Source organism: Blautia sp. HCN-1074, from assembly GCF_037890165.1.
Lineage (GTDB): Bacteria > Bacillota > Clostridia > Lachnospirales > Lachnospiraceae > Blautia_A.
Map to the genome: position 1 here is coordinate 57,672 of NZ_JBBKBP010000003.1, position 57,671 is coordinate 115,342.

The 57,671-nt window shown below is 41.9% G+C and carries 50 protein-coding genes (2 of these 50 cut by a window edge); 5 read left to right on the plus strand and 45 right to left on the minus strand.

The window, feature by feature from the left end; translation table 11 throughout:
- The 23 genes from WKT11_RS04150 to WKT11_RS04260 form a co-directional block, all read right to left on the minus strand.
- Positions 1–450 carry the start of a relaxase/mobilization nuclease domain-containing protein gene (locus tag WKT11_RS04150; RefSeq protein ID WP_340282756.1) on the minus strand. Its footprint begins 1,173 nt before the window's first position, so 450 of the gene's 1,623 nt are visible here — the first part of the coding sequence; its start codon is at positions 448–450; the stop codon falls past the left edge of the window.
- Entirely contained in the window at positions 422–820 is a 399-nt protein-coding gene (locus WKT11_RS04155; RefSeq protein ID WP_025486349.1) for a plasmid mobilization protein, read from the minus strand. Before WKT11_RS04155 ends, WKT11_RS04150 begins: the two co-directional genes overlap by 29 nt.
- A gap of 582 nt (positions 821–1,402) precedes the next feature.
- A complete protein-coding gene (locus tag WKT11_RS04160) occupies positions 1,403–1,603 on the minus strand; it encodes a helix-turn-helix domain-containing protein (protein ID WP_015536790.1) in 201 nt (66 codons plus the stop codon).
- Positions 1,596–2,033, minus strand: coding sequence for an RNA polymerase sigma factor (locus tag WKT11_RS04165; protein ID WP_015536791.1), 438 nt, complete (start codon positions 2,031–2,033; stop codon positions 1,596–1,598). The genes WKT11_RS04160 and WKT11_RS04165 overlap by 8 nt, the downstream gene beginning before the upstream one ends.
- A 54-nt stretch (positions 2,034–2,087) precedes the next feature.
- Complete coding sequence (locus WKT11_RS04170) at positions 2,088–3,761, minus strand: M56 family metallopeptidase (protein ID WP_020993729.1); 1,674 nt, start codon at positions 3,759–3,761, stop codon at positions 2,088–2,090.
- Positions 3,762–3,771: 10 nt separating this feature from the next.
- Positions 3,772–4,131: a BlaI/MecI/CopY family transcriptional regulator gene (locus WKT11_RS04175; protein WP_008704785.1), complete on the minus strand. Its 360-nt coding sequence runs from the start codon at positions 4,129–4,131 to the stop codon at positions 3,772–3,774.
- Between the two features lie 382 nt (positions 4,132–4,513).
- Positions 4,514–4,654: a Maff2 family mobile element protein gene (locus tag WKT11_RS04180; protein ID WP_118410884.1), complete on the minus strand. Its 141-nt coding sequence runs from the start codon at positions 4,652–4,654 to the stop codon at positions 4,514–4,516.
- Positions 4,655–4,789: 135 nt separating this feature from the next.
- A complete protein-coding gene (locus WKT11_RS04185; RefSeq protein WP_117802101.1) occupies positions 4,790–6,685 on the minus strand; it encodes a VirD4-like conjugal transfer protein, CD1115 family in 1,896 nt (631 codons plus the stop codon).
- Positions 6,682–7,209, minus strand: a complete 528-nt coding sequence (locus WKT11_RS04190; protein ID WP_118037319.1) for a PcfB family protein — start codon at positions 7,207–7,209, stop codon at positions 6,682–6,684. Before WKT11_RS04190 ends, WKT11_RS04185 begins: the two co-directional genes overlap by 4 nt.
- 39 nt (positions 7,210–7,248) lie before the next feature.
- Positions 7,249–7,401, minus strand: a complete 153-nt coding sequence (locus WKT11_RS04195) for a hypothetical protein (protein ID WP_004612794.1) — start codon at positions 7,399–7,401, stop codon at positions 7,249–7,251.
- A 102-nt stretch (positions 7,402–7,503) separates the two neighbouring features.
- A complete protein-coding gene (locus WKT11_RS04200; protein ID WP_340282775.1) occupies positions 7,504–13,485 on the minus strand; it encodes a SpaA isopeptide-forming pilin-related protein in 5,982 nt (1,993 codons plus the stop codon).
- A 409-nt stretch (positions 13,486–13,894) separates the two neighbouring features.
- On the minus strand, positions 13,895–14,317 hold the full coding sequence (locus WKT11_RS04205) for an RNA polymerase sigma factor (protein ID WP_005338497.1): 423 nt from the start codon (positions 14,315–14,317) through the stop codon (positions 13,895–13,897).
- A 3-nt stretch (positions 14,318–14,320) separates the two neighbouring features.
- Positions 14,321–14,956: a sigma-70 family RNA polymerase sigma factor gene (locus tag WKT11_RS04210; RefSeq protein ID WP_118049624.1), complete on the minus strand. Its 636-nt coding sequence runs from the start codon at positions 14,954–14,956 to the stop codon at positions 14,321–14,323.
- Between the two features lie 169 nt (positions 14,957–15,125).
- Entirely contained in the window at positions 15,126–15,275 is a 150-nt protein-coding gene (locus WKT11_RS04215; protein ID WP_004612798.1) for a hypothetical protein, read from the minus strand.
- A 126-nt stretch (positions 15,276–15,401) separates the two neighbouring features.
- Positions 15,402–15,758 carry a helix-turn-helix domain-containing protein gene (locus WKT11_RS04220; protein ID WP_096241082.1) on the minus strand — a complete coding sequence of 119 codons (357 nt, stop codon included), beginning with the start codon at positions 15,756–15,758 and terminating at the stop codon, positions 15,402–15,404.
- Between the two features lie 109 nt (positions 15,759–15,867).
- On the minus strand, positions 15,868–16,206 hold the full coding sequence (locus WKT11_RS04225; protein ID WP_096241083.1) for a DUF6050 family protein: 339 nt from the start codon (positions 16,204–16,206) through the stop codon (positions 15,868–15,870).
- A gap of 6 nt (positions 16,207–16,212) precedes the next feature.
- Entirely contained in the window at positions 16,213–17,388 is a 1,176-nt protein-coding gene (locus WKT11_RS04230; RefSeq protein WP_340282782.1) for a DUF6017 domain-containing protein, read from the minus strand.
- Positions 17,369–18,274, minus strand: a complete 906-nt coding sequence (locus WKT11_RS04235) for a ParB/RepB/Spo0J family partition protein (protein ID WP_295293036.1) — start codon at positions 18,272–18,274, stop codon at positions 17,369–17,371. The genes WKT11_RS04230 and WKT11_RS04235 overlap by 20 nt, the downstream gene beginning before the upstream one ends.
- Positions 18,267–19,043: a ParA family protein gene (locus WKT11_RS04240; RefSeq protein WP_004612804.1), complete on the minus strand. Its 777-nt coding sequence runs from the start codon at positions 19,041–19,043 to the stop codon at positions 18,267–18,269. Before WKT11_RS04240 ends, WKT11_RS04235 begins: the two co-directional genes overlap by 8 nt.
- A gap of 15 nt (positions 19,044–19,058) precedes the next feature.
- Positions 19,059–19,223: a hypothetical protein gene (locus WKT11_RS04245; protein ID WP_182448590.1), complete on the minus strand. Its 165-nt coding sequence runs from the start codon at positions 19,221–19,223 to the stop codon at positions 19,059–19,061.
- Positions 19,210–19,677 carry a DUF6075 family protein gene (locus tag WKT11_RS04250; RefSeq protein ID WP_340282791.1) on the minus strand — a complete coding sequence of 156 codons (468 nt, stop codon included), beginning with the start codon at positions 19,675–19,677 and terminating at the stop codon, positions 19,210–19,212. The genes WKT11_RS04245 and WKT11_RS04250 overlap by 14 nt, the downstream gene beginning before the upstream one ends.
- Positions 19,678–19,963: 286 nt before the next feature.
- The gene (rlmD, locus tag WKT11_RS04255; RefSeq protein ID WP_178761129.1) at positions 19,964–21,331 is read right to left on the minus strand and encodes a 23S rRNA (uracil(1939)-C(5))-methyltransferase RlmD; all 1,368 of its coding nucleotides are present in this window, start codon (positions 21,329–21,331) and stop codon (positions 19,964–19,966) included.
- Positions 21,332–21,508: 177 nt separating this feature from the next.
- Positions 21,509–21,730: a hypothetical protein gene (locus WKT11_RS04260; RefSeq protein WP_117674416.1), complete on the minus strand. Its 222-nt coding sequence runs from the start codon at positions 21,728–21,730 to the stop codon at positions 21,509–21,511.
- A 339-nt stretch (positions 21,731–22,069) separates the two neighbouring features.
- Between WKT11_RS04260 and WKT11_RS04265 the strand changes: the two genes are divergently transcribed.
- Complete coding sequence (locus tag WKT11_RS04265; RefSeq protein WP_117674415.1) at positions 22,070–22,753, plus strand: YjjG family noncanonical pyrimidine nucleotidase; 684 nt, start codon at positions 22,070–22,072, stop codon at positions 22,751–22,753.
- A 212-nt stretch (positions 22,754–22,965) separates the two neighbouring features.
- On the opposite strand, the gene codB is transcribed toward WKT11_RS04265, so the two are convergent.
- Positions 22,966–24,198 carry a cytosine permease gene (gene codB, locus WKT11_RS04270; RefSeq protein WP_117674414.1) on the minus strand — a complete coding sequence of 411 codons (1,233 nt, stop codon included), beginning with the start codon at positions 24,196–24,198 and terminating at the stop codon, positions 22,966–22,968.
- Positions 24,199–24,214: 16 nt separating this feature from the next.
- Positions 24,215–26,449 carry a DNA helicase PcrA gene (gene pcrA / locus WKT11_RS04275; protein ID WP_118410654.1) on the minus strand — a complete coding sequence of 745 codons (2,235 nt, stop codon included), beginning with the start codon at positions 26,447–26,449 and terminating at the stop codon, positions 24,215–24,217.
- A gap of 543 nt (positions 26,450–26,992) precedes the next feature.
- On the opposite strand from pcrA, the gene WKT11_RS04280 reads away from it, so the two are divergent.
- A complete protein-coding gene (locus WKT11_RS04280) occupies positions 26,993–27,610 on the plus strand; it encodes a DUF1836 domain-containing protein (protein ID WP_118410655.1) in 618 nt (205 codons plus the stop codon).
- A 94-nt stretch (positions 27,611–27,704) separates the two neighbouring features.
- Here WKT11_RS04280 and WKT11_RS04285 read toward each other — a convergent pair whose 3' ends face one another.
- The 6 genes from WKT11_RS04285 to WKT11_RS04310 form a co-directional block, all read right to left on the minus strand.
- Positions 27,705–28,124, minus strand: coding sequence for a hypothetical protein (locus WKT11_RS04285; RefSeq protein WP_340282962.1), 420 nt, complete (start codon positions 28,122–28,124; stop codon positions 27,705–27,707).
- Between the two features lie 3 nt (positions 28,125–28,127).
- Positions 28,128–30,329 carry an alpha-galactosidase gene (locus WKT11_RS04290; RefSeq protein ID WP_118410656.1) on the minus strand — a complete coding sequence of 734 codons (2,202 nt, stop codon included), beginning with the start codon at positions 30,327–30,329 and terminating at the stop codon, positions 28,128–28,130.
- 69 nt (positions 30,330–30,398) lie between these two features.
- Entirely contained in the window at positions 30,399–31,064 is a 666-nt protein-coding gene (locus WKT11_RS04295; protein WP_118516553.1) for a YesL family protein, read from the minus strand.
- Positions 31,065–31,272: 208 nt separating this feature from the next.
- Complete coding sequence (locus WKT11_RS04300) at positions 31,273–32,097, minus strand: carbohydrate ABC transporter permease (protein ID WP_055199750.1); 825 nt, start codon at positions 32,095–32,097, stop codon at positions 31,273–31,275.
- Between the two features lie 12 nt (positions 32,098–32,109).
- Complete coding sequence (locus tag WKT11_RS04305; RefSeq protein ID WP_055199751.1) at positions 32,110–33,003, minus strand: carbohydrate ABC transporter permease; 894 nt, start codon at positions 33,001–33,003, stop codon at positions 32,110–32,112.
- A 165-nt stretch (positions 33,004–33,168) separates the two neighbouring features.
- On the minus strand, positions 33,169–34,434 hold the full coding sequence (locus tag WKT11_RS04310; protein ID WP_445291928.1) for an ABC transporter substrate-binding protein: 1,266 nt from the start codon (positions 34,432–34,434) through the stop codon (positions 33,169–33,171).
- 242 nt (positions 34,435–34,676) lie between these two features.
- On the opposite strand from WKT11_RS04310, the gene WKT11_RS04315 reads away from it, so the two are divergent.
- Positions 34,677–35,567 carry an AraC family transcriptional regulator gene (locus WKT11_RS04315; protein WP_117674407.1) on the plus strand — a complete coding sequence of 297 codons (891 nt, stop codon included), beginning with the start codon at positions 34,677–34,679 and terminating at the stop codon, positions 35,565–35,567.
- A 39-nt stretch (positions 35,568–35,606) separates the two neighbouring features.
- On the opposite strand, the gene WKT11_RS04320 is transcribed toward WKT11_RS04315, so the two are convergent.
- From WKT11_RS04320 to WKT11_RS04385, 14 genes are all read right to left on the minus strand, one after another.
- Positions 35,607–37,829: an alpha-galactosidase gene (locus tag WKT11_RS04320; RefSeq protein WP_340282809.1), complete on the minus strand. Its 2,223-nt coding sequence runs from the start codon at positions 37,827–37,829 to the stop codon at positions 35,607–35,609.
- A 116-nt stretch (positions 37,830–37,945) separates the two neighbouring features.
- Positions 37,946–38,941 (minus strand): L-glyceraldehyde 3-phosphate reductase, encoded by a 996-nt coding sequence (gene mgrA, locus WKT11_RS04325; RefSeq protein WP_117674405.1) that lies wholly within the window; start codon positions 38,939–38,941, stop codon positions 37,946–37,948.
- Between the two features lie 245 nt (positions 38,942–39,186).
- On the minus strand, positions 39,187–42,372 hold the full coding sequence (locus WKT11_RS04330) for a glycoside hydrolase family 2 TIM barrel-domain containing protein (protein WP_340282813.1): 3,186 nt from the start codon (positions 42,370–42,372) through the stop codon (positions 39,187–39,189).
- The gene (locus WKT11_RS04335; protein ID WP_340282816.1) at positions 42,369–42,593 is read right to left on the minus strand and encodes a hypothetical protein; all 225 of its coding nucleotides are present in this window, start codon (positions 42,591–42,593) and stop codon (positions 42,369–42,371) included. Before WKT11_RS04335 ends, WKT11_RS04330 begins: the two co-directional genes overlap by 4 nt.
- Before the next feature lie 406 nt (positions 42,594–42,999).
- Positions 43,000–43,305 (minus strand): YerC/YecD family TrpR-related protein, encoded by a 306-nt coding sequence (locus tag WKT11_RS04340; protein WP_117674403.1) that lies wholly within the window; start codon positions 43,303–43,305, stop codon positions 43,000–43,002.
- A 140-nt stretch (positions 43,306–43,445) separates the two neighbouring features.
- Positions 43,446–45,527: an ATP-binding protein gene (locus WKT11_RS04345; RefSeq protein WP_118247010.1), complete on the minus strand. Its 2,082-nt coding sequence runs from the start codon at positions 45,525–45,527 to the stop codon at positions 43,446–43,448.
- A 231-nt stretch (positions 45,528–45,758) separates the two neighbouring features.
- Positions 45,759–46,481, minus strand: a complete 723-nt coding sequence (locus tag WKT11_RS04350) for a phosphatase (protein WP_118419821.1) — start codon at positions 46,479–46,481, stop codon at positions 45,759–45,761.
- A gap of 177 nt (positions 46,482–46,658) precedes the next feature.
- On the minus strand, positions 46,659–47,831 hold the full coding sequence (mmsB, locus tag WKT11_RS04355) for a multiple monosaccharide ABC transporter permease (RefSeq protein WP_340282820.1): 1,173 nt from the start codon (positions 47,829–47,831) through the stop codon (positions 46,659–46,661).
- 5 nt (positions 47,832–47,836) lie between these two features.
- On the minus strand, positions 47,837–49,375 hold the full coding sequence (mmsA, locus tag WKT11_RS04360; protein ID WP_117674399.1) for a multiple monosaccharide ABC transporter ATP-binding protein: 1,539 nt from the start codon (positions 49,373–49,375) through the stop codon (positions 47,837–47,839).
- A gap of 163 nt (positions 49,376–49,538) precedes the next feature.
- Positions 49,539–50,555 carry a multiple monosaccharide ABC transporter substrate-binding protein gene (gene chvE / locus WKT11_RS04365; RefSeq protein ID WP_442860610.1) on the minus strand — a complete coding sequence of 339 codons (1,017 nt, stop codon included), beginning with the start codon at positions 50,553–50,555 and terminating at the stop codon, positions 49,539–49,541.
- Positions 50,556–50,878: 323 nt separating this feature from the next.
- Positions 50,879–52,000, minus strand: coding sequence for a sugar ABC transporter substrate-binding protein (locus WKT11_RS04370; protein ID WP_118590474.1), 1,122 nt, complete (start codon positions 51,998–52,000; stop codon positions 50,879–50,881).
- The gene (locus WKT11_RS04375; RefSeq protein WP_117674484.1) at positions 52,000–53,595 is read right to left on the minus strand and encodes a helix-turn-helix domain-containing protein; all 1,596 of its coding nucleotides are present in this window, start codon (positions 53,593–53,595) and stop codon (positions 52,000–52,002) included. The genes WKT11_RS04370 and WKT11_RS04375 overlap by 1 nt, the downstream gene beginning before the upstream one ends.
- 63 nt (positions 53,596–53,658) lie before the next feature.
- A complete protein-coding gene (locus tag WKT11_RS04380) occupies positions 53,659–55,131 on the minus strand; it encodes a sensor histidine kinase (protein ID WP_117844120.1) in 1,473 nt (490 codons plus the stop codon).
- Entirely contained in the window at positions 55,128–56,147 is a 1,020-nt protein-coding gene (locus WKT11_RS04385; RefSeq protein ID WP_118247012.1) for a sugar ABC transporter substrate-binding protein, read from the minus strand. The genes WKT11_RS04380 and WKT11_RS04385 overlap by 4 nt, the downstream gene beginning before the upstream one ends.
- 171 nt (positions 56,148–56,318) lie before the next feature.
- Between WKT11_RS04385 and WKT11_RS04390 the strand changes: the two genes are divergently transcribed.
- Positions 56,319–57,119 carry a polysaccharide deacetylase family protein gene (locus tag WKT11_RS04390; protein ID WP_243098801.1) on the plus strand — a complete coding sequence of 267 codons (801 nt, stop codon included), beginning with the start codon at positions 56,319–56,321 and terminating at the stop codon, positions 57,117–57,119.
- A gap of 113 nt (positions 57,120–57,232) precedes the next feature.
- Positions 57,233–57,671, plus strand: the 5' portion of a protein-coding gene (locus WKT11_RS04395) for a YesL family protein (RefSeq protein ID WP_117674393.1). 353 nt of this gene lie beyond the right edge of the window; only the first 439 of its 792 coding nucleotides appear in the window; it begins with the start codon at positions 57,233–57,235; its stop codon lies beyond the right edge, outside the window.

Below are 57,671 nucleotides of genomic sequence, written 5' to 3' on the forward strand. Positions count from 1 at the left end.
AAGCGGGACTTCATAAATCCGCAGGGAGTTGAGGACGATATGCACATGGATATTGCCGCTGTGGTTATGCCCGTCCGGGTGGGTGCATACAAGGGCTTGGTGTCCGGGGAAATGCTCTTTACAGAACTTCTCGCCCAGCTCCTGCGCCCGGTCTACGGTCAAGCCGTTGTCTGTCCCGTCCCGTGGGTCAAAGCTGATGATATAGTGGTGGCTTTTCACATCTTCCCGTTTTTGGTTTTTCTCATAGCGAAGATTGGCTCGCATACAGGCAACGGCGAAATCTTCGTCCCCGCAGTTGATGGAAGAAATGCGGTAATCCTCCCTCGGTATCAGCCGCCCGTTTTCATCAAGAGTGGGCTTCATGGTAAACTCGTCATGCTCAAATGTGAGATAGGCTTCCGCTGCGCCATAGTCGGCATTTTTAGAGCTGATATGTTTGAATGTTGCCAACAGCGTCACCCACTTTCTGCAAAACTTCAAACTTTAGGGCAGCAAGGTCGGAAACCGCCGCCCGTACCTCCCCGGCAAGCTGCGGGTAGGGGCTGTGCCACTCGTTCAGCGTCCGGGCTATCTGGTTTAAGTTGCCGCCGATCCTGCCGTATTCGGCGGTCAGTTTCCCGACAGCGGCAAGCAGCTCGTCATTGACAGGAGAAACGGTTATGATGGGGCGTATGGCTGCCCCGGTTATGGCTTGCCGGATAAACTCGGCTTGGCTCATGTTGTAAGCAGAAAGCCGTTGGGCAAACTCGGCGTATTCTTCCTCGGTCATGCGTGTTTTGACTACCCGGCTGCGGTGCGGTGTGTTGTATCGTTTTCGCATGGTAAAACCTCCTTTCTGTGCGTGGTGTCCTCTCACTAATAGGAGAAAAACGGGGTGTGAAGCGGAACTGTTTTTGAAAAATCCGAAAAAATATTTTGAAGGATTTTTAAGCGGCGCAAGCCGCATAAGCAGGGTTTGGGGAAGGCACTCCCCAACAAGATTCCCGCAGGGGCAAAATGAGCGAAAAGCGAATTTTGGTACTGCGGTAGAATCTTGCTCTAAGAAACTGCCGGACTGCCGTTCACTTCCTACTGCCACTTTTTCAGAAAATCTATAACCAGCTTTTTCATAAAAGGCTGCGGGCTGGCGTTCTTCCTCTTACTCCCTACAACACCGCAAAAAGCAAAAATGACGGACTTTCCGGCAAGAACTTTTCCGGCGGCTCGGTCTTTCCCGACAATAAGGCGTTTCGGAAGCTGCGTTTTGCCCGCTGTCTAAAAAAATGGCAGCCTTTTTAGCTTCAATGTCTAATACGGAACTTTTGGAAATTTGCCAAAAATGGGCGCAAAAAAAGCAGCAAATCTTTTTCGGATTTACTGCTTCATGTGCTGCTGCGGGGCGGCGGGATATTCAGTTTTTATGTTATCGGTCAAGCCGGAACTTGAACAGGCTTTCAATCAGCTTTGTTCTGATGTAGTCCTCCATATCAGAATTATAATAGCCGTTCATTTTGGAGAAATAGCGGATATACCCGGCATATCGGTCAAGGACAGCTTGTATCGCTATGGGGTCGCCCTCATGTGCTTTTATTATCGTGTCATAGGGGAGAAGTAGGCTACTCATGGGACAGCACCTCCATTTCTTCATGCAGCATTTGCAAGGCACTGTGTATGTGATGCCACGCCGTACTCCGGCAGCGTCCGTACAGTTCCCCGATTTCCTGCTGTGTGTAACGCCCGAAAAAATAAAGGTAAATGATTTCCCTCTTTTTCTCTGGCAGAGAGGACAGGGCTTCGGCAAGATTTCCATTTGTGAGGATAACCCTCTGACCGCATATCGTAACAGGGTATTGCTTGTAAGGGTCTATGAAATATGTGTCTGACGTACAAAATGGATAAAACTTTTCTTCTGTGAGATATTCAAAGGATATTTCCCTTTGCCGCCGTTTATCCCTGTCACGCCATGCGTTGATTGCTGCATAGTGTATGACAACTCTGCAAAAGGCATTAAAGGTGTACTCGATATGCTCCTTATATGCTTCTGTGCAAGGCATAAATAGTTCCCCCTTTCTCCCACATAATACGGCGTATGGTTTATAAGACACTTGTTATTTCAAGGTTTCTACTGTGAATGAAGCAGAATTGCCCGAATTATTATCCCGTAAAAGTTTTTGTGCTTCCGCTTCGGAAATTTCCTTAATCTCCATAACTCCATTTTCACTATTTTCAGCAATGGAAAGATATATACTGCCACTGTTATTAAAATAGATGATGGGTTTTTTAGTATCAATGAATATACCAATTATCTGGTCGTTGTAGTACCAATACCCATCTTTTGGGTGATAAACTATGCCATAGGATTCATAATCTTGGAGCGTATTCATGTTTTCTGTCTTATCTCCAGATTCCATGCTGTAAGATTCATGATTTCTAATCATATCTCCATTTTCTGTAGAAGTGCCAGCGGGCATTGATTTAAGTCCTGAATTTTCATACTTTTCTGTATGCCTGTCATAAACTTCTTTTGTGCATTCCCGAATACCAATAAGTTTATCGTTTGTATCCCGTTCCGCTTCAATATCCACTGTTCCCGTAAAGAAATTGGTAAAACTTGCGCCGCCCACTGGGTCATTAAAAAATCGGACAACATTTCCCTTGTAAGTGTAGCACTTGCTATTCTTATCATAAATCAATCCATATTCTTCATATATCCCATAGTCAATATTACCGCCGGGCAGTTCTGCCGCCGTATCGTAATCTGAAGCATTCTCGGAAGCATGTATTGGTTTGTACTCCTGTTCTTCAAAAATTGGATTATTATTAGCTTGGGCGGAAGTTGCAAATGCTGTAGCTACCCCGACAACAATCAGACACGCCAGTACCAGCGAAAAAATAGTTGTTTTTTTTGTTTTCATAATAGCAGTTATCCTTTCTTCGATAGCATTTTTACTAAAGCTGTTACAAAATGGCAATAGCCCACTTTTCGTTGCTTCCATGTTGATAAGCATTAGCGAATAGGCAGATTTTGATTTTTCTCCAAATTGTCGTATGACGCTTTCATCACAAGCCAGTTCTATATCACGGTTAAAAAGAATATACATCACCCACACAAAGGGGTTGAACCAATGAATACAAAGGGCAAGTGTCGCAATCAGCTTTGTTACAGTATCATAGCGATAAATATGCACATATTCATGTGAGAGGACATATTGCAGTTGTTTTTCATTTTTCCAGTCCATTTTTTTCGGCACCAAAATAACAGGACGGAAAATGCCATAAGTTAATGGGGCGGAAATCCTATCAGATTGCTTTACCAAAATTGGACGTTTCAATGGGCGTTCCGCCAGCCACTTTTCTACATAATGGTTGTGGACGGGTAAAGCTGTCCGAAATTCAATCAGACAACGCAAATAGGATATTACAAAAAACAATGCGATAAGTATTATTCCTGCACACCATACAATAAACCACATGGAAACAGATGATAAAATATTCTCTGGCGGCTGTTCTGCTCCCTGTGTCGTAACAAACAGCCCTTGCATAGTGGGAATGTTGTAATCTGTTCCAGCTTCCGGCAATGTTGTAGAAGATATGCTATGAGTTACCAACGTATAAACACTAAACATTGACGGAATCGAAAACGGGATAAGCAGTCTTAATATCACCAATTCCCATAAAACAAGAAAAGTCTTTTTCGGCAGTTTATTGATTGCCACCGCACGGATAATCACTACCGCAGTAATGAAAGCAGCCCCCGAAAAGCTCATTTGCAGTAAATTCATTTACACCACCTCATTCCAAATCTTCCACAATCTGCTTGAGCTTCTGAATCTGTTCAGCGGAAAGCTTTTTTCTGCCTAACAGGGCTGCAAACAGTTTGTCAACTGAACCGTCATAAATCTTGTCAACCAATTCTTTTGTTTCCGCTTCCTGTACTTCTTCTTTGGGAATAAGGGCATGGCACATGAAATTAGGCTCGGAACGTTCAATCGCCCCTTTTTTGATACACCTTTTTATCAGTGTGTAGGTAGTATTCATGTTCCAGCCAATTTCTTTTTTCAGAACGTCGGATATGTGTTTTGCAGTGGTGTCGCCCTCGTTCCAAAGCACACACATTACTTTCAATTCTGAATCGAAAAGTTTAATATCCATTTGTTTCCTCCTTTCCACAAGACCGCAGTAGTTTCTGCTTGATTACACATTACACCTTTCTTAATCGGTTGTCAACACTACCGCAGTAGTGTTAAGAAAAAAATTCATAATTTATTTTCTTGAATAGATAATGAAATGAGAGGGCTTCCGCAACAGTCGGCACTGTGCGTAATGTGCATAACTTGCTATCTTATGGAGTTGTGGGAAAGTCCGTTTGCAGAATGTGGGAAAGCTGCTCTTTAGCTTTTCCATGTTCTGTGAACGGACTTTTCCATAACGGAATAGCAAGTTATACACATTTCCATGGTGCTTGTCGTTTGCTCTTTGGTTCGGAATAGTGTGGTGCTGGCGGTCTATCTCTTGTTTTCGGTTGTTTGCTTCTTTACTGTACATGAGCATTTGCACCTGGGTTGTCGTTTCCATATCCTTCTAACAGGTTAATAACACCCCATACTGCAAGTCCTGCTCCGATTGCCACCACTAGTGTCTGTAAAATATTGATTGCCTGATTAAAAAACGCCATATTCGTTGTCTCCTTTCAAATCTCTGTATTTCTTTGGTTTCTATCTTTAAGAAGTCTTTTCCGGCTCTGCCCTTACGGGCGGCCTTTCATGATCTCTCAAATCCATCACCTCCCAAAAGGGCAAAGAAAAAAGAGCTATGTGTCCGAATCTTTCACATGCTCTGCTTCCTTGTTTTCTGTATTTAATTCTTTTGCCAGACTCTCTTCCGAAAACTCATACAGGTCAAATTCCTGTGTCCTCGTCAGTTTCACTTCCATCCGATGCCGCATATACGCTTCCACATCAAACTCATTTTTCTTATCGTAGTCTGACAGCTCCTTATACCGTTTGTGTTTGGTAATATCGAACTTGTCACTGAAAAATGGTCTTACACCTCGAAGCTGCAAGATACATTTGCTGCCATCCATGACCGCAAGTTCGTCCCGGCTCATCAATTCCTTTCCTGTTTTTTGATAGTTCATCCCGTAAGAACGGCTCTGTCCACGGGTGTCCGAAGTGTTATATAAATCAATCGTTTCTTTTCCCAGCGTCTCGGAAATCTCCTTTAAGGTCGAACTTTCCTTACCGCCAAGGAATAACATCGTGTCGCAGTTACCTAAGATTGTCTCAGCTGCATCTTTGTAGATCGTCTTTAACTGGGACTGCGACTGGAGGATAATGGATGCAGAGATTTCCCTGCTACGGATGGTGGCGATCAGCTTGTCAAACTTTGGAATCTGACCGATATTTGCGAACTCGTCACAGAGGATTCTGACATGATATGGCAATCTTCCATGATGTACATCGTCCGCTCTGTCACATAACAGGTTGAATAACTGGCTGTACATCATCGCCACAACAAAGTTAAAGGTATCATCCGTATCAGAAATGATAATAAACAGTGCTGTCCTCTGGTCACCTACCATATCCAATTCCATCTCATCATAGCTCATGATCTCACGAAGCTCTGCAATGTCAAACGGTGCAAGCCTTGCACCACAGGAAATCAAAATACTCTTTGCTGTTTTTCCTGCCGCCAGTTTATATTTCTTATACTGACGCACCGCAAAATGCTCCGGTTCTTCCTTTTCCAGTTCCTCAAACAGCATATCTACTGCATTTTTAAATGTCTCATCATCTTCCCTTGTTTCCGAAGCGTTGATAAACTCAAGCAGGGTCGCAAAGTTCTGTTCTTCTTCCGGTGCTTCATACCAGATATAGCCGATCAGGGCACAGTACAGAAGCCTCTCTGCTTTCGTCCAGAAATCCTCACTGGACTTCTCGCCTTCCCCTTTCGTGTTCACCATGATCGTATTTACCAGTTTCAAAATATCCTTTTCCGAATGGATATAGTGGAAGGGGTTATAATGCATACTCTTGGAAAAATTGATCGTATTCAATACTTTCACTTTATATCCATGCCGTACCAGCATCTTTCCGCACTCAATGATGATCGTCCCTTTCGGGTCCGTGACCACATAACTGATGTATTTTCCCATCTGCATCAAGTTGGGTTTTACATAAAAACGTGTCTTTCCTGAGCCAGATCCGCCAATCACGATCACGTTCTTGTTCCTCGCAAATTTCGGATTCTTTGGTCTGCCATTCATGGTCAGCCGTTCCGTCATGGTCAGCAGGATATTGTTTTCAAATACCGGGTCGATAAAGGGTGCAATGTCTTTTGCCGTCCCCCATCTTGCCGAACCATACTCCACTCCCTGCCGGAACTTTTTGGCATTTTTTCCTTTCATGTAGACCATGAGCTTCACTGCCACGGCTCCAGTAATCCCAACCAGCAATTCATTTTTATGCATACTTGGGAGAATCCTGCTAAATGCCATCTGGAAATTTAAGATCAGTACCATCAGTCTTTCTATCATGGAATCACCTACACAGTATTGATATAACCATGCCAGCTTATTTCCCACATAAAAGATCACGATATATGGAAGATTCATCAGAACAATCCGAAGCAGCTTATGTACATCCACCGGCGGTAATCTCTCCAGGTATCCTTTTCCTACACCAAGCAACTTCTGTAATCTGCTCATAATGACGGCTCCTTCTCCTTTCCTTTTGTTTTCTCCAGTTCCCTGTGCTTTGCAAGCGATTTGGTGATTGCCTGCTGTAACTTCTTCCTCACAGATGGTTTTTTGTCCTTATTCAGAGACTTGCCCGTGTATTCCTTAAAAGCGGCAGTCATCACATCAGCATCCCTTGCCTTAAAGAACACATAGTATCTTGGCGGGTCCGCAGTCACATCTTTTTTCAGGCTGAAATCAATGCTGTACTTCTTTGCTACCCGTTCAAAAGACTTGATGTTTCCATCTGTGATCTCAATGTTGGACAGCTGTACATTCTGCTTCATCAGCTTATCAAGGCTCTGTTTTCCCTTGTAGGTCTTAGCCTCCTTTTCCTTCTGGGGCTGCTTCTGGTTTGTTTTCTGTCCCTGCTGTTTTTTCTCCTGCTCCATCTTTGCAAGAGCCTTTACCATGGCAGCTTTCAGCAAGTTGGCAGTGACCTTGCCACAGCGGATACAAAGTGAGACTGTTTTCTCATTCACTTCATCCTGCAATCACACCACGCCCTTTCTTCTCTCACTGCTGTCTTATCCTCATTTATCACATTGCTGCTCCTTTCCTCTCTTTTCTGCCAGTTTCATATATTCTTTTTCTGATTCCGCCCCCACTTTGATACAGCACCAAAGGACAAATCCATATACCAGAAATACTGCAGCCGCAGCAACGATCAATACTGTTTTTGTCATCTTCTTTTCTCCCTTCACATCTCTTGAAATTTTTCAAAAGGGCATCTATGAATCCTGTGTCCATAAATGCCCTCATCCATTACTGAAAAATCCTATGATCTCTTATTTTTTCTTTTTGCGAAGAATCACTGTGCCACCAAGACCAGCCATTCCAGCCCCTGCAAGCAGAATCCAGAACAGAATCGGAGTATTATCTCCTGTCTTTGGTGAAGTCGATTTCTTTGTTTCTTCTGTGGTTTTCGTCTCCGGCGTTGGTGTGGTTTCTGGTGTTTCCGTCGGTGTCTCTGTTGGAGTTTCCTCCGGTTTCGCCTCATCCTTCATCACAACCTTCTGGATTTCTCCAGTATCTTTGACCGTAAACTTTACATCCTCTGCAACCAGATAACCGTCCGGTGCAGTTTCTTCACGAAGGGTATATTCCCCGATTGGAAGCATCTCAATATAGTGTGGTTTTTCTTCAGATGTCCAGCTTTCTACGGTCTTTCCATCTTTGTCAAGGATTGTCAGTTTCGCTCCTGGCAGCTCCTTACCAGAAATATCGGTCTTGGAAATCTGCACTTTTGTCACATCATCCTTCATTTCCACTTTCTGTACTTCACTGGTATCTTCCACCGTAAAAGTGATGCTCTCTGCTGTCACATAACCGTCCGCAGGAAGTGTTTCTGTCATGGTGTACTTCTTGCCAGCGGTCAGTTCTTTGATGATATGTGCTTCTTTACCGGAAGGCCATTCATCCACAGTGTTTCCACTCTCATCTGTGACTTTTAGTTTTGCTCCCTCAATCTCCTTTCCGTCTGTCAGGGATGTTTTGGTAAACTCTACGGTTGTCGGCTCATCTTCAAAAGTGAACGCATAAGACAGTGTTTCCTTATCTGCCCCACCATATTCAAAAGTAAATTCCTGTACCTGGTCTGTTGTCGCAAATCCCGGTGCCGGGGAAGTTTCTTTCACATAGTAGGTATAGCCAAGTGGCAGATCTGCCGTAAAGGTCAGTTTTCCTTCCTTATCCGTAGCCTGCTCCTCAATAACCGTATTTGCTTTCAGGATCACATCGCCTTTTGCATTGACAATATCTTCTTTATTGCACAGGGCAAATACAGCCCCTTCCAGTACACGGTCGGAATCTTTTTCTTTCTTTAGCACGTTCACTTCTGCCTTCTGACGTTTGTTCTGCCAGTCAGCGGAATAAGTAACAACTGCGGTATTCTGGTCACGGTAAGTCAAATCTACTTCACGAGTTTCTCCATCCAAGACATATCCACTTGCTGTCTCTTTCTCTTTGACATAGTATTTGCCAAGAGGAAGGTCTGTCAGTTTTGCCACGCCTGTTTCATCCGTCGTGATCGTTGCTACCAGTGCATCTTTCTTGTAGTAATCTTCACTCTCGCCATCCGCTGCTTTTATATCTTCTAAGGCATAAACCTCAAAAGTAACCTCTTTCAGGGAACCGGAAAGATATTCAAACAGATGCTTCATCCATCCGCCAATGGAATCCAGTGCAGATACTTTCTCCAGGAACTCACCTTTTTTATTGATGATAAGTGTTCCGGTTGGCACTGCATCTTTCATCTCTACCTTCTGGATCTCGGCAGTATCGTCCACAGTAAAAGAAACTTCTTCCGCCATCAGATAGCCATAAGGAGCCATTTCTTCACGAAGGGTATACGTCTCCCCGGCTGTGAGTCTTTCAATCAGATGTTCCTCACCCTTTACAGACTTCCATGTATCTACCACATTTCCATCCTTATCAAGCACCGTAAGCGTTGCCCCTGAAAGTTCCACGCCTGTCGTAATATCAGACTTCGTAAAGGTTACTTTTGTCGGCTGGTTCTTAAATACAGATTCCAGCTCTACCACTTTCACATCCTGTCCCTGATATTTGGCAGTCACTTCCAAAGTCTCAAAAGAAGAGACATACCCTGCCGGAGCTGCAAGTTCTTTGATATAGTAAGTACCAAATGGAAGGTCAACGTCAAATACTGCCCTTCCATCTTCCCCACTGACTGCTTTTCCAAGTAAGGTATCTGCCTTCACAATCACTTCTTCATGTGTCAGAATATCTTCTTTTGCATAGATGCCAAACTCTGCACCTGCCACAACCGTTTCTGTCTCTGCATCCTGTTTTACTACGGACACTTCCACTTTCTGACGGTCATTCTCAAAAGTTGCTGTCTGCTCGATGACTGGTGTTTTCTGGTCTTTGTATTCAAATGTTACTGTCTGTGCTTCTTCGTTTAACACAAAGCCCTCTGGTGCTGTCTTTTCAACAATCTTATAGGTTCCAAGTGGAAGGTCGGTGATCTGTGCCTTTCCATCCTTATCCGTGGTAACAGTTCCTACCAGTTCCCCGGAAGCATACTCCAGGATACGGTTTCCGTTATCATCTTTCTGGAAGTCTGCTGTATAAATATCTTCTGCAGCATACATCTCAAAGACTGCTCCCTCCAAAGTTTCTTTCTGATAAGTAAAGTCATCTTTATAACCATTTAAGACCTTACCCTGTTTTACGATGTTCAGTTCTCCCTTAACCGGATGATTCTCGTATGCAATCTCGATGATCACATCGCCGGAAGTTCCGTCCATCTGATATGCTGTATTGGAATCTACATTCACCTCATAGTAATTCTCATTGAGCGTATATCCATAAGGTGCGTTCACTTCCTCAATACGGTAATGTCCAATTTTCAGATTCTGTGGAAGGATTAAGTATCCCTGCTCATCTGTAAAATAAGATTTGTGTTTTACCGTCGTCGGATAGGTTGTTACCTGTTCCACATACTTTTCTGTATCCAGGTTAAAAATCTTAAACTCTGTATTCTTCTGAAGCACTGCTTTCTTTGTCTCATCGTCCTGTTTGATGATCTTCAGCTTTGCTTCAAACTCTTTGTCAAGCAGCACTCTCCATACCTGCGGTGTAGTCGGATGATTTTCCGTAATCTGCACGATGAAATCATTGACCGGAGTGTAATTATGTGGCGTGGTTGTTTCACGGACGATGTAAGTTCCATAAGGAAGTGCAATACTGCGGGCATACCCTTTCTCATCCGTAAAGATCTCTGTTGCACCATTTTCCCCTATCACTACCGGCTTGACAGAATCAAAGTCATAGCTGCCATCTTCTTTTACTGTCAGGGATGATACCAGATAAGCGGTAAATCCTGCACCTTTCAGTAAATCGGCATCTGTCTTTCCGTTGTTCGCTGCCTTGATAATCTCAAATGGCTGCTTCATCACCTGTTCCAGAGACAGACAGTCACGCTTCACTTCCGCTACAAGATCACCCTCGTAGTTGCAGACCAGATCATGTTCTTCTTCATCTGCCAGGTAACCCGTTGGCGGAGTAATCTCTTTTACATAGTAATTACCAAGGTATAATCCATCTACGGAAGCCTGTCCATTCTTATCTGTTGTGAGAGTGGCAACCTGCTCGCCTGCTTTGTAGATCACACCAGTTGCTCCATCCGGATGGACAATATCCTCACGGGCATACAGTCCATAGACTGCCTTTTCTAAAGTAGCATCTCCCTGTGGAACAGCCTTCTTTGTTTCTTTGTCCTGCTTCTGTAAGGAAATCTTTGCTATCACACGCTCGTTTCTGAAGGTATGCTTAAATGTCAGTTTCGCTTCCTTATCGTTTGTATAAGAAAAAGTAAACGTATAGACATCATCCGCATTTCTCAGATAGCCTTCCGGAGCCTGTACTTCCTTTACATCATAGGAAAATCCCAGCGGCAGGTCTGCGGTAAACTTCGCCATTCCATCATTTCCAGTTGTCACTTTCTCAATCAGAGTGCCTTTCTTTACAACAACCGTTCCATCTGCATTTTTAATGTCACTGGCTGCATAAAGTCCAAAAATTCCTCCATCCAGAGGATTTTCTGTATCCTTATCCTGCTTTGTCACAATCACTTCTGCTTTCTGTCTGTCATTCGTAAAGGTTGTCTCAGAAAAAACAACATCTACATTCTGTCCTGCATAAGAAAGAGTGACAGACTTTTCTTCCCCGGCATTATAAAATCCGGTCGGAGCCTGTTTTTCTTTGACGATATATGTACCAAGATGCAGGTTTTTCAGAATGACTGCCCCATTCGAGTCTGTTGTCAGATTCTCTTTGACCAGATCACCCTTGCTGTAAACCTTGGCACCATAAGCAGTTTTAATATCTGCCCCGGCATACACATCATAAATCGCACCTTTCTGTCTGCGTTTTTCATACTTAAATGTTGTTCCATTCTCGGTGACATCTGCACCTGTCAGAACCTGACCTTCTTTATAAACAGTCAGCTGGCCCATCTGTTCTTCATCCGGAACAGTCACAGTTGCTGTTTTGCTGACTTCCAGTTTTACGTTGTAGGCAGTTGCATTGATACGGTATCCTGTCGGAGCTGTAATCTCTTTCAGATATACGGTATTCTGTGTCTTAATGATCTGTACGGACGCTTCCCCATTCGCATCAGTTGCCGGTAACTTTGTGATCAAATTTGTACAGTTTGCATCACTGTATAAACCAAACACGGCACCTGCCAGCTTTGCGTTTGCTTTTGCATCTCTTTTAATCACCTTAACACTTGCGTACTGTACCCATGTTACTTTGAAGTCCACATATTTTTCATCATCAACACCTTCACCAAATACCAGTGCCAGGTCCTGTGAACCAGATCCGGTACTGATCTTATACGCAGAATAATCTTTTGTTACACTGCCTTTCATCGTTGCAGACCAGTTTCCTGCGACATCCTGTACCTGTGTAAGAGGTGCAGATAAGTAAAACTTGGTTCCACCACTGATTTCCACTGCTTCGCCAGCTTTGCTTGTCTTTCCGGTTGTCACGTTGTGAAGTTTCACACCACTTGGAAGTTTCATTGTGATACTCTGCAGTTCATCTGCTTTAAAAATGATTTCCTTTGTTCTCTGGCTGTTGCCATCTACATAGGCTGTCACATCTGCATCAGAAAAACTCATATCTACATCTGGAATCTCCGGCTGTGAAATACAGTAATTATACAGTTTCATTGCAAGTGTCTTTGCTGTACCGCTTGCACCGGAAAAGGCAGAATCTCCACCATTAGCATAAGATGCTGCCAGATGTACCAGAATAAATCTGGCACCTGCACTTAGGTTTCCATATCCATTTTCCTCTGTGAAAAATCCTTCATCACCGGAAGCCTTTGTGCCATAGTAACAAACCTTTGCCAGCTTCTTACCATCACTGAGCTTTGTAATATCATAAGTACCACTTCCCGGACTGGATTTAGAAGGCTCCACGCAATATGCTGTTGCAGAAACATTACCAAACTGAACCGTATATTTGTAAGTCAGATAACTTCCATACCCGTAATCCGAATACTGATAACAGGTTCCTCTTGTTACTGTAACTTTCTTGGTACTCTGTGTTGCAATGTCTGTTGCCATGAAAGTAACCGCTTCTCCTTCTTCCATAGAATAAAGGTCGATACCGTTCTCCGCTGCCTGATCCATTACTTCTGAAACAGCCAGACCGGATTCTTCATCTGTCGTCACTTCCTGCTCATCTGTAAGATCAGTTACAATTTCTTTTGACCCGTCCGAATCAGCATCTTCATCCGCATTACCGGAATCTTCTGTTTCACCGGCATTTCCTTCACCAGCTGTATTTTCAGAAGAACTCTTTGTCTGTTCTTCTGTTTCTGGCTCTTTTACCGTAATGTTTCTGCTTACTCTGTAAGCTGGGTGACCGCTGACTGGCTCTACTGCATAGACAGCTTTGTAGGTATCCGGTGTATGTGCGTCAAAATCTGTACCGGCTTCACTCTTTGCTTCATGGAATAAAACTTTCACCTTTTTTTCATTCACGCCCTCTATACCGGACAGATCGACTTCCACCTCAAATTCTTCTCCATAGGGAATCTCAATATCCTTTGCTTCCACAATTTCATCTTTATCAAGAGTATCCTGCACATCCTGCAGTTCCGGATATTGCTGTTCAAATGAAGTTGGCTCTGGTTCTAATTCAGAAGCAGAAACCGTGACTGGTTGAACGATAACAGACGCCAAAGTTGCAACTGCCATAAATCCTGACAAGAATCTTTTAAATCGCATTTTCATTTTGACTGAGTCCTCTCTTTCTTCGATAATTTACTCCACTTTCGTTCAGGCTTACACCTGCATGAATCAATCATAGGAACCACCTCCCTTATGTCTTGGATTGACTTTTAAATAAAAACAGGATTGAGCTATTTAAGCCGCAAGAGGTAATTCGTAATCATTCCTGCCAAGGGTGCCTCTCATCCATTGCCCTTCACGTTGTCACCGAATGCCCGCCGCCAGATGCGTAGCTGGGAAATTCAGGTATCCTCTTGCTGCTGATATGAAATTGTCAAGGTTCACTTTTAGGGGGGAATTTATTGTTTTGAATTAAAATAGACATTTGCCCCTCCACTAACCGCATGTGTGAAAGGGCAAAAATTAACCTGTTTGAAATTTTTTTATAAAATTTTTTTGAAACAGCAAAAACTTACAAAGTTTCCAGCCTGTCTTTTAGTTTCTGCAATACTTTGTTTTTCCTGTTTCTGATTGTCTTTGTACAACACCCGAAATACTGTGCTGTTTTTTTAACTGTGTACTCTTCAAAAAATAATAATCTTATCAATTCCATTTCTTCTTCAGACAAATATTTCAGTGCTTCCTGCAGCTCTTGTATTTCTGACACCCTGATGACTATTTCTTCTGGTGATAATATATGCAAATAACTGTTGTAACTCGTTTCTCCTACTTTTTCTATTCCGCATACACCATTTTTCTGCATTTTTTCAAGCTGGTATCTTTCTTTTCTTCTTGACTGGTACCATGCCAGATATACGTCTCTGGTAACTTCTACGAGAGTTTCATTTACACGCAGCACATACCGTTGTCTTTCCTTTGGTTTTTTACCACGCATCTTTTATTCTCCCTTCTGAAGCACTCCGGTCAGTCTGCCTGCATTTCTTCTCATTTTCTGCTTTGCCTGTGAAATACATTTTGATACTGCCGGTTCTGTAATTCCAAACACCCGTGACACTTCTCTTTGTGTCCGTTGCTGAAAATAAATTTGATGGATCACCTGTCTCTGCCGGTCAGTCAGCAGATCCATGAATTCTCCAATAGCTTCTTCTATAATCAGTTTTTCAAGTACATTCTGCCTTTTATCCACCAATTCGCACCAGCCTTCTGAAATATGGCTGTATGAAATGCAATTATTATGTTCTCGTACCTCCCTGTTCCTGCACAGCCGATCTTCACCTTCTAATATCAACCGCACATACCAGGGCTGATTATCAAAAAAATCTTCCTTAACAACTGTTATTTTTCTTCCTGCTTCATATACATAATCTCGACAGGTAAATAAAGGAAAAACCGTTCCATAATCACCTGCACAATAGAAAACATATCCTGTCTGATACGCAATAATTTCCGCACCATCTATCAGTCTCTGCTTTACAACTGCCACATCGTTTTCTCTTAAATACCTGGCGGACGGAACCTTTCTTCTTTCTTCCCTGTTACCTACAACCTGTTTCAATTCCTGCAATGTCAGCATGATTACCACCCTTCTGCCTGCTGGCAACAGGTGCCCATCAGCAGAAAGGATAGGATTATTACTGATCTACTGGCAAAAGGGCAGTAAAAAACAGCTTCCGGCACACCCGTTTTTTTTAACGAGAGCCTGAAACTTCCTTACTGCCCTTTCTGCTAATTTACAGCATCCTCTATTTTATTTTCCGTCTGATGTCCCGGTCAGACTTCTTTGCATTTCTTTCCGTTTTTATGTTCTTTTCATTTTCCATTAAAACAGAATAGTCTCCCATTGCATCATAGGGACACTGCTTCCGATAGATTAAATTTTCTTGTCTGGTCATCAATCCTATCTCCCTTCCTTGTTTCTGTCTCTTTCTCTCTGTTTGCTATTTTAACAGCACAAAAAACTATTATCCTTAGCATATATGGGGAGTTTTTTTGTTTTACACCCCATATATGGTGAAATTTCACCTGTACTCATTAAAACTTTCTATCAGTGAATCTATTGTCTGCATGATAATTTTCTGCTCTTTCCATTCCATCTTCTGAATACGATAAAATACTTCCTCAAACTGCTTTCTTTTTTCTGCATCGTCCCCCTCTTTTCCCATCAGGATATTGGCATCTGTTTCCAGGATCTCAATCATCTTCCTGAAAATCTCAACAGACATTGCCGTTTGCCCTCCTTCTATCCTGCTGACCGTATTGACACTGATACCTGCTTTTTCCGCAAAAGATTCCTGTGACAACTTCATTTCCTGCCTGCGTTTTCTGATCCGTTCTCCCAATTCAATAAGTTCTGTGGAAATTGCACGATTGCTCAATACGGTGTCTCCTTTCCTGCAATTTATCCCAACTTTACGACATTGTGTCGCAAAGTTTCCAGAAAAAAAGCAGCTAATTTTGTCTTAGCTGCTTTTCAAAAGATCTATTTCATTTTATTCTCGGTATTTTATGTATTCCTGTAATAACTGTGAGCAAGAAAACACTAAGATAAATGATTGCCTGTCCAACCATTGCCAGAAGAACGACACTTCCTATCAATCCTCCGATCAGAAAATTCATTGTCCATACTGCCAGTGTTCCTCCAAGGTCAAACCCTCTTGGAACCATCCAGACACACATTTTTCCGATTCCGAATGGTATCCCCATCAGTAGCAACAGCAATAAATAATTGCACTTCCCATCCTGGATACAAAGCGGTCTCAACACTGCAAACAATACAACAATCACCAGTGCTGGAACAATAACTTTTTTTATCATATTTCTCATGTTCCTTTATCCTCCATACATATTGTGATTAACCTCTGCCTGATAATAGCTGTTTATCGTTGCCGGGGCATTATACAAGGCAGTCAAAAGATATGCTTTAATGTTTCCAACCTTGGTCGTATTTCGGTTCAGACAAAACAGCACATATTCGATATGTGAATAATTCAGCTTCATAAACCTGCTTTTCACCAAAGCAACTGGCTTTTCTGTCCCTGCGATCCGAATCATACTGTCCTCCGGCATCATCATAACTTCAATCATCAGTTCTACCAGTTCATCCACATCTTCTTTGGCATGATATTGATAATCTATGTTTTCATGAATCACTTCACGATATGCCCGCATCTCCTCCATCACATCTCTTTTCTTTTTCAGATTGCCTGATATGATTGGATAGGATTGATTTATCTCAGTTTCACTAATATCAGTCTTGTTAATATCAGTATTATTAGATTGTGATTTCGGATATTCTGGTTTTGTGATTTCCACTATTCTTGAATGATGATTTTCACAATTTTGGAATTGTGATTCTGGAAATTCTTGATTTGTGGTTTTCATCATTCCTGAATTGTGATTTTCACCATTCTGTAATTGTGATTCCACACAATCCTGAATTGTGGATTTCACTACTCCTGAATGATGATTTTCACAATTCAGAAAAGTGCCTGTTTTTTCCCTATTCTCAGCTTCTGATTGCAGATTTGCACATTCTTCATAGTTTCCCTGCTCAGATTGCAGATCTGCACATTTTCTATAATTTTTCTGCTCTGATTGCAAATCTGCACAGCTATCCATCGGCTTTTGGTCTGGCACTTCTCTGAGCATAAAATTTTTCACATAAATAACATTAGGCTTTCCCAGTCCCAGACGTTTCTTTTCAATCAGTCCAATCCCATTATTACTGTCCAGCTCTTTTACCAGCTTCACTGCCTTTTGGGTTCCACAGTTCATCAGCTCTGCAATTTCTTCCACCGTGAAAATAATATATACTCTGTCCTCTGAATCCAGCCATCGGTTCTTAATGCTCAGGCTCATACGGTCCAGCATCAGACCGTATAATACCTTTGCTTCACAAGAAAGAGCTTTAAAGCATGGTTCTGTAAACAGCACTTTCGGGACACGATAAAAGCTATATTGTTCCGCTTCCATTCCCGTAAAATAATCAAACTGTATCTTCTGCATCTGCTACTCCTTCTCTGTTTTGTTTCCATTTATCCAAAAGCATAAAAATAACTTCTTCTATCTGTTCTTTAGAATATGTCTCTGGAAAATAATTGCCGATTTTTTTTGCCGGAATGGTTACATTGATTTTACTGTTTTCTTTTTTCAATAAAACGGCATAGATATAACCCTGATTTAATTTTCCATTTGCACTGCATTCCTTTAATTGTTCTGCCTGTTGTTTTGTCGGAAAGATATTACTGTTGACAATTCCTTCCAGAAGCCATTCCTGTTCCTGTGGTTTCAGATAAGACAATTTTTCTCCCACTATCATAGGGATTTTATTATCGTCCACATATTCCAATAATCCATCTGGTAATGAAGCCAGACGGATATATCTCTGCACAGTTCTTCCACTGTCCCCGGCTGTTTCACCAACCATATCTGCCGTATATTTTTCACCTTTACTTCCCTGGTGCTTCATAGCATCATATTTCATCTTATAGGCATGGGCCTTTTCACTTGGCAGAATATTTTCACGCTGAATGTTGGAATCGACCATAATTATGACAGCTTCATCATCTGTATAGTTTCGGACAAGGACCGGCATAGTTGTTTTGCCACACAGTTCACAGCCTCTTTTTCTCCTGTGACCTGAAATCAGTTCATATCCACCTTCTGATCGGGGTCTTACCAGAGCAGGATTTAAAACACCGTAGTTTTTAATACTCTCTACTGTCTCAGCCATTTTTTCATCATCGCTTACATGAAATGGATGATTTTTGAAAGGATAGAGCTTTTCCAGTTCTATTTCCACAACCTGGTTCATACTCTTTTCCGGTGATTCTTCTAATCCCAGTAACTCATCATAAGAGGTAAGCTGAATCTCTTTTTTCGGTCTACGCATGTTTCAACACCTCCTGAACCAGTTCCCTGTAACTGTCTGCCCCTTTGCTTTTTCCATCATAAGCAAATATGCTTACACCTTCAGATGCTGTTTCTGCAAGGCTTTCCGTTCTTGGAATCGTCTGCTCAAAAATCTTAATATCATCTCCATATGTGCTTATGATTGCCTGCTTATTTCTCTTTGCATTGTTGTAACGGCAATTATCCATTGTGAACAAAATGCCTTCTATCTGCAATTCCGGATTAAACCTCTGGTGGATTCCTTTTACCACTTTCAATAGTTCCATAAGTCCATCTGCCGCATAATATTGTGGCTGTACCGGAATCAATACACTGTCCGCTGCACTCAACGCATTGATTGTCAGCATTCCCAGGGATGGCATACAGTCAATCAGAATATAATCATATTCATCCTTCAGCAGTTCCAGATACTCTTTCAGTACTTTTTCCCTATCCTCAACAGTAAATAAGGACATATCCATTCCGGCAAGCAATTTATTGGACGGAATCAGATCCATCCCTTCTTCATGGTGCAAGACTGCTTCCTTTGGATCAAACTCCAGTCCCATGATGATATTTTCCATCATACTCTTTAAAGTCACTTTGAGATTTTTGGGAAATCCCAGTCCCATTGTCAGATGCCCCTGTGGATCTGCATCTACCAGCACTACTTTTTTCCCATTCTTTGTCAATCCGGCTCCCAGATTGATGGTTGTCGTTGTTTTGGCTACTCCGCCCTTCTGATTTGCAATAGCAATTACTTTACACATATACTTTCCTCCGATTTACTGTTTTTCTTCTACTTCTACATAAACACGAAAATATTTACTTGTTCCTTTATTTGCGTAAGCATCAGATATTTCCAGGACATCCAGTTCCTTATGCTTTTCCAAAATACGGCGAAACCATTGAATGTCCCTCAAAGTACCCTGTAATCTAATTTTCAGCATATATATCCTCCCAGTCTTTGTAAAAGCAATACTCTGGATAACGGATTTTAATGGCTTCCCAGAAATACCGGGCATATCCACAGCAAAACAGATCCTTTACGGTATAACACTGACATTCTTTCAACTGATCTTCTTCTGCTTCGTAATCTCCGACACTTGGTGTTCCATTACAATACAGGTTAAATGCCATACGGACAATTCGTAAACTTCCACTGGTCTGCCACCCTTCCTGCAGGCATTCCGTTTTTACACATCCAGTTTTAAAATTATAGATTTTATTCACATTATTTCTTGTGTCCCTGTCGATACCCAGGCAATAAACCAAAGCCCGATGGTAAACATCCTGATATCTGCATTTTTTCAGATATTCCTCATAAAATTTTTCGTGTTCCCTGCTCTTGAAAGTAATTGTGCGAGAATTGCTATTCTCTGCTCTTAACGCTGTGTTTGTCACTTTCATTCTCCTCCTGAATTTTTAATATTTTGGTATAAAAAAGACACTCCATTTCTGGAATGCCCTATAAAAAATAGGGACACCCGCTTTTAACAAGTATCCCTATAATCTATCAATGATCTGATAGCTCTCTATTCATTTTCATATTCAAGATTCTTTGTGTTCCCCGTCCCGAGGTCTAACGCAACAACAACGGTTACTTTCTTCACAAGGCTCTTTTCTTTGTGATTTTCACCTATTTTTCTGAAACTGAAAAACTCCACAAAGTGCGTAAATTCAAGGATTTCTACATATTTTTCCTTTGTAGCAACACCACAGTCTCCACATGGACGGTCTGGCAGAATTGATCCACACAGCAGGCCTTCTCAACCTTATATCCTGCCGCCAGAAATGCCGGTAAATCTCTTGCAAGACTTGTGGCTTTGCAAGAAATATAAACAATGTGATCCACTCCGTAAGAAAGAATCTTCGGCAATGCCTTTGGATGGATGCCGTCTCTTGGTGGATCGAGGATAATCACGTCTGGTTTATCCGTAAGGTCATCCAGAACTTTCAGGACATCTCCTGCTATAAATTTACAGTTACCAAGATTATTTAATGCCGCATTCTCTTTCGCAGCTTCTACCGCCTCTTCTACGATTTCCACACCAATCACCTCGTCTGCCACAGATGCTGCAAGCTGGGCGATCGTTCCGGTTCCACTGTAAAGGTCAAAAACTACTTTGTCTTTCGTGTCTCCGATATACTGACGGACTACTGAATACAGGACTTCCGCAGCCAGCGAATTGGGCTGGAAGAAGGAAAATGTACTGATCTTAAAGCGCAGTCCCAACAGAGTTTCATAGAAGAAATCCTGTCCGTAAAGGATACGTGTCTCGTCACTCTGTACCACATCAGACAGAGAATCATTGATAATGTGCATAATCCCGACAATCTTGCCTTCCAGCGGAAGTGCAAGAAGTTCCTCTTTCAGCGATTCCAGATTATGTTCTTCCTGACTGGTCGTGATCACATGTACCAGAATCTCCCCTGTCGTTACGCCACGGCGCAGGAGTAAATGACGCAGATATCCGGTATGCTGCATTTTTTTATAATAAGAAACATTTCGTTTCAGGAAATATTCATGAACGCAAGTCAGGATTTTTGTCATATCTTCGTGCACCAGTTTGCAGTCATTTGCAGTAAGTACATCATAGGTGCTTCCTTTTTTGTGCAGTCCCAGTGTCAGTGGACCGTCCTTATATGCATCCCCAAAGGAAAACTCCATCTTGTTACGGTATGCAAATTCAATCGGACTTCCATGGATTCCTTCCCACTGGTACTCTGTACCGTTTAACGCCCCATCCAATAATTCCCGCACCTGTCGCTCTTTCATTTCAAGCTGATTTTCATAGGACATTGTCTGGTACATGCATCCACCACACTCTGGAAAAATGTTGCAGACCGGTTCTCTTGTCTCAAGCGAAGATTTCTCCAGCACTTCCAGAAGTCGTCCTTCCGCACGTCCGGAACGTTTCTTATTGATCATAAAGCGTACCCTCTGACCAGGCATACCATTCTTCACAGTTACTTTCTGGTCACCTACCATTACGATTCCCTTATTTGGAAAATCTACCTTCTCAATTACGCCCTCGTAAATTTCACCTTTCTTCATATATCCTCCTATGTTTACTCATATATCTCTATAAATCTGATAACATCTATAAGATTTATTTAAAATTTATTACTGTCCATTCCATGAACAATAGCAAACCTTCTTCTCTTAATTGCTTTCATAAAAATAGCCCCGGTATAAGCCGGAGCCATTCTCATTTTCATTCTCTCGCGATAATTATTCTTCTTCGTCTTCGAAATAATCATCGAAGTCGTCGTCAAAATCCTCTTCAAAATCCTCCAGATAATCTGGAGCAAAGAAGTGATATACAGCAAATGCGATACCTGCTACTGCTGCAACTGCGCCAATGATCGCCAGTACCCAGAGGACTGTATTTTTTTCTTTCTCTTCTTCTTTTTTGTTTAATGCTGCTAATAATTCTTCAATTTTAATATTCATAACCGCACCATCCTCTCAATAATCTGCCAGACGAGACGCTATCGTTAAAATAGAATAGCTGTTAACACTTTTGCCGTCTGCTGTTTAATGTGATTATTATACCACTTTCTATCTGATTTTACCATAAATATCTCAATTAAATTTGGGTTTCTGATATACTTTTAAGAATTGTTTCATTATAATGATATCAAATGCAAAAGATTTATCGTTTCTGAAAACGTAGTTAACAGTATCATTGTTATCGCGCAGGCACGAACAACTTTTCGACTTGATACCGTTATATAATATGTATAAAATACAGATTACGATAAAAAATACACTAAGAAAGGTACAAATCTCATGATAGAAACGCTCTTATTTGATCTTGATAATACCCTGCTTGATTTTAATCAAGCAGAACGTATCGCCGTTTCAAAAACACTGGAGAATTTTCAAATTACTCCTGCCCCTTCTATTTTGAAACGTTACAGCGAGTTAAATCTCGCCCAGTGGAAATTACTGGAACAAGGAAAGATTTCCAGAGAACAGGTAAAGCTTCGTAGATTCCAGCTTCTTTTCTCAGAGCAAAACATTGATGCCCCTGCCGAAGAAGCCGCCAAAATCTATGAATTCCTGCTCGCCCATGGTCATTATTTTATGGACGGTGCAGAAGAACTTCTGGAAACTCTTTATGGAAAATACCGCATGTATCTTGTAACAAACGGAACTCTCAGCGTCCAGAAAGGCCGCCTCAAAAGCGCCAATATCTCCCGATACTTCGAGGATATTTTCATTTCGGAAGAACTCGGTTATAACAAACCAAGCATTGAATACTTTGACTGCTGCTTCTCCAAAATACCAGATTTTCACAAAGAAACAGCTGTGATCATCGGAGACAGTCTGACATCCGATATTCAGGGCGGACTCAATGCCGAAATCCGCACGATCTGGTTCAACCCGAATCACAGTAAGGCTGATAAGATCATTCCGGATTATGAATTTGACAGTCTTCCTAAACTGCCACAACTTCTTTCAGAGATATAAACAACTTTTTTGCGTTTCAATTTACAAAGTTTATGAAGTCAAAAGAAGCATGTCGAAAGACAATATTATTTCTTTCACATGCTTCTTTTTTTAACTATATGTTCTGATGTTAGGGTCAAAAGGCATTTTGCCCCTAACTTGATATCTACGAATTGCTCCGCTGCAAAGCAGCTCCGTTTTCCTGTTGCAATAGAATTTTATCAATTTTCTTCTCAGTCTTTTGCAATTGCTCCCACTACAAAGTAGCAGATCACCGCCACGATCATCGCATTGATAGAAGCAATTCCACCAGGGATAAGGTTTCCTGCCAGTGCTCCGCAGATCACGCCGATAACAGAACCCCATTTCACTTCTTTCTTTGCTTCTTCACCTGATTCATAATCAGATTTATGCAGGAAGAAATCAAGGGAGATCAGCGCACCTACCGGCGGCAGGGCTGCGTTCAGGAAATTCAGCCAGCCTACGAAGTTATTGTAAAGCCAGATAGAAAGTACAGTACCAATGATACCTGCGATCACTACCATGGGCTTCTTGCGGACTTTTGTGATATTGGAAAGTCCAAGTCCGGAAGTGTAGAGCGCATTGTCATTTGTTGTCCAGATGTTTGCTCCCAGTGCAATCAGTGCCGGAACGGTCAGTCCCTGTGCAATCATAACATAGAAGATATCGTCTTTTCCTGTAAAAGCACCGCCTGTCGCACCAAATGCGAACATCAGGGCATTTCCAAGGAAGAATGCGATAACCGTTGTAACAATCGCAATCTTATTTGTCTTTGCATAACGGGTGAAGTTCGGTGTTGCAGTTCCGCCGCTGACAAAGGAACCGATAACAAGTCCGGCTCCGCCAGCGATAGTCAGCGTTCCCTGGCTCTTCGCAAATACAGCTGCAAGACCGCCGCCCTGACTGATTGCAAGACACATGGAATAAATTCCAAGCACTGCAATCAATGGTACAGAAATATAACTTACAATCTGTAATCCTTCAATTCCACGATACGCAGAAAGTGTCATACACGCACCCGCGATCACCACAAGTACGACCGGTGATACATGAAGCACCTCTGCTGCCGGAATAGCAAACATAGCAGCACCTACACCAAACCATCCGATCTGTGTAAAGCTGATCAATGCTGACGGCAGGTAAGAACCTTTTTTACCGAAAGAATGCTGGGCAAGTAGGTCCAGTGACATACCGGTGTGGCTTCCGATATAACCAAGCACCCCTGTATAAGCCCCCAGAACAATACTTCCAATCAGAACCGCCCATATAAATCCCTGCAAGTTCAATCCGATTCCCAGTTTTGCACCAACACTCATACTTGCTGAAAAGAACGTAAAGCCAAGCATGATAAAAAACATCGGCCAGAAACCTTTTCTGGCAGTTACAGGTACACGTTCAAGGGAATAATCCTTGTCTTCTACTACATCTTTTGTGTTTTTACTCATAATGTTTTCCTTTTCCTTACAATTTCTTCAACTTCGCAAATCCTGCAAACATTTTCTTAACACCGACCTTATCAAAATCAACAGTGACCTCGTAATCTCTGCCGCCATCCACAATATCTTTGACAATTCCCACTCCAAATTTGATGTGGCGCACCGTATCTCCCACTTCATAATCCAGAGATGCCGCTTTCGTCACTTTAAATTCTCTCGGTTTGAAAGGCTTAGCTGCCATCGTCATTTTCATTTTCGCAAGGCTGCTGTCTGCTGCGATCATATCTGCAACAATTTTCTTCTTTTCCTGCGCTTCCTGTCCCAAATCAACAAGCTCGCGCGGAATTTCACGGACAAATCTGGAAACTTTATTGTACTGCACATCTCCGCGGATCATTCGCTGTCTCGCGGAAGTCAGTGTCAGATCTTCCATGGCTCTTGTAATTCCCACATAACAGAGGCGGCGTTCTTCCTCAAGGTCAGATTTATCATCCGACACAATTGACATATAAGACGGGAAAATTCCATCCTCCATTCCAACCAGAAATACTCTCGGAAATTCCAGACCCTTGGCGCTATGTAAGGTCATAAGAAGCACATAATCCTGATCCGGGTCAACACTGTCGATATCCGCAATCAGCGCAATCTCCTCCAGAAATCCTGACAGGGTTGCCGGCTGTCCCTGCTCTTCCATAGCTTCCTGATAGGACTCTGTCTTAGAAATCAGCTCATCAATGTTCTCGATTCTTGCATCTGCTTCCTCCGTCCCTTCCGCTTCCAATTCTGTGACATATCCGGTAAGACGGATAACCTCCTCCAGAATTTCACGGACGGTATAAGATTCTGCCTTGCTCTTCAGCCCCTGAATAAAGGTTACAAAACCGTCAATCTTTGAAAGGCTTCTGCCAATAGACGGAACCTCTTCTGCCACACGCAGGGCATCATAAAAGCTGACACTCATCTGGTCTGCATAATCCTGAATCCTTCCCAGAGTCGTAGCCCCGATTCCTCGTTTCGGCACATTGATGATACGGCGCACTGCCAGATCATCCCTGGAATTATCGATTGTCTTTAAGTAGCACAAAAGATCTTTGATTTCCTTACGTGCATAGAAGTTTACGCCACCTACGATCTTATACGGGATATTCGCAAGCAGGCATTTCTCTTCAAAAAGTCGGGACTGGGCATTCGTTCTGTAAAGAACCGCACAATCCTTGTACTTCGCACCATTTTCTCTGTGTGCTCTGGAAATCTCACCTACCACATACTCTGCCTCTTCATAGCCATTCATAAACTGGCGGAAATGAATCAGATCACCTTCCGGATTCTCTGTCCAGAGTGTCTTCGATTTACGTGAGGCATTATTTGCAATCACTTCATTGGCCGCACTCAGGATATTCTTGGTAGAACGGTAATTCTGCTCCAGACGAATCACTTTTGCATCCGGGAAAACGTGCTCAAATCCAAGAATATTTCCAATGTTTGCCCCACGGAACTTATAGATAGACTGGTCATCGTCACCGACTACGCAGAGATTCTCATATTTGGAAGCCAGCAGACTTACAAATTTAAACTGTGCGGTATTGGTATCCTGATACTCATCCACCATGATGTATTTGAAACGTTCCTGATAATTCTCAAGAACATCTCCGCAATTCTGGAAAAGTTCTACGGTCTTTACGATCAGATCATCGAAATCCAGCGCATTATTTTTCCGCAGTGATGCCTGATATTCCCTATATACTGCTGCCACTTTCTTCTTATTAAAATCACTGCCTGCATTCAGTTCCATTTCATCCGGTGTGATCAGCTCATCTTTCGCATGGGAAATCTGTGCCAGAAGGGAACGTTCCTTATATATCTTGGTGTCGATATTCAGCTTTCTGCAGATTTCTTTCATCAGAGTCTTCTGATCTTCGGTGTCGTAAATGGCAAACCTGTTATCAAATCCAAGCCTGTCAATATGTCTGCGCAGGATACGCACGCAGGTAGAATGGAAGGTAGATACCCAGATACTCTCTGAGCCGAATCCCACGATCTTATCTACACGCTCTCTCATTTCACTGGCTGCTTTGTTTGTAAAAGTGATAGCCAGGATATTCCAGGGATTTACGCCCTTTTCATCTATCAGGTATGCAATGCGGTGGGTAAGCACCCTCGTCTTTCCCGAACCCGCTCCCGCCAGGATCAGCAGCGGTCCCTCTGTATGGTAGACCGCTTCCTGCTGCTGGGGATTTAATGTACTGTAAATGTCACTCATTTTCTCTCCTATCTCCCGTATACTCCAGGACAATTATCGTAGAGCATACTCGCCGAGTTACTATTTGCTCTGTTCCTCATCATGGTCTTTCTGCGCATTATATTCGCCTGCTATCGGTAGACAGCAATTCTTTTTACTCGCATCAGCCCAATATCTTCACAATTATACACAAAAACCAAAGTAGCTACAACTATTTACGATTAGAAATTTCTATATAATTTTCCAATTGTCATTGTCTGTTCCATATTCTGGAAAATCAGAAGTATATTCCACAAAATTATGTATTACTACTTACTCCATGTCCGGTAACGTTACTGTTCACTCCGTTCTCAGTAACGTAGCCAAAATTCATTCCAGATTGCCTGCGGCAATGGAATTTTGGCTTGTATGTCTCGGGATTTTGGCATATTTATGCCAAAACACCTCGCGGGATAGTGGTGTGTGAACAGTAACCCGGTAATAATTAATTTTAACTATTGAGTAAAAAAAACATTTACAAGTAGTATTTAAAACTATATAATAAGGAACAGAGGTGATTAAAAGATGACAATTGATGAAAAAGATATGATAAACAGTATTCTGGCAAGTGTGTCCAGAATTGATTATATTAAACTGGAAGATATTCCAAATATCGAATTATACATGGATCAGGTGACAACCTTTATGGAAGAACAGCTTGCCTCCACCAAGCGTTACGAAGATGATAAGATCCTTACCAAAACCATGATCAACAATTACGCTAAGAATAAACTCCTCCCTCCACCGGAGAAGAAACGTTATTCCCGCGAGCATATCCTGATGCTGATTTTTATTTATTATTTCAAGAATATTTTATCGATCAATGATATTCAGACTCTGCTCACACCGATCGCGCAGAAATATTTCAAGTCCATGACTGAGAAAGATATGACTTATATTTATAATGAAGTTTTCAGCATGGAAAAAGAGCAGATTGAATCTCTGAAGAAAGATCTGCTGCGTAAATACAAATCCGCCCAGGATACATTCTCTGATGCAGACGAAGAAGATCAGGATAACCTTAAGAGATTTTCCTTTATCTGCCTGCTGAGCTTCGATGTTTATGTAAAAAAGATGATGATCGAGCACCTGATAGACGGAATGAACCCAACACCTGAACAAAAAGATAAAAAGAAGAAATAAATCAACTTACAATGGTGAATTCAACTGTTCTATATACTCAAAAGGAGACTGCATATTTTGCCGTCTCCTTTGATTCTTATATTATTTTTTATGGTTATTCCACCTGAAATAGTTCCTTCATCCACACAAGCATTTCTCCATTCTTGCGATTTCCCCAATAACAATATGGAACCAATGTTAACTTGATATCTTCCAATTCTATTTTCCTGTTCTGATACAATGTTTCTTCATCCCAACCTTTATCAGAAATTTTTTTGCCAGTTATATGAAGCACACTGCATCCTTCCAAAAGTTCATTATCATATGTTTCTTCAATATTCTGATTTACATTAACCATAATAGAAGAAAGATTCTCCCCATTATCTATTTCCTCCATACAATATACCAAAGGTCCCTTTACAACTGCTGCTTTTGCATTGTCTGCTCTTACCTGTGGATTTGCATGAACAAATACCGGCTCTGCATCAAAGCTTATTTCAACAACACAAGATATTTTATCTCTATTAAATGATATTTCTTATTTCTCCACTGCCTTAAATGTAAATTTAATCGGCTGGTAATCGCCTGTTGTCAATGGCAGAGGCAGACCGGCTTTCATAAGGGCTGCGCCTGTGTATACTTTTCCTGTTGCTGTGTCTTCGTATTTCATATCCGCATCCAGTCCCTGTGGGTAGAAAAGATAAATATAAGGATTTGCTTCACTGTGAAGTCTTACTCCGCACACCACTGTTTCTTTCTTATCTTTTGATACGAACTGCCAGAGTACATGGTTGTTGTTTTCAAATGGGTTCACCAGACGATAGTAGTCTCCTGACTGTACCAGATGCTCCATTTCTTTATACTTCAGAATCTGTTCTTTCGCGATTTTCTTATCTTCCTCGGACATCTTCATCAGATCAAGTTCATAGCCAAATGTACCGGCAGATGCAACAATCCCTCTTGTCTCAAATGGAGTAGTTCTTCCGGACTGATGATTCGGGCATACACTGACATGAGCACCCATGGTGCTGATCGGGTATCCGAAGGAAGTTCCATACTGGATTTTCAGTCTGTCAATGGCATCTGTATTATCACTGCACCAGATCTGTGGAGAGTAGTAAAGCATTCCCGCCTCAAATCTTCCGCCTCCGCCTGAGCAGGACTCAAACAGAAGATCCGGATATCTCTGTACCAGGCTTTCCATCATTTCATAGACAGCCAACACATATCTGTGGTAAACCTCTCCCTGACGTTCCTTTGGAAGAGCTGCTGAGAACACGTTATCTACACTTCGGTTCATATCCCATTTCACATAATCAGCCTTGCATGCATCCAGAACCTTAAAGATCTGGTTCATAATGTGTTCACGTACTTCTTTTCTGGTGATATCCAGATTTAACTGATATCTGCTTCGATTCATGGCACGTCCCGGAATCTTCAGTGCCCAGTCCGGATGTTCTCTGTAGAGATCACTGTCCTCGGAAATCATCTCCGGCTCTACCCAGAGACCAAATTTAAGGCCAAGACCATGGATTTTCTCTGCAAGTGCAGGAAGTCCACCTTTAATCTTCTCTTCATTTACTTCCCAGTCACCAAGTGCGCACCAGTCATTATCTCTCTTTCCAAACCATCCGTCATCCAGGACAAACATATCCAGTCCGATATTTTTTGCCTCTTCTGCAATGTGGTAAATCTTATCTGCGTCAAAATCAAAATAAGTTGCTTCCCAGTTATTTACCAGGATCGGTCTTGGCTGCTCTGTATACTTACTGCGGATCAGATTGCTTCTGTATGCATCATGATAGATTCTGGAAAGTTTTCCGAAGCCTTCTGCTGAGTATGCCATGATCACTTCCGGTGTCTCAAAACTCTCCCCCTGTTCCAGTGTCCAGGAGAAATGATAAGGATGAATTCCCATTGCCACACGGGTGTGTCCTACCTGGTCCACCTCTGTTTCAAATAAGAAGTTTCCACTGTATGCAAGTGCATATCCATAGCAGTTTCCATAAGTTTCCTCTGTATTTCTGTCACAGAGGATCACAAATGGATTGTGATGATGGCTGGAGGTGCCGCGGATACTTCCCACAGACCAGTTGCCATGGCCAAGATGAGTTCTCTCCATCTGTCGCTCCACATTATGTCTGCCATAGAAGTGGACTACATCCAGTTCTCTGTATTCATAGTCCATTTCCATAGACATTGCTTTTTTTACTGTAACCGGTGCTGTACCTGTATTTTCCAGGCGTACCGCTCTGGTGATCACATCAAGATGGGGAAATACACCATAGAGAAGATGTGCTTTCAGTCCGCTGGCACGGTCTGTCAGAACAATTTCCAAAGTCTCTGCCTCATCTTCCTTTGCAAACATTGCAGGAAGCCCTTTCAGGCTGTACTTTCCTTTTGTGATCTCATAGGACTCAAATTTCAGATTTGCAGTATCACTGCCGTCTGCCTGCTCTGTCTCCAGGCCATTGATACGATAATCACCATTTCCATATGCAGTATATTCCTGTGGCAGGGTATCTAATGAAAATGTTTTGTCCTTTTCTGCTTCATAAGGATTTCCTGAAAATCCTCTGTCCACACATACGATCCTGTCTGTAATCAGCGCATCGCCTACCGGACTTCCATAATACAGATGAACCAGAGTATCATACTCTCTTACCTGCATCTGATAAGTGCTGTGCTCTGTTCTCAGGTCGAATACTTTTTCTGCCTCGTGATATTTAATCCATTCCATACTCTGTACCTCTCATTTCTTTGTTCTTTCTATTTTATAGATGTTCTTTATAGATGTCTATCTATTTTTTTAAAACGCATACTGATCAGGTTCTGTGTCCACATAGTGATGTTCCTCTTCCTCCTCTTTGAAGTAGGGTTTGAACAGTTTCCACATAAACCAGGAGTCTGCATAGGCAGTCAGAGAGAATCCAAACATCAGCCAGATCAGCAGATATACCGGGAAAAGTTTTGCATCTACAAGTGTCATTGTCATTGGCAGGATTGTAATCACTGCCACAGCTAATGCATAGCCTATATGTTTAACCGCAAAATAAAATGCGTTTGTGATCAAAGTCACTGTTTTATTTTCAAATGCTGCAACTGTTGGAAATACATACAGTGCAACTGCCACCAGAGGAATATAGACCGCAAAGATCACATAATTAAAAATCTGTGACATGGATCCCGGCATTGTTGCCAGAGCCTCTTTTTCCATATAAATAAATATTCCTGCTGCAGCCATCAGAATCCAGATCAGTGTGGACTGCCTGAAATTCTGCTTAAAACTATTAAAAAAATCATGAAGTACTCTGATATCTCCATCTTTATGGAGTTTCAATGTACAGTAAAATAATGCAGTGGTGGATGCCCCTGCTGTGATAATCGGAAGAGAGCACACGATCCACAGCAAATTTAATGCGATTAATTGACCTAAAAATCCGAATATTCTGTCAAAGAGACTTCCTGGTTTCATTTCTATCTACCTCTTCCTTTCCTGTCATTTATCTTCTTTTGTTTTATATTTCAGTTTACTTTCTCTGAACTTTATCAAATCCAGTTTCAGGCAAGCCCTGTTATACCCGTTCTAATTTTATAACAAAGCCTGCCTGTACTGCTCAGGTCAAAGGAGAAATCTGTCTGAGCACCTGAATTTTTACTTAATACTTAACATTGATTATTTATTACAGCTTACCGCCGGATGTTGCAATACCTTCGATGAACTGTTTCTGGAAAATCAGATACAGTACGATCATCGGGATACATGCAAGCAGAGATGCCGCCATCAGCTGCGGATAATTGTTGGTGTACTGTCCCTGCATTTTTGCAAGTGCTGCTGACAGAGGCATTACATCCTTGTTACAGATCAGAGGCCACATCAGGTCTTTGTATGCAAATACTGCTGTGAAGATTCCCAGTGCCACCATGGAAGAACGTGTCAGAGGAGCCATGATGAACAGGAAGGTCTGACCGATGTTACATCCATCAAGACGTGCAGCCTCTTCCAGATCTTTTGGAAGTCCCATATAAGCCTGTTTGAGGAGGAATGTACCAAATGCAGTAACAATACCGGGAAATACCAGGGCAAAAATGGTATTGAGCATTCCCATTTTACTTACCATTAAGTACTGTGGGATAATGAAGATCTGTCCAGGAACCATCATCTGGAAAAGAACCAGAGAGAACATCAGATTTTTCCCCCTGAAGTTCAGACGTCCAAATGCATAGCCTGCCAGTGTTGCTGTCAGAACTGCGCATACAACACGGCCCAGGATCAGAAGCAATGTATTGATATACAGATGTAAGAAATCCATATTTTCAATAACTTCTTTAAAGCTGTCCCATCTCCATGTAGACGGGAGGATTACGAACGGGTTGACAGAAGTTGCCTCTGTCATGGTTTTGAAAGCTGTCAGGATCATCCATAAGAAAGGAACCAACATGGTAATAGATACCAGTATCAGGATAACATGGATCAGAACTCTGTTTGCTTTATCTCTTGCTGACATAATTATCCCTCCTTAATTATAGTGAACCCACTTCTTCTGCGCAATGTTCTGGAATACTGTCATGATCATAATCACAACCAGAAGAAGTACGACGATTGTTGAACCATAGCCTTTGTTATTCTGTACAAAGGAATTCTGGTAGAACAGATAAACAAGTGACTGTGTTTTGTAAAGTGCAGGATTGTTTCTGTCCATAACCATAAAGATCAGATCGAATACCTGCATGGCGCCGATGACACGGGTAACCATTACAAAGAAGATGGTCGGCGAAAGCAGCGGGATTGTAATATGGAAGAACTGTTTCACACCAGTTGCTCCGTCAATGCTTGCTGCTTCATAATAATCTCTTGGGATTTCCTGCAAACCGGACAGGAAAAGAACCATATTGTAACCAATGATGGACCATACACCAATCACTGCGATCGCATAGACTGCAATCTTCGGATCAGAGATCCAGTTGATCTTTGTATGGAAAATATGATTGAGAAGACCAAACTCTGAGTTAAACAGCCATCTCCATACCATGGCGATCGCAGCCGGAGCAGCAACCATAGGCAGGAAGAAAATAGTTCTGTAAACAGCACGGCCTTTCATTTTACGGTTTAATAAAACTGCCAGTACAAGTGCGATAGCAATGGAAAACGGAACTTCCACAATGGCATATTTAAATGTATTTAATAATGCCTGCCAGACTTCCGCATCGTGGAACAGCTTTACATAGTTGTCAAAACCAATGAAGATATTTCCCTTACCGAAATCTCCGGTCTTGAAAAAGCTCTCATAAATGGTCTTAAAAATCGGATAGATATTTAAGATGATCAGACCAAGCATTGTAGGAAGAATGAACGCCCATCCCCAGATGAATTCATTCCGCGCCTGACTGGTACCTTTTTTTGGATTTGCCACGGCTCTCACTCCTTCTTATCATAAAATTTTGTTGCTGATTTGAATGGAAAACTGCCGCATATCTGCATACCTGTTGTGACTTCTGCGGTTATCACATGATCGGAATCTTTTCTGCGGCAGCTTTTCTGTTTCTTATTTTTTATGAATGGTTTTGTTAAACATTAATTAATAGGACTCTTCTGCAATGGCATCATTCATAATAGTAACGATGTTCTTGCATGCATCATCCATGCTTTCCTCATCATTCCATGGTTTCTTCAGTTCTTCACACATTGGGTTCCACCATGCAAGTGTTGCATTTGTGTGTGGTCTGAATACGATGTCATCCATTGCATCCATGTATGGCTGTAAGTTGAAGCAGTCAACACTGTTAACCCATCCATCGGACATTCCTTCGTAAGCTGCCATTGTTACACCAAGGTCAGCCTGTTTCTGCTGCATGTCTTTTGTACCGAACCACTCAATAAGCTGGAAAGCTTCGTCCGGCATATCTGTGTTTGCAGAAGCAGCCCATCCAAGACCATTGTAAAGAGATACGCTTCTGCCTGTCTCAGCGTCTTTCGGAAGTCTTGCTACATCACAGTGTTCTTTGATATAATCGTTGTCTTTGAAACCAGATACCATCCAGGATCCCTGAGAGATCATAGCTACTTTACCAGATCCGAAGAGTACGTCTGTACCTGTTTCGGACATTGTAGATGCAGGAGGCATTACATTTTTAACGCATTTGTCAACGAATTCCATTGCCTTGATAGTATTAGGATCATCAAAACCGGATTTGTTATCATCTGTCAGTACACATCCGCCCATGGAGTAGATAATATTCATCCATGTATCCTGCTCGTTAGACGGGTTTGCTGCGAAACCATACTGGTTTCCGTCTTCTTTTGTAAGTTTCTCTGCGATATCATAGAATTCATCCCATGTCCAGCTTCCGTCCGGATAGTCGATTCCTGCTTCATCAAACATATCTTTGTTATACCACATAGCGATTGTGTCGATATCCTTCGGTACTGCGTATGTTTTTCCGTCCCACTGATACATTTCTTTGATATCTTCCGGGAATTTGTCCATTTCCAGTTTATCGCTGTCTGCAACCTTGTCTGTCAGATCAAGTAAGATATCATTGGACATATATCTTACTGCTTCGTTGGAATGCATCCAGAATACGTCCGGCATATCTCCGCCTGATGCACCTGCTTCAAGAAGTGTCCAGTAGCTGCTCCACTCTACTACCTGAAGTTCAGTTTTAATTCCTGTCTCTTTTGTAAACTCATCCATGATCTCCTGAAGTCCGGCTTTCTGTCCGTTATCCCAGATTGCAACTGTCAGAGTTTTGTCTTTCGCCTGTGCACTTACCGGTGCAAGTGCTGTAACTGTCATAGCACCGATCACTGTTGCGACTGTGAGTTTTTTCATGTTTTTTCTCATATACATCCTCCTTTATTCGTCGTTTCGACGTGTTCCTTGTGATTCTTATTATACGTTTTTGTCTATTTTTTTAAATGGACTAATGAAATGAATTTATGTCATAATCGTTATGGAAAAAACGCTGAATATATGGTAAAATGTCAACAACGACTTGAATTTGTGCGTATTTACAGGATATGAATCCATATGTCTTTATATCAATAATATCCCCAGTCAAAGAAAATAAAAAAGGAATGGTGCAAATGCCAAATGTAAAATATACTGACAGCGCTACTTTTCGCTGTCTTGAAAATCTGAAAGAGGGTTCCCTTGATATCAGTCTGATCCATACGGGCAAAGAGCACTGCCCACCCGGACATATCTGTTCCATGCCAAGAGACGAGTTTATCATCCATTTTGTACTGGACGGTACCGGATTTTATTCTGCCGGAGGTCAGACCTGGAGCCTTACTCCCGGACAGATGTTTGTAATTTATCCAAATGAACCAATCACATACGGAGCTGATGAAACCCATCCCTGGACTTATGCCTGGATCGGTTTTCGTGGAATCCGTGCTCACTCAATGGTAAGAGAATGTGGATTTTCCAAAAATCAATTAGTGCTTCCTGCACCGAATCAGAAAATAATTCTGAAGCACATTGATTATATGCTGGATCATAAGCAGCTTTCCAAAGCCAATGATCTGAAGCGTCAGGCTTATCTGATCCTGCTGTTAGCCGAGCTTGTCGACTTTCATGAAAAGCAGTCTGCCCAAAGCAGAAAAAATGCCAAATATGCCTACAGCACCAGTGTTTACGCGGAACTTGCCATTGAATATATTAAAGATATGTATCAAAAGGGAATCGGGATTTCTGATATTGCAGATAATATCGGAATCAGCCGCGCCTATCTGAACAGTGCTTTCCAGAAAGAACTTGGAATATCGGCACAGACCTTCCTGATTGATTATAAGATGCATAAAGCAGCCAGTCTTCTGGTCAGTACCAGTTTGTCTATAAAAGAGGTTTCCAATTCTGTAGGATATGAAGACCAGTTGGTTTTTTCCAAGGCTTTTAAAAAGAAATTCGGAATGAGTCCCAAAAACTATAAGACGCTTAAAGAAACCATCGATAAATATGACGAAAAACAATAAGCAGGCAAATGATCAGATCATTTGCCTGCTTTTCACTTTTTACTTTGCAGTTAAAACATAAATCCTGGATTCATAGTCTGTGCATGGTTCATCTTCACTTGTGGGTTCACCTGCTGTACAATCTGTGGTAAGCAGTCCCAGATTCATCAGCTCATCCCCGTAGTTTTCTGTTCCATTATACTCATTTCTGTAGATAAAATCCGGATCCAGTCCCTGAAGCCGTACTCTGGTAAAATCTGCGTTTACTACATTTCTTTCCCTGTACCAGAACACCAGCGCTGTTTTTTTGTCCTCGCTGACGGTCATCCACACAGTTTCATTGCCCTCAAAAGGACTCTTCAGTCTGTAAAAAGTTCCAAACTGAATCAGTTCTCTGTATTCTTTCATAAAAGTGATCTGCTGTTTTACTTCACTGATTTCCTCATCAGACAGTTTATTCAGATCCAGCTCATATCCGAAAGTTCCAAAATAAGCTACATTTGCTCTTGTATGTAACGGAGTTTTGCGGTTTAACTGATGGTTTGGTACTACAGATACATGACTTCCCATGGAACTTACCGGATAACACATACTTGTGCCATACTGGATTTTCACACGCTCTGCCGCATCTGTATCATCGCTTGTCCATCCCTGTGGCGCATAATAAAGGATTCCCGGGTCAAAACGCCCGCCGCCGCTTGCGCAGGACTCAAAGAGGATCTGCGGAAATGCAGTATTTAACCGCTCATACAGATCATAAACTCCGAGAATATATCTGTGAAATACTTCTCCCTGACGGTCTGCTGGAAGTGCAGCTGAACAACATTCCGTAATACTTCTGTTCATATCCCATTTAATGTAGGAAACCTTTGCTTCTGAGAGAATTTTATACATCATCTCATAAATGCAGTCCACCACTTCTTTTCTGGAGAAGTCCAGCACATACTGGTTTCTGCCATGGCAGGAATGCCTCTGGGGTGTCTGCAGAATCCAGTCCGGATGTGCACGATAAAGATCTGAATCCTTGTTCACCATCTCCGGCTCAAACCACAGACCAAATTTCATACCCATCTCTTCAATCCTGTCTGCGATTCCCTTGATTCCCTGCGGAAGACGCTCTCTGTTTGCCACCCAGTCCCCAAGCCCTGCATAATCGTTGCTTCGCGCACCGAACCATCCGTCATCCAGCACAAATAATTCAACGCCACATTCCTTTGCCTTTGCTGCGATTTCCACCAGACGGTCCTCTGTAAAATCAAAATAAGTAGCTTCCCAGTTATTGTTAAGGATTGGTCTTGGACGGTCTCTCCAGTAACCTCTTGCCAGTCTCTTCTGATATAATTTATGGAAGGTCTGGCTCATTCCATTCAGACCCTTATCAGAAAACACTACTACTGCTTCCGGAGTCTGAAAGCTCTCACCACAGTCCAGCTTCCAGTCAAAGTTCTGCGGATTGATCCCTGCAGTGATGCGGGTTGTATCATGAGTATCCACCTCTGCCTGCATTCTGTGATTTCCACTGTAGATCAGACTGAATCCCATCACTTCTCCTGCATTTTCTGTTGCTGACGGACGTCGGAGCACAATAAAGGGATTATGTTCATGGGAAGAATTTCCTCTGATGCTTCCTACAGACTGGATTCCCTGCTCTAATCTGCGCTCTTTCACATGACGTTCCCTGGACCATGCACCTGAAAACTGCATCCACACATAATCCTTGTCCGGCAGATCAAGACTAAGGCTCATTGCATTTAACAGATGTACAGGGGCTGTTCCTTCATTGATGAATCTGACACTTCTGGTAATAATTCCCCCCTGTGCAAAAATAGTATAAAGCAATTCCAGTACAATTCCTGTTACTTCATCTTTCAGTTTTATACATAAGGTCTGGGCTTCTTCGTCATTCTCTGTATAAGTAGCCGGAAGTCCTGAAAGCTTTGGCTTTCCATCTGTAACCGTGTGACTGACATAAGTAAATTCCGAGATTCTGCTGCCGTTTTCCTGAAGGATTTCCACTGCCGGATAACGGTAATCAGAGCTTCCATACACCGGATATTCCAGTTTCAGATGCTCCAGCGAAAATTTGCGGTTTCCCTCATAAACACAGGCTGTCATTGGTCGCTGCTTCATCTCAAGAAGATATGAAAAATCTTCTCTGTCATGAATTCTTTTCCCAAAATAGAGATTTCCAATATGTCCATTTGGAAGCACACACATAATATAACTGATTTCATTGTTGTATAAATGGAATGTCTTTGAACTTTCATGAAAAATAATACTCATAACTATCCCCTTTCCGCATCTTTGGTTATTCACTGATAATTCCAGAAAATAATGCAATTCAGATTATATTACTATTTCATATCATTTAAGCAAATACTCTGTCAAGCGGATATTTATTATAATGCCAATGAATTTTCGTCAATTTTTTTCAATTCCTCTTCACTGAAGGATGCGCTGTCCAGCACCTTCAGATTCTCAAGAATCTGCTGTGGACGGGATGCTCCTATAAGCACACTGGTTACAATTCCATCGCGGAGAATCCATTTCAGTGCCATCTGAGCAAGGCTTTCGCCTCTTTCTACTGCAATTGCATTCAGACTGCGAATACTGTTAAGACGTTCCTCACTGAACTGGTCTGCATGGAGAAAACGCCCGTCTGTGTTGACGCGGCTGTCCTTTGGAATTCCATTCAAATAACGGTCTGTGAGCATTCCCTGCGCCAGAGGGCTAAAAGAAATAATTCCCTTTTTCTTTTCTGCTGCTGCCTGTTTCAGACCATTTTTCTCAATCGTTCTGTTAAAAATATTATATGAATTCTGATTAATGATAAACGGACAGTGCAATTCCTCCAGAATATCTGCGGCGCGTTTCATTGTCTCACCATCATAGTTGGAAATTCCAACATACAATGCTTTTCCGCTTCTGACGATCTGTGCTAGAGTCTCCATGGTCTCCTCAAGAGGAGTCTCCGGATCCATTCTATGATGATAGAAGATATCTACATAATCCAGGCCAAGACGTTTCAGGCTCTGGTCAAGACTGGCGATCAGATACTTACGGCTTCCCCAGTTTCCATAAGGTCCCGGCCACATGTCGTAACCGGCCTTTGTGCTGACGATCAGCTCATCTCTGTATGCAGAAAATTCCTCTCTCAGGATTTTTCCAAAATTTGCCTCCGCACTTCCAGGCTGTGGACCATAGTTGTTTGCAAGGTCAAAATGTGTAATTCCATTATCAAATGCTGTGAAGCACATCTGCTTCATATTCTCATAAACACCGGTATCTCCAAAATTATGCCATAAACCCAGAGATAACTCCGGCAGCATCAGCCCACTGGCACCACAGCGGTGGTATTTCATAGCTTCATAACGTTTTTCCTCTGCCTGATGCATAAGATAATTCCTCCCTTTTCGTACAGTATTTCGAATCCGAATATTATTGTTATCATTCTCTATCGAAATAACTGTACCACTCGCTCGTCTACGCAATTAACACAGTTATTTACACAACAATGTACTTGATTTACTCTTTCTCTGTAATGATACATCCTGTTCCACTTATTTTCAACAAATGTTATTAGCATTATTTAAAAAGCCACTTTCTGACTGAAAATGGCTTTTTAAATAAATAAACTATATTAAATTCCTTTAAAGCTAAAGGAGAATTCCATCTTTCCGTCTGTATTCAGCAAATATTCCGGATGGGTGTATGCTCCCCAACTGTCGTCGCCGCCGATTCCCATCTGGCCTTTGGCTACTCGTACTACTGTGTAATGAATCTGCGGGAGTTCGTATGGATGCATGGCATTTTCCATCTCATGAGGAGTGTATGGAAGTGCCGAGAACATCACTGGTTCTCCATCCATCTCGAAGTACATTCCTCTGCCCTTGCGGTCTGTGATCTTTGCCCAGCGTACTTCCTCTTTTGCACCACATTCCTGCGGCACCATGTATCTTGCCATGTTGTCCACAACTTTATTCTGGTAAATGCCCAGTTTTGCACCTTTTTTACGGTCTGCATAGGTTTCAGCTTCTCCCAGTCCATACCACTGAACATTATCATAGTCTGCATTGAACTTAAACATCACGCCAAATTCCGGCATATCACCAAATTCTTTTACCGGGTCATAAGTTAAAGTTGTCTTCACCTTTCCATCTCCGAATACTTCGTAGGTGAGCTGACACTCACTGGCTGGTGTGGTTGGCATCAGATAGGTAAAGGTTACTTTTACAGAGTGGTCTATTTCTTCTGCCTGTGGTAAATTGGATGGGCCGTATGCACCTTTTCTGTATTCTTTGTGGCTTAAATACATGCTGGCAATTTTCCACTGTGCGTAGCGCATCTGCATAAGATTTCCACAGTCATTGTCTGTAGGTGCGCGCCAGAAGTTTGGTTTCGGGATTGCCTCGATCATCTCTTTGCCCGCATATTTGTAGGAAACAAGACCACCGTTGAGGACGGAGAACATTACTTCGAAGTGCTCGCCACGGACCCCGATATTGTGTGTGCTTCGGATGATCTGCGGCTTCGCAACTGCTGTTTCTGCTGAAGCATTTTCCTGTACCTGGTATACATACTGTCCAAACGCAATCTCATGCCCTGCCGATGCCCACACCTTTTCCTCTTTCAGATGGAAGGAAACAGTAACTGTATATTCTCCGGCTGCTTCTGCTGTTTCAAAAGGCAGTTTATATTCTTTCTCGCTCAATGGCTCAACTGCTGTTTCCAGTGCTTCTGTACGGATCACTTTTCCATTCTTTGCAAGTGTTACCTTACAGTCAAAAGTATCTGTGTTTACAAAGAGGTTCTTGTTAATCACTTTTACTGTGTCAGCTGTCACCTCTGCAGTAATATTCTGATAATTGAATTTCACTTCCTGCATCTTTGGAGATGGCTCTCTGTCACCGCCATATGCAATTCCGTTGCCACTGAAATTATAGTCTGTAGGGCGTTCTCCGAAATCACCGCCATATGCCTGGAACTCTTTTCCATAGCGGTCTTTCTTATAAATAGACTGGTCAATGTAATCCCAGATAAATCCACCCTGATATTTGGGCTCTGTATCTGTCAGGTCAGTATATTTGTGCATGGCACCGCAGGAATTTCCCATGGCATGTGTGTATTCACAGCAGATAAACGGTTTGCTGTCATCCTTTGCCAGGAACTCTTTGATTGCTTCTACAGATGGATACATCTGGCTTTCCATATCACTGGTATCATTATAACTACGGTCATGGAAAAGTCCCTCATAATGTACCAGGCGGGTAGGGTCATTCTTACGGAAAAGCTGAGACATTTCATAGATATCTTTTCCGCCAAAAGATTCATTTCCACAAGACCAGATCAGGATTGCCGGATGATTCTTGTCTCTCTGATACATGGAGTTGGCACGGTCAAGCATCATATCCAGCCATTCCGGTTTGTTATGAGGAACAACATGGGTATAATCCTTTGTAAACTCCGCCGTATCCCAGGAACCATGAGATTCCAGATTTGTCTCGTCGATCATATAAATACCATATTCATCACAGAGCTGATAAATTAGTGATGTATCCGGATAATGGCAGGTACGGATGGCATTGATATTATTCTGCTTCATAATGCGAAGATCCTTACGGAGTTCCTCCTCTGAAACATGTCTTCCGCTGACCGAACTGAACTCATGACGGTTTACGCCCTTAAATACGATACGCTTTCCGTTCAGCGTCATGATTCCGTCTTTCATTTCGAAACGTCTGAATCCCACTTTCTGAGGAATCACTTCCTGCAGATTTCCGGCTTCATCGTAAAGTTCTATTGTAAGATCATAAAGCTGCGGATCTTCAGCACTCCAGAATTCCGGGTTGCTGACTTTCCATAAATAGCTGCTCTCTGCGGTTTTACTGCTATTCGTTTTTAATGTATGCGAAATCCCCGGTGTTTCAGTCGCGTCTTCATTTGTATCTTTATTCGCACCTGCATTTCTTTCATCTGCGGCAATTATTTTATCAGTATTTTCTTCCAAAAGTAATTTTCTGTCTTTCAGAATGCATTCGCCATCTTTTTCAAGTTTAAAAGTAATGCTTCCTTTTCCCCATGTTTTTACCTTGATTTCCATATCTGCTGATTCCAGATTTTCTTCCGGAATAGCACGAATCTGAAGGTCATACGCGTGAGTATCCGGCACTGTGTAAAGGTACACATCTCTGTAAATTCCTGAGAATCGGAAGAAATCCTGATCCTCACACCAGCTGCTGGAAGTCCATTTAAATACCTGTGCAGCCAGTTTATTCTGACCTTCTTTCACATAATCTGTCAGTTCAAATTCTGACGGGGTAAAAGAATCTTCACTGTATCCGATAAATGTACCGTTCAGCCAGAGTGCCAATCCACTCTCTGCTCCCTGGAATGAAATAAACAGTCTCTTACCTTTCATATGAGCCGGTACAGTAAAATATTTCACATAGCTTGCCACCGGATTAAATCTCTCCGGAATCTCGCCCGGATGAATTTCCTCGTGTCCTTCCCATGGATACTGAACATTCGCATACTGCGGTGCATCATATCCTTCCATCTGGATATGTGCCGGTACATGAATATCCTCCCAGTCATAACAACAATACTCTTCCTTTTCAAATCCTGGAATCACATTTGCATAATTACGGGCATAATGAAACTTCCACAGACCATTCAGACAGTAACGAAAAGAAGTCCCCTCCCCTTCCTGTAATGCAGCCTGCATCTCTTTTTTATCTTTATAATATACATGATCTGAATGAGCTTCCATTCGGTTATCGCAAAAATACTGCGGATCTTTTACCAGTGAATAATCAAATGTTTTCATCTTGTTCCTCCTGATCTTAATATCTTTAGAATTCCTATTAATTCCTTATCGCTCCTTATAGTTCCGATTATAACATTTCCTTCTTCTATTCGGTTTGCAAATTCGATCATATATTTTTCATTTTCACCCAGCATAAGAATCCAATCCCCATAATAACAAAACCCAATTTCCATAAAATTATGAAAATGCAGATTCTCCACACCTGTCCCATAATTCTGCACCCAACGCTCACCAAGAAGCGGAAAAATATGACTTCCGGCTGTCATATAGCGTAATACACAAATATATATATCCAGTAACCAGCGCAGAAAAATAGTTTCTTTCATGTGCATTTGCAGGATACTTAGATATTCTTAGGTATCAAAAATCCGCGTTATGAGAAGAAAAGTCCTTTGTCTGAGCGCCAGCGAGTAATCCAGACTTTTCTTCTCATGCTTTTAGCGGATTTTCGATACCTTAGAATATCTTAGTGTCCGAAACCGCACATGAAAGAAACTATTTTTCTGCGCGTCCCTTAATCTAATCTTTCTAATCTTTCTACTCTTCCCACTTATAACACAAAAAGAGCAGGCCAAAACATCCGCCTGCTCTCTCAAACGCCCTAAAACGCTTTATCTCTTCTGTATCCTATTTCCCTTCAGCGTCCTTCTCCGCCATTCTGGAGAACACCATCTCATATCCATCATTTCCATAATTCAATGAACGATTCACACGACTGATCGTTGCAGTGGAAGCTCCGGTCTTCTCGGAAATATCAAGATATGTCCTCTTGTCCATCAACATCTTGGCAACCTCAAAACGCTGTGATAATGAAAGAAGTTCATTAATCGTACATACATCTTCAAAGAAGGTATAGCATTCTTCTTTATCCTTCAGGCATAAAATCGCTTCAAAAAGCTGATCTACAGCCTCTGTTCTGATTTTTTTACTCATTTTTTTGCTCCTTTAGAACTCTACTCTTCAATTCTTCACTGGACGGACATTTGTATTTATAATGTCCATTTCATATTTCTAACAGTGATATTTTACCACGTTAAATCACGAGAAGCAAGCATTTAAGCAGAAAGAAATCCTTAATTTTCAGATTTTTCCTGAAGAATCTCCCCAAGGGTCGAAAATATCGCTTTTGTATCAATTGGTTTCGCTATGTACCCGTTCATTCCGGCCTCATATGCTTTCTTCTTATCTTCATCAAAAACATTCGCAGTCATTGCCACAATCGGAATCTGTGCACGCTTATCAGGCAGGCTTCTGATTTCTTCCGTCGTCCGGTAACCATCCATATTTGGCATCTGAATATCCATCAAGATCATATCATAATAATCTTCCGGCACTTTTTTTAGCATTTCCAGACACTTGATTCCATCCTCTGCCCATTCCACTTTCAGACCTTCCTCTTCCAGTATGGTAATCGCAATCTCTGCATTCAGCTCATTATCCTCTGCAAGCAGAATCCGTTTTCCCATCAGCAATGTCAGAAGCTTCGTGCTCTCCTGCTGCTCCTGCACCGCATTCTTACATTCTTCCTCTGAAACCAGAAATGGAAGAATAATAATTGTCTTTGTACCTACAGTAACCTCACTGCTGACCTCAATCGTTCCACCCATAAGATCTACCAGTGATTTCACAATCGGAAGCCCCAGACCGGTTCCGATAACCTTACTCTCCGTACTGGTATTTTCACGACTGAACTCTTCAAAAATATGTGGCAGATACTCCTTACTCATCCCTATACCGGTATCTTCTATAGTAAATCTGTAAAAAGACACCTTTTTCTCTGCATCATGTCCCTCTTCGGTAATATCTACAGTAACTGATCCGCCTTCCGGTGTATACTTGATGGAATTACTGATAACATTCAGCAGAATCTCCCGTAATTTCGTCTTATCACAATGCACATAGGGATTCTCTACTTTCAGGTTACAGGTATATTGCAGTTTTTTTTCCTCAATCGAAGGCTCAAAAACATCATTCAGCGTATTCACAAGATTTTTCAGATCACCTGTCTCTGTTTTAAGCGTAGCCTTACCACTCTCAATCCTTGCCATCTCAAGAACATAATTAATCAAAGACAGCAAAAACGAACTGGAATGCTTGATCTTACTAATATAATCAATCACCCTTTTCTTATCATCCAGGTGCTTTTCCAGAAGATCTGCAAACCCTATGATTGCATTCATCGGTGTACGGATATCATGGCTCATATAAAACAGAAAACGTGTCTTTGCCTCATTTGCCATTCTTGCCTCTATTGCCGCTTTTTCCAGTTCTTCTTCATGCAGAATATCTTTATACCGCCTCATTTTGTACTGCCAGTATCCAACAGAAGCCATCACTGCCAGTGCAATTGAAATAATAACGCCAAACACTTTCTGTGAAACTGTGATCCATCCATTCTCCGGCACAATTTCGAAATACCAGGTATCATTCGGAACACTGCAGGCAACCTCAAGTGAATTATTCAAATTTGAATTCTCACTTTCATCAATTACGATTTTCTCACCTGTATAGAGGTCTTTCTTCCAGATCTGATAATCATATCCCGCTTCTTCCAGCTTCTCCAGTTCCACTTCCTGAATAAAATTATCCCAGTTCATTACCAGAATAGAAAATCCCCAGAACTTCTCTTCCCCATTCTGATCCGTAATATAAGCCGGGTCAAAAAGAAGCGCCCCGGTTCCGCCCTGCACCAGCTCATACGGTCCTGCAATCGTATATTCACCACTTAGCCTTGCAAGTCTCGCTTCCTTTTTTCTCGCAGGATTCTGAAGCGTATCAAGACCCATGGCTGCTTCATTTCCCTCCATCGGATAAATTCGCGATACAACTCCATCCTCTGCCAGTTCCCTGGCCTCTATCACGTCCTCATCCTCCTGCATCAGCTCTGCCAATTTGTCAAACTGTTCGTTATCTATATCATATTCCTTTTCCACGATCTGCTTCATCAGATCCGATTCCGCAAGATATTTGCTCAGCTGAGATTCCACCCGGCTTACAGTAGACTCCGCTGTATAAGTAGCTTTTAACTTCTCCCGCCTCTCCTGGCTCTGATTAATTATCCAGATCACACACCAGACAGCCAGAAATATAAAAATAAAGACCAATGTCGTCTTTAATCGTATATATTTCCGTTTCATTTTCCTTTTTTGATCCATCAAAAAATCCTCATCGTTTGAGTTTTCTTTCTTATACTATAGTCTCAATTCATAGTAGCACAAATTTCCAGTTGTCTCAACCTAAAATCAGGTTACTGTTCATTCCATTCACAATATTAACCTAAAATTTCTATAGTTACACAAAACAAATCTCCCATCAGGCAACACCATCTCCTCACCTTACGGTATAACTGCTGCTCTCCATAAGGAAAACTACTTCACATCCTATCGTCAAAATCTGCGATTCACATACTCCTTAATCGCATCCGCAGACCGGTTAAGCACCAGCTCCTCCGGGAAATCCAGCTTCGTAAGAAGCTTCCTCGCCAGATCAAACTCCCCGATCAGCAGATCAAAATGCGCATCACTATCCATCACAACCGGCACCTGATACTTCTTACACAGATTCAACATCACCGTATCATTCTCCACCGCATTCTCACGATTACAATCCGGATCCAGCGAATGATTATTCAACTCCAGAACCTTCCCATACTCCTTCGCACCCTGCACAAGCGCCTCATAATCAATCTCATATCTCCCATCATCCGGATGCCCGATAATATTCACATACGGATTCTTCATCACATTCAGATACCCTTCTGTATTCTCCAGCTTAGAAGCCGGCTTCATACAAGGAATATGCAGACTCGCAACCACCACATCCATCTTCGAAAGTGTCCGCTCCGACAGATCCACAGACCCCTGCGCATCCAGAATATTCACCTCAGACCCCAAAAGCAGCTGAATCCCATACATCTCCCTCGGCACAACCTTAAGATTATCAAAATAATACTTATGACAAGTCCCCGGCATCATCGGCGCATGCTCCGTAATCCCAAGCACCTCAAGCCCCTTCTCCGAAGCCGCCTTCGCCATCTCCCTCAACGAACAATACGCATGCCCGCTAGCCACCGTATGTGTATGCAGATCCAGCACAGAATTATATTTCATAATAGTCCCTCTCCTCACTCGTACAAATATTTCACTTTATTATACGTCCATCCCCTTACATTCCACAAGTAAATTTTATTTTACATCTCAAGTTTAAAATCTCCCACCAGACGAAAAAAACAGAGCCCACAATCTCGCGAGCCCTGCAATTTCTCTCCCAGGAGGAAGAATACCATATTATTTTACGATAAAGGATTTTCTCTTACTTACAACATCAAAAATAACCGCTGCCAGCAGAACCAAACCTTTAACAACCTTCTGAATATTCTGGTCAATACCCATAATACTCATACCTAAGTTCAAAACACCCATCAAAAGAGCACCAATAATAACTCCCGGAACAGTACCAGTTCCACCATAAGCAGAAGCACCACCAATGAAACAGGAACCAATCGCATCCATCTCGAAGTTCGTACCAGCCTGAGGGTTAGCAGAATTCAGACGAGCCATAGTAACCATACCTGCGATAGCAGCCAGAAGACCCATATTCAGGTAAGCCAGAAAATAAACCTTATTTGTATTAATACCAGAAAGCTTAGTAGCCTTCTCATTACCACCAACTGCATAGAAATAACGACCTGTAGTAGTCTTAGAAGCAATATATGTATAAATTGCAATGATAACTACTACCCAAACCAGAGAGTTCGGAATACCTTTATACTGTGCCAGACGGAACATAAATGCAAGGATAACTGCACAGATCAGGACCATCTTAATCGCTGCGCCACCAAAAGCCTCTACACTATAACCTTTCTTAGCACGATCTGCACGGTTTTTCAGTACAAGTAAAACATAAACAATACAAACGATAATACCAACCACGAAACATGTAACATTAAATCCTTCTTTTCCAAAAGGATCCGGAATGTAATTGTTAAACAGTGCCAGATAAGAATCAGGCATTGGTGCCAGTGTCTGGCCCTGAAGAACTACGTTTGAAAGACCTCTGAATGCAAGCATACCTGCCAGAGTTACGATAAACGGAGGAATTCGTACATAAGCAATCCAGAATCCCTGCCAGGCACCGATCGCAATACCTGTAATCAGCATAACCAGCATTGTAAGATATGGATTCATGTTGTTAAGAACCATCATCTTACCACCAACTGCTGCTACGAAACATACAACAGAACCAACAGAAAGGTCGATGTTACCACCAGTTAAAATACAGAACAACATACCAGTTGCAAGGATAAATACATAAGCATTCTGTGCTACAAGGTTGTTAACGTTCTGAGGAAGAAGCATAACACCTTTAGTGTTTGCCGTAAACATGATGACTACCAGAACAAGCACGATCACCATGGTATATTTCTTTAATATCTCTGAAAAACTAAGCTTTTTCTCCATCTTCTTTACGCTCCTTTTCCTGATTTTACGATCTTGGACATGATCAGCTCGGAGGTTGCCTCTTCTTTGCTGACTTCACCGACGAACTTGCCCTCATTCATGATATAGATTCTGTCTGACATTCCAAGAACTTCCGGAAGTTCAGAAGAAATCATGATAACAGATTTTCCTGCTGCTACCAGATCGTTAATAATACAGTAAATTTCGTATTTTGCACCTACGTCGATACCACGGGTAGGCTCATCCAGAATCAGAATATCCGGTTCTGCAAACATCCACTTCGCAAGAAGGACTTTCTGCTGGTTTCCACCACTTAAGTTACCTACATTCTGCTCTACAGACGGACATTTTGTTTTCAGTTTCTTTCTATATTCCTCAGCTATCGCATACTCTTTATCTGCATCGATAACCTGTCCATTGCTGATTCCCTTCATATTTGCAAGGGATGTATTCATTTTGATGGATTTGGAAAGGATCAGTCCGTTTCCTTTTCTGTCCTCTGTAACATAAGCAAGTTTATTATCAATTGCTTCCTGTACAGTATCCAGTTTCACTTCTTTTCCGTTGATAAACACCTGACCGGAAATTTTGGTTCCGTAGCTCTTTCCGAAGATACTCATCGCAAGCTCTGTACGTCCTGCACCCATCAGTCCGGAAATACCTACTACTTCTCCTTTATGAATCTTAAATGATACATTATCTACCACTTTTCGCTCTGAGTACAGTGGATGGTAAACAGTCCAGTTCTTTACTTCCATGGAAACGTCTCCTATCTTTACGTCAGGACGTCTCGGGAAACGGTCTGTCATCTCACGGCCAACCATACCCTGAATGATACGCTGCTCTGAGAAGTCATCTTTCTTCTTATCCAGAGTCTCAATCGTAGAACCGTCACGGATAACGGTAATCTTATCTGCAACGTATGAAATTTCATTTAATTTGTGAGAAATGATGATAGATGTCATTCCCTGTTTCTTAAATTTCAGCAACAGATCCAGCAATGCCTTGGAGTCATCCTCATTTAAGGAGGCTGTCGGTTCATCCAGAATCAGAAGTTTGGCATTCTTTGCCAGCGCCTTTGCAATCTCTACCAGCTGCTGCTTACCTACACCAATATCCTTGATCAAAGTTCTGGAGGATTCCTCCAGTCCTACTATTTTCAAATATTTATCTGCTTCTCCATAAGTCTCGTTCCAGTTGATGGAGAAAGATTTCCCTCTTTCATTACCCAGGTACATGTTCTCGCCAATCGTCATATATGGGATCAGCGCCAGTTCCTGGTGAATGATTACGATCCCTTTTTCTTCGCTGTCTTTAATCGTGTTAAATTTACAGATCTCACCATTATAGATAATATTGCCTTCATAAGTTCCATACGGATAAATACCACTTAATACATTCATCAGTGTAGATTTTCCGGCTCCATTTTCACCTACCAGCGCATGGATCTCGCCTTCTTCTACCTGAAGATTTACATTATCCAGTGCTTTTACACCTGGGAAAGTTTTGGTGATATTTTTCATTTCCAAAAGTATCTTAGCCAACTTCTATTTCCCTCCCTTTTTTATAAAAGAATCCTGCCTGCGGCGGGTTAACTTAGAGCGTGTTTGAAAAATACTTTCTGCATTGCAGAAATGATTTTTCAAACACACTCTGGTAAATACAGGCGGGAATTATCCCCGCCTGTAATATAAAATACTTGTTTTATTACTGGATCTGATCTTCTGTATAGTATCCAGAGTCAATCAGCATTTCTTTGTAGTTGTCAACAGTAACAACAACCGGATCGCAAAGGTATGTTGGGATAACGCCTGTGCCGTTGTCATAGGATTCTGTATCGTTAACTTCTGGTTCTTCACCTTTCATGATAGCGTCAACCATATCAACTACTGCAGATGCAAGAGCACGTGTATCTTTGAATACTGACATAGCCTGTTTTCCAGCTACAAGGTTTTTAACGTTTGGTGTATCACAGTCCTGACCGGTGATGATTGGATATTCTCCTGTGTAGGAAGCTGCAAGAGCATTTTCTACACCAAGTGCTGTAGAGTCGTTGGAGCAGAGAACTGCGTCAAGGTTTGTTCCGTCTGAGTAGTTACCAGCGATGATTGTATCCATTCTGTCCTGAGCTTTTGCACTGTCCCAGTTAGCAGTTGCAACCTGCTCGAACTCTGTCTGTCCGGATTTAACTACCAGTTTGCCTTCGTCGATGTATTTCTGAAGTACATCCATTGCTCCGCCGAAGAAGAAGTTACAGTTGTTATCACCAGGATCACCTGTGAATAATTCGATATTGAATGGTCCGTCCTGATTGTCAAGATCAAGTGCATCTACTAAGTATTCGCCCTGTTTCTGACCTACTTTGTAGTTATCAAATGTTGCATAGTAGGAAACTGCGTCTGAGTTCATAAGCAGACGGTCATAGGAGATAACCGGGATTCCTGCTTCTTTTGCCTGTTTCAGTGGCTCGCCAAGGCTGCTTCCGTCGATAGATGCTACAACCAGAAGGTCACATCCGTTTGCTACCTGGTTCTCAAGCTGTGAAACCTGTGTGCTTACGTCGTTGGATGCATACTGAAGGTCTACTTCATAGCCAGCTGCTTCCAGCTCTTTCTTCATGTTCTCGCCATCCTGATTCCATCTCTGAAGGTCCTTGGTAGGCATTGTAACACCGATCAGTTTCTTGTCATCCGCTTTAACAGCTACACCCGGGATGACTACCATTCCAGCTACCATTGATGCGCAAAGGATTGCAGATACCAGTTTCTTTTTCATTGTAAAAACCTCCGTTTCTTTTTTTACGTTTCTCACGTTTTCTTGATGATGTTACTATAGCACACAGAAGTCTGGACTTGGTTGGCAAGAAACAAGACATTTTAAGAAAAATAAAAAATGCCCTGCATAGAACAGGACATTTTTGTTACAAAAAAGTGCTAGAAGGAAGTAGCTGATTTACGCAGTAAATCCGCGGATTCCGAATGTTTGCAGAATTGCGGGAGTTGCCTAGCAGCGGAGCAATTTGTCAGTATCGTAACTCCCCCAAAACCTCAGCTATAATCCGCATTCAGATAAACTTCGTCTCTTCGGTGAAAACCACCGTCAATGATTACTTTGTCTATATTCTCTTTTGTCACCGCAATTGGTTCAAGGATTCTGGACGGTACATCATAAGTTCCGTCGTTTACAGTCTCTGTCACGCCTTCCAGCTCGGAAGGGTCTTTGCCGCTTCCGATCTCCACCGCATATTTCGCAGCTTCTCTTGCAAGATCTTCGATTGGCTTAAATGCAGTCATGTACTGCGTTCCCTCTACGATTCTCTGGCAGGCAGCCAGATCTCCATCCTGTCCCACGACAATTACATCTCCCGCCATCTGGTTCTCTGCAAGTACCTCCACGACCTGACTGGCAATGTCATCATTTCCACACATGATGCCTTTGACATGCGGATATTTCTCCAGTGCTTCTTCCATATATCCTTCCGCCAGTTCTGCCATCCAGCCTTCACAATTTGCTTCATAAACGACATTAAGATCTGAATTCTTCAGCACATCATCAAAACCTTTCTTGAGCATGTGGACATTATTGTCCGTGGAAGATCCCTGGATCATAAAAATATCTCCACCCTGAGGAATCGCATCGATCAATGCCTGTGCCATAATTTCGCCTACCTTGCGGTTATCAAAGGATATATAAAGATTCGTATTCGAGTTGTTAATCATTCTGTCATAAGAAATAACAGGGATTCCTGCATTCTGGGCTTTCTGTATCACGTCTGAAAGAGCGCCACAGTCCCTGGCAATCACCACGATCACATCCACCTGTTTGCTGATAAAATATTCAATCTGGCTGATCTGTTCTTTAGCATCTGCCCCTGCATCCTGCACATTTACGTCCGCACCCATTTCTCTGGCAGTCGCCACAAAAACGTCTCTGTCGCGAATCCATCTTTCGATGACAAAAGAATCCACTGTAAGTCCGATCTGTATCTTATCGTCTTCTTTCTTAGCAGACGCTGTCTTTTCCTGTTCACTTTGTGTTTCCTCTGTAGAAGAACCACATCCGCCTAGAATCAATGCTCCTATACCAATCAGTAGTGCCCCCAAAAATATCCTCTTTACAGCACCCTTCTTTTCTGATTTTTTCTTCTTATCTGTTATATGTCCCTTCATCAGCCTAACCTCTCTCTGAACTCACTCGGTGTCACACCCTCATATTTCTTAAAGATCCTGCTGAAATAATTCGGGTCACTATATCCGGACTGTGCACATATCTCTTTGATAGACAGCTGAGAATCCTGCAAAAGCTCTCTGGCATTTTTCAGTCGTATTTCTGTCAGATGTTCAATAAAGTTCTTGCCCGTCTCCTGCTTAAATAATTTACTGAAATAATACGGACTGATATCCACTTCTCTTGAAACATCATCCAATGAAATATCCTTGCGGAAGTTTTCATCGATATATTCTTTCGCCCTGTCTATAACACTAACTGCCTCTTTCTCCTTAGAATCCTCCATCTTTGCACCGATTTCTCTTGTTTTGTCCAGAAACCAGTTTCTCAGACTTTCCATGTTCGGGCATGCCTGGAGTTCCCTGATATATCCGCGTCTGTCATTAATATTATATTTCATGGTTCCTGCAAAGAAAGCCCTGCGTTCCGCATCCATTACCAGCTCCAGAATCTTAATCTCCACATCCTCTCTGGAAACGGCAGATTGTCCCTCCATCCATTCAAAAAATTCATTTGCACAGTTAAGAGCACCTGCTACATCCTTCTCCAGAATTCGTTTCTGATATCTGCTCTCCAAATCCCTTGGATATTCTCCCTCATATTTCTGTGCTACCGGCACATCCTCGATATGCACCACATGGCTGGTACTCTCTCTGAGCGCAACTACTGCCTCCTGGAAAGATTCCTTTACGCTGCCCAGTTCTTTGACTCTTCCGATTCCACAACGAAACATACTGTCGATTCTGTTCTCAAATTTATGTACCATGTTTCTGGCCCTTGTAACAATGGCAACTCTCTCCTCGTAATCCTCTTTCTCTTCTTCATATGGAACCAGAAGTACGATTCTGTTACCCATGATCGGACCTACCAGACATTCAAAGAAATCCTGAGCGATCTCGCGGAAAGTAGAGTAGAATTTATTTGCCCTGACACTTGCTCCTACTGCGTTGCTCAACACTCCATTCTCCAGAGAATCGCCAAATTCTACAACCATCATGTAGCCATATTTCTGCTGAATATCCAGAAGCTGTGTATAATTATCCTGATACGTGACAAAATCATCCTGCAACAGAATATTATTGATATAACCACTTTCTATCATAGGTACGACTGTCTCAAGTTTTTCTCTGATACGAAGATCATCACTTCTTTTTTGGCGCGTCTGGTCTACCTTTGCCATCATTTTTGCACAGGTCTCCAGGATTACCTTTTTATTTACAGGTTTGGTAAGAAATTCCTGTACTCCCAGACTCAGCGCCTCTTTTGCATAATTGAATTTATCATAGGCCGTTATGATCACAAAGACTGCGGAACTGTTGAACTTCTTAATTTCTTTGATTGCCTGAATGCCACTGATTCCTGGCATCTGTATATCCATGAAGCAGATATCCGGCGGATATGCCTGTGCCATCTCCACCACGACTCTGCCTGACTTTGCACAGTGAATCTCACATTCATTTCCATATTCAGATTCAATGATTTTCTTTAACGACTCCAGCATGATACCTTCATCATCTGCTAACAAAATTCTGTACATTGCTTCTCTCCCCAAAATTATATTTTCGCCATACATTCATGCAAGTATACCACCATTCTCCTATCAGACCGGTATATAAATCACAACTTCTGTACCTTTATTTTCCCCGTCACTGTTGATTTCCACAAGCCCCGGTTCTTCATAATAAAGTTCCAGCCGGCTGATTACATTGTTCATACCGATTCCGGTGGAATCGCTCTGCTCATTACAGTGCTCTTTATTTCCGGACAGAACACTTTCTATCTGCTCCGGTGTCATTCCTTTTCCATTATCTTTCACACTGATTCGGATATAATCCGCATCTCCGGTAACTGTCAGGTGGATTTTCCCCTCCCACTCAATATCCCGGATTCCATGATTTACCGCATTCTCCACGACCGGCTGTAAAATCATACTTGGGACACGTACATTCTCCAGTGATTCATCTACATCTTTGTTGAAATGAATATCCCCAGCAAACCGGACATTCAGAATGTAAATATAATTATCAACAGCTTCCAGTTCCTCTCCCAGAGTAGCATCCTCCTGTCCTTTCTTGACATTATAGCGGAAAAAGTCTGCCATTTTTTCAACGAAGATTCCTGTCTGCTCCGCATCCTCCATCATAGCAAGCTGAGCACCAGCATTCAGAGAATTAAACAGGAAATGTGGATTGATCTGTGACTGAAGATATTTTAGCTGAGCCTCTTTGAGGTGGTTTTCCATAAGAAGCTCTCTCTCCATCATCTGCTGCTCTTTCTCCATACTTGCCTTCGTTCTTGTTATATACAGATCCAGATTCTCAACCATGGTGTTAAAAGCCCTTGTTACCATTCCAAGTTCATCCTGTGCATCTGTATCATGCATTTTTACATGGAAATTTCCCTGACCTACCAGCTGTGCGGTCTCGGCCATATTTGAAAGAGGACCAAACATCTTTCTGGTCACCTGGAAAAGCAGAACCATTCCGCCTGCTACGATTCCAAGCATAATGATCGTATTGCTGACTTCCAGATAGCGCATTACCGCACGCAACACAGAATATGTATTGGAATTCTCCTGAAACATCAGATTATTCAGTTCCTCGATGGATGACTGTATGTAACCGTAAAGCTTTGTTGTCTCATCATATTTTCGCTTATACTTCTCCACATTCCTGCCTCGTTTGGCCGCAACGGTCTCGGCTGTACAATCCAGATAAGTCTCTGACATTTTTCTGATATTTCGTTCCAGCAGTTTCACAGAATCATCTATATTCTCCTCATTAAGCTTCTCAAGCTGATCTCTGTACTTCGCTTCATTTTGATAGTAGTCCAGAAGCGCCTGAGAACTTTTTACCTTAAGATAACTATACATATTATCCTGTACTTTCTCAAAAATCTGTGAAAGCTCTGTAAGCTCTGTATTGCTGGCATAAACATTATCCATCCTCTGCATAGAATTATTGATTCGTGCATAGAAGAGCATATTCATAGAAAAAAGAAGAATCGCGATCATTCCCACTTCTATAATGATCTTACTGACCAGAGAAAAATCTCTCCATCGTATCTGTTTCATTTCGGCTGTACCTCCCTTCTCATTGCACGTACTGCCTCTCTGTCCAGGAAGTTAATATCTACGTTGTAATAAGAATTCGTTCTTCCATCCTTCTGATATTCTGTAAGAGCTTCAATACTATATCTGCCAAGCTGTTCTGTATCCACGTCACAGGTAACTGAAATTACACCTTTTTCCACTGCTGTCAGAATATCATCGGAACTATAATAACCTATGATCGTAACCTTTCCCGCAAGATTAAAGTCAAGGACTGCCTGACGTGCACATTCGGTAGTATCTTCATCCATGCATACCAGAATATCCGGCACTTTATCTTTCTGCTGAAAAATATCTGTGACTGCTTCTTCTGTCTCAAAAATTCCCGTTGAAAGCAGATTCTTTCCTGTTACCTGAATACTTTGTGAGTCACCGGCTTTAGCCTGAGCTGCATTGCTGATCTGAGTATAGATCTGACTCTGATTCATATCGTCGATGTTCTTTTTCAACAGAATCAGGATACTTTCTGTATCTTTTGTCACATATTCTGCTACTTTTTCCCCATAGGCACTTCCCAGCTGATAATCACTCACACCGACGAAACTCTGGCGTTTACTGTGAACTGCGTCTCCCATGACAGTGACAACAGGAATTCCTTTCTGAACCGCTTCGTTGATCTTTGCTTCCAGCCCCTGTTCTCCATTATATTGCAGAATAATTCCATCTACGCTGGAGGCGATGCTCATGTTCATATAATCCAGCTTTGTGTAGTCATTGTCATTGCTGCTTTCCTGAAGTTCAAGAATTGCATCATTCTTCTTCGCCCATTCCTGCGCGCAGCCATAAACAGCCTGCCAGAATGAAGAGTCCGGACTATCTACGATCATGTCATATTTGTATCTGTATACTTCGCTGTTTGCTTCCTCCTGATTGCTTTTACCAGTCAGCCCTTCATAGTAGGATTCTCCCGTTATGTAAAAAACCACCAGAATGCCTGCCAACACAAGGAATATGATTAGATTTGTCTGTTTCTTTTTCATTTCATTCTCCATCAACTATCTAAGTATATTTTTCCACAGCCGGTCATATCATTACCGGTCCTGTAAAACCAAACTGTATTTATTATACAATAAATCGGTATGTTTTGCTTTCTTTTTTTCATATAATACAGTGTATTGCCTACCATTTCCTAATTATTCAATGGAGAGATTATGAAAATGATATCAAATAAAATCGCTTCTAAAATTAAATACCGATGTCTTATCCCCTTATGTGTTCTTTTACTTTTTGCGTTCTTTTTCGCTGATACAGACAGACGCATCCAAACCCTCACCACAATCGCAGGCCCCGGTATGCTTTCTCTGGTAAATCAGTCACTTACCTCTGCCGACCAGAATGCAGCCGCAGTTTCCAAATATTTTTCTCCGGAAGTCTCCAACACACTTCCATCAAAAGAAGCTCCAAGAATCGCCCTTACCTTCGATGACGGGCCAAATTCCAAGTATACGCCCCTTCTCCTGGATGGTCTGAGAGAAAGAAAAGTTCATGCATCTTTTTTTCTGATTGGGGAAAATATTGAAGGGAATGAAGATATCCTTCAGCAGATGCGGCGCGATGGTCACCTGATTGGAAATCACACCTGGGACCATGTACAACTTAATAAAATACCAACTCAGAAAGCTCGCATGGAAATTGAAAAAACAAATAATCGTATCTATGAAGCCACAGGTGTTTATCCCTCCTATGTGCGCCCTCCATTTGGTGCATGGCTCAAAGATATGGAGCTGTCTGTTACCATGCTTCCTGTTTTCTGGGATGTTGATACACTGGACTGGAAGAGCCAGAATATAGGCTCCATACTTTCTATTGTAGAAAAAGAAGTTCGTGATGGTTCCATCATTCTCATGCATGATGGCTATCAGACTTCTGTTGATGCGGCATTAAAAATCGTTGATCTGTTCTCCGAAAAAGGATATGTTTTTGTCACTGCCGACCAGCTGCTGGTTACCTGATCATGTTTACATAATCAGGTATTGTTGTTCCTGTAAAAAGGTTTGCTTTTTCCTAACTGATTCGTTATACTAACAGTAATTACATTATATGTACAAAAGGAGTAATCAAACGAATGGACAAATTATTTAACATGGACAACAAGTTCTTTACCGTCATGGGACGTGTGGCTGACCTTATCATGCTCAATGTGGTCTGCCTGATCTGTTGTCTGCCAATCGTAACCATTGGAGCGTCACTGACTGCACTCCACTATGTCACACTGAAAATGGCACGTAATGAAGAATCTTATATCATCCGAAGCTTCTTTAAATCTTTTAAACAGAACTTCAAACAGGCAACGATCATCAATCTGATCATGCTTGTTATTGCAGCTATCCTCTATATGGATTTAAATATCGTACCAAACCTTGGCGGAACTATGTCTCAGGTACTGTATATTCTTTTTATTGCTTTCGGTATTATATATCTGATGGTATTTTTGTACATCTACCCGGTACTTGCGAAATTTTATAATTCTATAAAAAACACATTCCGCAACGCATTCCTGATGT

Excerpts from the sequence above, each read along its gene's own strand:
- WKT11_RS04155 (WP_025486349.1), bottom strand. The coding sequence starts at position 820 with ATGCGAAAACGATACAACACACCGCACCGCAGCCGGGTAGTCAAAACA.
- WKT11_RS04160 (WP_015536790.1), bottom strand. The coding sequence starts at position 1,603 with ATGAGTAGCCTACTTCTCCCCTATGACACGATAATAAAAGCACATGAG.
- WKT11_RS04165 (WP_015536791.1), bottom strand. The coding sequence starts at position 2,033 with ATGCCTTGCACAGAAGCATATAAGGAGCATATCGAGTACACCTTTAAT.
- WKT11_RS04170 (WP_020993729.1), bottom strand. The coding sequence starts at position 3,761 with ATGAATTTACTGCAAATGAGCTTTTCGGGGGCTGCTTTCATTACTGCG.
- WKT11_RS04175 (WP_008704785.1), bottom strand. The coding sequence starts at position 4,131 with ATGGATATTAAACTTTTCGATTCAGAATTGAAAGTAATGTGTGTGCTT.
- WKT11_RS04180 (WP_118410884.1), bottom strand. The coding sequence starts at position 4,654 with ATGGCGTTTTTTAATCAGGCAATCAATATTTTACAGACACTAGTGGTG.
- WKT11_RS04185 (WP_117802101.1), bottom strand. The coding sequence starts at position 6,685 with ATGAGCAGATTACAGAAGTTGCTTGGTGTAGGAAAAGGATACCTGGAG.
- WKT11_RS04195 (WP_004612794.1), bottom strand. The coding sequence starts at position 7,401 with ATGACAAAAACAGTATTGATCGTTGCTGCGGCTGCAGTATTTCTGGTA.
- WKT11_RS04200 (WP_340282775.1), bottom strand. The coding sequence starts at position 13,485 with ATGAAAATGCGATTTAAAAGATTCTTGTCAGGATTTATGGCAGTTGCA.
- WKT11_RS04205 (WP_005338497.1), bottom strand. The coding sequence starts at position 14,317 with ATGCGTGGTAAAAAACCAAAGGAAAGACAACGGTATGTGCTGCGTGTA.
- WKT11_RS04210 (WP_118049624.1), bottom strand. The coding sequence starts at position 14,956 with ATGCTGACATTGCAGGAATTGAAACAGGTTGTAGGTAACAGGGAAGAA.
- WKT11_RS04215 (WP_004612798.1), bottom strand. The coding sequence starts at position 15,275 with ATGACCAGACAAGAAAATTTAATCTATCGGAAGCAGTGTCCCTATGAT.
- WKT11_RS04225 (WP_096241083.1), bottom strand. The coding sequence starts at position 16,206 with ATGAGAAATATGATAAAAAAAGTTATTGTTCCAGCACTGGTGATTGTT.
- WKT11_RS04230 (WP_340282782.1), bottom strand. The coding sequence starts at position 17,388 with ATGCAGAAGATACAGTTTGATTATTTTACGGGAATGGAAGCGGAACAA.
- WKT11_RS04235 (WP_295293036.1), bottom strand. The coding sequence starts at position 18,274 with ATGCGTAGACCGAAAAAAGAGATTCAGCTTACCTCTTATGATGAGTTA.
- WKT11_RS04240 (WP_004612804.1), bottom strand. The coding sequence starts at position 19,043 with ATGTGTAAAGTAATTGCTATTGCAAATCAGAAGGGCGGAGTAGCCAAA.
- WKT11_RS04245 (WP_182448590.1), bottom strand. The coding sequence starts at position 19,223 with ATGCTGAAAATTAGATTACAGGGTACTTTGAGGGACATTCAATGGTTT.
- rlmD (WP_178761129.1), bottom strand. The coding sequence starts at position 21,331 with ATGAAGAAAGGTGAAATTTACGAGGGCGTAATTGAGAAGGTAGATTTT.
- WKT11_RS04260 (WP_117674416.1), bottom strand. The coding sequence starts at position 21,730 with ATGAATATTAAAATTGAAGAATTATTAGCAGCATTAAACAAAAAAGAA.
- WKT11_RS04265 (WP_117674415.1), top strand. The coding sequence starts at position 22,070 with ATGATAGAAACGCTCTTATTTGATCTTGATAATACCCTGCTTGATTTT.
- codB (WP_117674414.1), bottom strand. The coding sequence starts at position 24,198 with ATGAGTAAAAACACAAAAGATGTAGTAGAAGACAAGGATTATTCCCTT.
- pcrA (WP_118410654.1), bottom strand. The coding sequence starts at position 26,449 with ATGAGTGACATTTACAGTACATTAAATCCCCAGCAGCAGGAAGCGGTC.
- WKT11_RS04280 (WP_118410655.1), top strand. The coding sequence starts at position 26,993 with ATGACAATTGATGAAAAAGATATGATAAACAGTATTCTGGCAAGTGTG.
- WKT11_RS04290 (WP_118410656.1), bottom strand. The coding sequence starts at position 30,329 with ATGGAATGGATTAAATATCACGAGGCAGAAAAAGTATTCGACCTGAGA.
- WKT11_RS04295 (WP_118516553.1), bottom strand. The coding sequence starts at position 31,064 with ATGAAACCAGGAAGTCTCTTTGACAGAATATTCGGATTTTTAGGTCAA.
- WKT11_RS04300 (WP_055199750.1), bottom strand. The coding sequence starts at position 32,097 with ATGTCAGCAAGAGATAAAGCAAACAGAGTTCTGATCCATGTTATCCTG.
- WKT11_RS04310 (WP_445291928.1), bottom strand. The coding sequence starts at position 34,434 with ATGAGAAAAAACATGAAAAAACTCACAGTCGCAACAGTGATCGGTGCT.
- WKT11_RS04315 (WP_117674407.1), top strand. The coding sequence starts at position 34,677 with ATGCCAAATGTAAAATATACTGACAGCGCTACTTTTCGCTGTCTTGAA.
- WKT11_RS04320 (WP_340282809.1), bottom strand. The coding sequence starts at position 37,829 with ATGAGTATTATTTTTCATGAAAGTTCAAAGACATTCCATTTATACAAC.
- mgrA (WP_117674405.1), bottom strand. The coding sequence starts at position 38,941 with ATGCATCAGGCAGAGGAAAAACGTTATGAAGCTATGAAATACCACCGC.
- WKT11_RS04330 (WP_340282813.1), bottom strand. The coding sequence starts at position 42,372 with ATGAAAACATTTGATTATTCACTGGTAAAAGATCCGCAGTATTTTTGC.
- WKT11_RS04340 (WP_117674403.1), bottom strand. The coding sequence starts at position 43,305 with ATGAGTAAAAAAATCAGAACAGAGGCTGTAGATCAGCTTTTTGAAGCG.
- WKT11_RS04345 (WP_118247010.1), bottom strand. The coding sequence starts at position 45,527 with ATGGATCAAAAAAGGAAAATGAAACGGAAATATATACGATTAAAGACG.
- WKT11_RS04350 (WP_118419821.1), bottom strand. The coding sequence starts at position 46,481 with ATGAAATATAATTCTGTGCTGGATCTGCATACACATACGGTGGCTAGC.
- mmsB (WP_340282820.1), bottom strand. The coding sequence starts at position 47,831 with ATGGAGAAAAAGCTTAGTTTTTCAGAGATATTAAAGAAATATACCATG.
- chvE (WP_442860610.1), bottom strand. The coding sequence starts at position 50,555 with ATGGTAGTCATCCCGGGTGTAGCTGTTAAAGCGGATGACAAGAAACTG.
- WKT11_RS04370 (WP_118590474.1), bottom strand. The coding sequence starts at position 52,000 with ATGAAGGGACATATAACAGATAAGAAGAAAAAATCAGAAAAGAAGGGT.
- WKT11_RS04375 (WP_117674484.1), bottom strand. The coding sequence starts at position 53,595 with ATGTACAGAATTTTGTTAGCAGATGATGAAGGTATCATGCTGGAGTCG.
- WKT11_RS04380 (WP_117844120.1), bottom strand. The coding sequence starts at position 55,131 with ATGAAACAGATACGATGGAGAGATTTTTCTCTGGTCAGTAAGATCATT.
- WKT11_RS04385 (WP_118247012.1), bottom strand. The coding sequence starts at position 56,147 with ATGAAAAAGAAACAGACAAATCTAATCATATTCCTTGTGTTGGCAGGC.
- WKT11_RS04390 (WP_243098801.1), top strand. The coding sequence starts at position 56,319 with ATGAAAATGATATCAAATAAAATCGCTTCTAAAATTAAATACCGATGT.